Annotated in this window: 59 protein-coding genes (2 of these 59 running past the window's edge); 26 read left to right on the forward strand and 33 right to left on the reverse strand. The window is 60.6% G+C overall.

From position 1 onward, the window contains the following. Positions 1–128, reverse strand: partial view of a protocatechuate 3,4-dioxygenase subunit alpha gene (pcaG, locus tag KHO23_RS14415; protein ID WP_211611897.1) — the 5' portion only. Its footprint begins 460 nt before the window's first position; only the first 128 of its 588 coding nucleotides appear in the window; it begins with the start codon at positions 126–128; its stop codon lies beyond the left edge, outside the window. Positions 129–131: 3 nt separating this feature from the next. Continuing rightward, a complete protein-coding gene (gene pcaH, locus KHO23_RS14420; RefSeq protein ID WP_211611898.1) occupies positions 132–836 on the reverse strand; it encodes a protocatechuate 3,4-dioxygenase subunit beta in 705 nt (234 codons plus the stop codon). 106 nt (positions 837–942) lie between these two features. Between pcaH and pcaQ the strand changes: the two genes are divergently transcribed. Then, positions 943–1938 (forward strand): pca operon transcription factor PcaQ, encoded by a 996-nt coding sequence (gene pcaQ / locus KHO23_RS14425; RefSeq protein ID WP_211611899.1) that lies wholly within the window; start codon positions 943–945, stop codon positions 1936–1938. Positions 1939–2233: 295 nt separating this feature from the next. Next, positions 2234–3355, forward strand: coding sequence for a 4-hydroxyphenylpyruvate dioxygenase family protein (locus tag KHO23_RS14430; protein ID WP_211611900.1), 1122 nt, complete (start codon positions 2234–2236; stop codon positions 3353–3355). Between the two features lie 27 nt (positions 3356–3382). Here the strand turns inward: KHO23_RS14430 and KHO23_RS14435 are convergent, their stop codons facing one another. Beyond that, on the reverse strand, positions 3383–4315 hold the full coding sequence (locus tag KHO23_RS14435; protein WP_211611901.1) for a LysR substrate-binding domain-containing protein: 933 nt from the start codon (positions 4313–4315) through the stop codon (positions 3383–3385). A gap of 168 nt (positions 4316–4483) precedes the next feature. Here KHO23_RS14435 and KHO23_RS14440 point away from each other — a divergent pair, with 168 nt between their 5' ends. Both KHO23_RS14440 and KHO23_RS14445 read left to right on the forward strand, forming a co-directional pair. After that, a complete protein-coding gene (locus tag KHO23_RS14440) occupies positions 4484–5521 on the forward strand; it encodes a DUF1338 domain-containing protein (RefSeq protein ID WP_211611902.1) in 1038 nt (345 codons plus the stop codon). Positions 5522–5573: 52 nt separating this feature from the next. After that, positions 5574–8603, forward strand: a complete 3030-nt coding sequence (locus KHO23_RS14445; protein WP_211611903.1) for an FAD-binding and (Fe-S)-binding domain-containing protein — start codon at positions 5574–5576, stop codon at positions 8601–8603. Positions 8604–8742: 139 nt separating this feature from the next. On the opposite strand, the gene KHO23_RS14450 is transcribed toward KHO23_RS14445, so the two are convergent. After that, a complete protein-coding gene (locus KHO23_RS14450) occupies positions 8743–9375 on the reverse strand; it encodes a helix-turn-helix domain-containing protein (RefSeq protein ID WP_211611904.1) in 633 nt (210 codons plus the stop codon). Positions 9376–9758: 383 nt separating this feature from the next. Between KHO23_RS14450 and KHO23_RS14455 the strand changes: the two genes are divergently transcribed. Both KHO23_RS14455 and ppnP read left to right on the forward strand, forming a co-directional pair. Then, complete coding sequence (locus KHO23_RS14455; protein ID WP_211611905.1) at positions 9759–10472, forward strand: hypothetical protein; 714 nt, start codon at positions 9759–9761, stop codon at positions 10470–10472. Positions 10473–10674: 202 nt separating this feature from the next. After that, positions 10675–10995: a pyrimidine/purine nucleoside phosphorylase gene (ppnP, locus tag KHO23_RS14460; protein WP_211611906.1), complete on the forward strand. Its 321-nt coding sequence runs from the start codon at positions 10675–10677 to the stop codon at positions 10993–10995. 63 nt (positions 10996–11058) lie between these two features. Here ppnP and KHO23_RS14465 read toward each other — a convergent pair whose 3' ends face one another. After that, positions 11059–11979: a LysR family transcriptional regulator gene (locus KHO23_RS14465; protein ID WP_211611907.1), complete on the reverse strand. Its 921-nt coding sequence runs from the start codon at positions 11977–11979 to the stop codon at positions 11059–11061. A gap of 129 nt (positions 11980–12108) precedes the next feature. Between KHO23_RS14465 and KHO23_RS14470 the strand changes: the two genes are divergently transcribed. After that, positions 12109–12858 (forward strand): glucose 1-dehydrogenase, encoded by a 750-nt coding sequence (locus KHO23_RS14470; RefSeq protein ID WP_211611908.1) that lies wholly within the window; start codon positions 12109–12111, stop codon positions 12856–12858. A gap of 53 nt (positions 12859–12911) precedes the next feature. Then, positions 12912–13451, forward strand: coding sequence for a carboxymuconolactone decarboxylase family protein (locus KHO23_RS14475; protein ID WP_211611909.1), 540 nt, complete (start codon positions 12912–12914; stop codon positions 13449–13451). A 16-nt stretch (positions 13452–13467) separates the two neighbouring features. Here KHO23_RS14475 and KHO23_RS14480 read toward each other — a convergent pair whose 3' ends face one another. Beyond that, the gene (locus KHO23_RS14480; protein WP_211611910.1) at positions 13468–14160 is read right to left on the reverse strand and encodes an NnrU family protein; all 693 of its coding nucleotides are present in this window, start codon (positions 14158–14160) and stop codon (positions 13468–13470) included. Between the two features lie 337 nt (positions 14161–14497). Between KHO23_RS14480 and KHO23_RS14485 the strand changes: the two genes are divergently transcribed. Further along, positions 14498–15817: an Nramp family divalent metal transporter gene (locus KHO23_RS14485; protein ID WP_211611911.1), complete on the forward strand. Its 1320-nt coding sequence runs from the start codon at positions 14498–14500 to the stop codon at positions 15815–15817. Between the two features lie 18 nt (positions 15818–15835). On the opposite strand, the gene KHO23_RS14490 is transcribed toward KHO23_RS14485, so the two are convergent. The 6 genes from KHO23_RS14490 to KHO23_RS14515 form a co-directional block, all read right to left on the reverse strand. Then, positions 15836–16606, reverse strand: coding sequence for an ATP-binding cassette domain-containing protein (locus tag KHO23_RS14490; RefSeq protein ID WP_211611912.1), 771 nt, complete (start codon positions 16604–16606; stop codon positions 15836–15838). Beyond that, positions 16606–17595: an ABC transporter permease gene (locus KHO23_RS14495; protein ID WP_236066841.1), complete on the reverse strand. Its 990-nt coding sequence runs from the start codon at positions 17593–17595 to the stop codon at positions 16606–16608. The genes KHO23_RS14490 and KHO23_RS14495 overlap by 1 nt, the downstream gene beginning before the upstream one ends. A gap of 8 nt (positions 17596–17603) precedes the next feature. Then, positions 17604–18683 carry a sugar ABC transporter substrate-binding protein gene (locus tag KHO23_RS14500; RefSeq protein ID WP_211611914.1) on the reverse strand — a complete coding sequence of 360 codons (1080 nt, stop codon included), beginning with the start codon at positions 18681–18683 and terminating at the stop codon, positions 17604–17606. 445 nt (positions 18684–19128) lie between these two features. Continuing rightward, on the reverse strand, positions 19129–19863 hold the full coding sequence (locus tag KHO23_RS14505) for a FadR/GntR family transcriptional regulator (protein WP_211611915.1): 735 nt from the start codon (positions 19861–19863) through the stop codon (positions 19129–19131). Between the two features lie 322 nt (positions 19864–20185). Continuing rightward, positions 20186–21556 (reverse strand): MFS transporter, encoded by a 1371-nt coding sequence (locus KHO23_RS14510; protein WP_211611916.1) that lies wholly within the window; start codon positions 21554–21556, stop codon positions 20186–20188. Positions 21557–21616: 60 nt separating this feature from the next. Beyond that, positions 21617–22858, reverse strand: coding sequence for a metal-dependent hydrolase family protein (locus tag KHO23_RS14515; RefSeq protein ID WP_211611917.1), 1242 nt, complete (start codon positions 22856–22858; stop codon positions 21617–21619). Positions 22859–23267: 409 nt separating this feature from the next. Here KHO23_RS14515 and KHO23_RS14520 point away from each other — a divergent pair, with 409 nt between their 5' ends. Further along, positions 23268–23474: a hypothetical protein gene (locus KHO23_RS14520; protein ID WP_211611918.1), complete on the forward strand. Its 207-nt coding sequence runs from the start codon at positions 23268–23270 to the stop codon at positions 23472–23474. A 364-nt stretch (positions 23475–23838) separates the two neighbouring features. Continuing rightward, positions 23839–24246 carry a DUF2784 domain-containing protein gene (locus KHO23_RS14525; RefSeq protein ID WP_211611919.1) on the forward strand — a complete coding sequence of 136 codons (408 nt, stop codon included), beginning with the start codon at positions 23839–23841 and terminating at the stop codon, positions 24244–24246. Between the two features lie 100 nt (positions 24247–24346). Here KHO23_RS14525 and KHO23_RS35065 read toward each other — a convergent pair whose 3' ends face one another. Next, a complete protein-coding gene (locus tag KHO23_RS35065) occupies positions 24347–24706 on the reverse strand; it encodes a hypothetical protein (RefSeq protein ID WP_236066842.1) in 360 nt (119 codons plus the stop codon). Positions 24707–24767: 61 nt separating this feature from the next. Here KHO23_RS35065 and KHO23_RS14530 point away from each other — a divergent pair, with 61 nt between their 5' ends. Further along, positions 24768–25676, forward strand: a complete 909-nt coding sequence (locus KHO23_RS14530; protein ID WP_236066843.1) for a YncE family protein — start codon at positions 24768–24770, stop codon at positions 25674–25676. Positions 25677–25828: 152 nt separating this feature from the next. Here the strand turns inward: KHO23_RS14530 and KHO23_RS14535 are convergent, their stop codons facing one another. Continuing rightward, a complete protein-coding gene (locus KHO23_RS14535) occupies positions 25829–26983 on the reverse strand; it encodes a porin (RefSeq protein ID WP_211611920.1) in 1155 nt (384 codons plus the stop codon). A 100-nt stretch (positions 26984–27083) separates the two neighbouring features. Next, positions 27084–28067: a LysR family transcriptional regulator gene (locus KHO23_RS14540; RefSeq protein ID WP_211611921.1), complete on the reverse strand. Its 984-nt coding sequence runs from the start codon at positions 28065–28067 to the stop codon at positions 27084–27086. Positions 28068–28339: 272 nt separating this feature from the next. On the opposite strand from KHO23_RS14540, the gene KHO23_RS14545 reads away from it, so the two are divergent. Genes KHO23_RS14545 through KHO23_RS14555 form a run of 3 tightly spaced genes read left to right on the forward strand, consistent with a single transcriptional unit; the run spans position 28340 to position 29785 of the window. Then, entirely contained in the window at positions 28340–29059 is a 720-nt protein-coding gene (locus KHO23_RS14545; protein WP_211611922.1) for a TetR/AcrR family transcriptional regulator, read from the forward strand. After that, positions 29016–29414 (forward strand): nuclear transport factor 2 family protein, encoded by a 399-nt coding sequence (locus KHO23_RS14550; protein ID WP_211611923.1) that lies wholly within the window; start codon positions 29016–29018, stop codon positions 29412–29414. Before KHO23_RS14545 ends, KHO23_RS14550 begins: the two co-directional genes overlap by 44 nt. Then, entirely contained in the window at positions 29411–29785 is a 375-nt protein-coding gene (locus KHO23_RS14555; protein ID WP_211611924.1) for a TfoX/Sxy family protein, read from the forward strand. Before KHO23_RS14550 ends, KHO23_RS14555 begins: the two co-directional genes overlap by 4 nt. 317 nt (positions 29786–30102) lie before the next feature. On the opposite strand, the gene KHO23_RS14560 is transcribed toward KHO23_RS14555, so the two are convergent. Further along, on the reverse strand, positions 30103–30414 hold the full coding sequence (locus tag KHO23_RS14560) for a hypothetical protein (protein WP_211611925.1): 312 nt from the start codon (positions 30412–30414) through the stop codon (positions 30103–30105). A gap of 641 nt (positions 30415–31055) precedes the next feature. Next, the gene (locus KHO23_RS14565; RefSeq protein WP_211611926.1) at positions 31056–31337 is read right to left on the reverse strand and encodes a hypothetical protein; all 282 of its coding nucleotides are present in this window, start codon (positions 31335–31337) and stop codon (positions 31056–31058) included. Positions 31338–31582: 245 nt separating this feature from the next. On the opposite strand from KHO23_RS14565, the gene KHO23_RS14570 reads away from it, so the two are divergent. Next, positions 31583–32131: a hypothetical protein gene (locus KHO23_RS14570; protein WP_236066844.1), complete on the forward strand. Its 549-nt coding sequence runs from the start codon at positions 31583–31585 to the stop codon at positions 32129–32131. 67 nt (positions 32132–32198) lie between these two features. On the opposite strand, the gene KHO23_RS14575 is transcribed toward KHO23_RS14570, so the two are convergent. After that, on the reverse strand, positions 32199–32882 hold the full coding sequence (locus KHO23_RS14575; protein WP_236066845.1) for an SH3 domain-containing protein: 684 nt from the start codon (positions 32880–32882) through the stop codon (positions 32199–32201). A 374-nt stretch (positions 32883–33256) separates the two neighbouring features. Continuing rightward, positions 33257–34009, reverse strand: a complete 753-nt coding sequence (gene merB, locus KHO23_RS14580) for an organomercurial lyase (RefSeq protein ID WP_211611927.1) — start codon at positions 34007–34009, stop codon at positions 33257–33259. Between the two features lie 429 nt (positions 34010–34438). Between merB and KHO23_RS14585 the strand changes: the two genes are divergently transcribed. After that, a complete protein-coding gene (locus tag KHO23_RS14585) occupies positions 34439–34759 on the forward strand; it encodes a DUF4148 domain-containing protein (RefSeq protein WP_211611928.1) in 321 nt (106 codons plus the stop codon). Positions 34760–34771: 12 nt separating this feature from the next. Here the strand turns inward: KHO23_RS14585 and KHO23_RS14590 are convergent, their stop codons facing one another. Next, positions 34772–36346: a methyl-accepting chemotaxis protein gene (locus KHO23_RS14590; protein ID WP_211611929.1), complete on the reverse strand. Its 1575-nt coding sequence runs from the start codon at positions 36344–36346 to the stop codon at positions 34772–34774. Positions 36347–37050: 704 nt separating this feature from the next. Here KHO23_RS14590 and KHO23_RS14595 point away from each other — a divergent pair. From KHO23_RS14595 to KHO23_RS14610, 4 genes are all read left to right on the forward strand, one after another. Then, a complete protein-coding gene (locus KHO23_RS14595; RefSeq protein WP_211611930.1) occupies positions 37051–37971 on the forward strand; it encodes a LysR substrate-binding domain-containing protein in 921 nt (306 codons plus the stop codon). 87 nt (positions 37972–38058) lie between these two features. Continuing rightward, on the forward strand, positions 38059–39165 hold the full coding sequence (aguA, locus tag KHO23_RS14600) for an agmatine deiminase (protein ID WP_211611931.1): 1107 nt from the start codon (positions 38059–38061) through the stop codon (positions 39163–39165). A gap of 10 nt (positions 39166–39175) precedes the next feature. Then, positions 39176–40270, forward strand: a complete 1095-nt coding sequence (locus KHO23_RS14605; RefSeq protein WP_211611932.1) for a polyamine ABC transporter substrate-binding protein — start codon at positions 39176–39178, stop codon at positions 40268–40270. A gap of 207 nt (positions 40271–40477) precedes the next feature. Continuing rightward, entirely contained in the window at positions 40478–40852 is a 375-nt protein-coding gene (locus KHO23_RS14610; RefSeq protein WP_211611933.1) for a VOC family protein, read from the forward strand. A gap of 221 nt (positions 40853–41073) precedes the next feature. Here KHO23_RS14610 and KHO23_RS14615 read toward each other — a convergent pair whose 3' ends face one another. The 3 genes from KHO23_RS14615 to KHO23_RS14625 all read right to left on the reverse strand — a co-directional run bounded on the left by KHO23_RS14615 (position 41074) and on the right by KHO23_RS14625 (position 44812). After that, a complete protein-coding gene (locus KHO23_RS14615) occupies positions 41074–43113 on the reverse strand; it encodes an arabinofuranosidase catalytic domain-containing protein (RefSeq protein ID WP_211611934.1) in 2040 nt (679 codons plus the stop codon). A 124-nt stretch (positions 43114–43237) separates the two neighbouring features. Continuing rightward, entirely contained in the window at positions 43238–43420 is a 183-nt protein-coding gene (locus KHO23_RS14620; protein WP_211611935.1) for a hypothetical protein, read from the reverse strand. 474 nt (positions 43421–43894) lie between these two features. Next, entirely contained in the window at positions 43895–44812 is a 918-nt protein-coding gene (locus KHO23_RS14625) for an AraC family transcriptional regulator (protein ID WP_211611936.1), read from the reverse strand. A gap of 101 nt (positions 44813–44913) precedes the next feature. Between KHO23_RS14625 and KHO23_RS14630 the strand changes: the two genes are divergently transcribed. Both KHO23_RS14630 and KHO23_RS14635 read left to right on the forward strand, forming a co-directional pair. Next, positions 44914–45663, forward strand: coding sequence for an SDR family oxidoreductase (locus KHO23_RS14630; RefSeq protein WP_211611937.1), 750 nt, complete (start codon positions 44914–44916; stop codon positions 45661–45663). Positions 45664–45727: 64 nt separating this feature from the next. Beyond that, a complete protein-coding gene (locus tag KHO23_RS14635) occupies positions 45728–46486 on the forward strand; it encodes an SDR family oxidoreductase (RefSeq protein ID WP_211611938.1) in 759 nt (252 codons plus the stop codon). Positions 46487–46523: 37 nt separating this feature from the next. Here the strand turns inward: KHO23_RS14635 and KHO23_RS14640 are convergent, their stop codons facing one another. From KHO23_RS14640 to KHO23_RS14685, 10 genes are all read right to left on the reverse strand, one after another. After that, on the reverse strand, positions 46524–47525 hold the full coding sequence (locus KHO23_RS14640; RefSeq protein WP_211611974.1) for an NADP-dependent oxidoreductase: 1002 nt from the start codon (positions 47523–47525) through the stop codon (positions 46524–46526). 49 nt (positions 47526–47574) lie between these two features. Continuing rightward, positions 47575–48384 carry an oxidoreductase gene (locus KHO23_RS14645; RefSeq protein ID WP_211611975.1) on the reverse strand — a complete coding sequence of 270 codons (810 nt, stop codon included), beginning with the start codon at positions 48382–48384 and terminating at the stop codon, positions 47575–47577. Positions 48385–48502: 118 nt separating this feature from the next. Continuing rightward, a complete protein-coding gene (locus KHO23_RS14650; RefSeq protein ID WP_211611939.1) occupies positions 48503–49111 on the reverse strand; it encodes a TetR/AcrR family transcriptional regulator in 609 nt (202 codons plus the stop codon). Positions 49112–49308: 197 nt separating this feature from the next. Continuing rightward, positions 49309–49824, reverse strand: a complete 516-nt coding sequence (locus KHO23_RS14655) for an SRPBCC domain-containing protein (RefSeq protein ID WP_211611940.1) — start codon at positions 49822–49824, stop codon at positions 49309–49311. Positions 49825–49894: 70 nt separating this feature from the next. Next, positions 49895–50173 carry a hypothetical protein gene (locus KHO23_RS14660; protein ID WP_211611941.1) on the reverse strand — a complete coding sequence of 93 codons (279 nt, stop codon included), beginning with the start codon at positions 50171–50173 and terminating at the stop codon, positions 49895–49897. Between the two features lie 73 nt (positions 50174–50246). Continuing rightward, positions 50247–50483, reverse strand: coding sequence for an MHYT domain-containing protein (locus tag KHO23_RS14665; protein ID WP_236066847.1), 237 nt, complete (start codon positions 50481–50483; stop codon positions 50247–50249). A 155-nt stretch (positions 50484–50638) separates the two neighbouring features. Continuing rightward, positions 50639–51031 carry a DUF1801 domain-containing protein gene (locus tag KHO23_RS14670; protein WP_211611942.1) on the reverse strand — a complete coding sequence of 131 codons (393 nt, stop codon included), beginning with the start codon at positions 51029–51031 and terminating at the stop codon, positions 50639–50641. Next, positions 51028–51288 (reverse strand): hypothetical protein, encoded by a 261-nt coding sequence (locus KHO23_RS14675; protein ID WP_211611943.1) that lies wholly within the window; start codon positions 51286–51288, stop codon positions 51028–51030. The genes KHO23_RS14670 and KHO23_RS14675 overlap by 4 nt, the downstream gene beginning before the upstream one ends. After that, entirely contained in the window at positions 51285–51701 is a 417-nt protein-coding gene (locus KHO23_RS14680) for a VOC family protein (protein ID WP_211611944.1), read from the reverse strand. Before KHO23_RS14680 ends, KHO23_RS14675 begins: the two co-directional genes overlap by 4 nt. Beyond that, the gene (locus tag KHO23_RS14685; protein ID WP_211611945.1) at positions 51698–52240 is read right to left on the reverse strand and encodes a helix-turn-helix transcriptional regulator; all 543 of its coding nucleotides are present in this window, start codon (positions 52238–52240) and stop codon (positions 51698–51700) included. The genes KHO23_RS14680 and KHO23_RS14685 overlap by 4 nt, the downstream gene beginning before the upstream one ends. A 427-nt stretch (positions 52241–52667) precedes the next feature. Here KHO23_RS14685 and KHO23_RS14690 point away from each other — a divergent pair, with 427 nt between their 5' ends. The 3 genes from KHO23_RS14690 to KHO23_RS14700 form a co-directional block, all read left to right on the forward strand. Continuing rightward, on the forward strand, positions 52668–53321 hold the full coding sequence (locus KHO23_RS14690) for a peroxiredoxin (RefSeq protein WP_211611977.1): 654 nt from the start codon (positions 52668–52670) through the stop codon (positions 53319–53321). A gap of 193 nt (positions 53322–53514) precedes the next feature. Beyond that, entirely contained in the window at positions 53515–54585 is a 1071-nt protein-coding gene (locus tag KHO23_RS14695; RefSeq protein ID WP_211611978.1) for a rhodanese-like domain-containing protein, read from the forward strand. 83 nt (positions 54586–54668) lie between these two features. Next, positions 54669–55986, forward strand: the 5' portion of a protein-coding gene (locus KHO23_RS14700; protein ID WP_211611946.1) for an NCS1 family nucleobase:cation symporter-1. The gene runs 140 nt beyond the window's last position; the window shows 1318 of its 1458 coding nt (coding positions 1–1318); it begins with the start codon at positions 54669–54671; the stop codon falls past the right edge of the window.

The following is a 55986-nucleotide window of genomic DNA, read 5'->3' on the forward strand; positions in this document are numbered from 1 at the left end:
GCCGCTTCACGGTCCGCCAGAACCGGCGTAAACAGGCTCTTGAAGTCGAAATCGTATTGCTGCGGGCACAGGCCATAGGCGAAGTACGGTCCAACCGTTTGCGAAGGCGTTTGCTTGAGGGTCGTCATGGCTTAGCGCTCCATCGGGGTTTCGTTGCGGCCGCGCAGCACGATGTCGAAGTCGTAGCCGAGCGCATAGGCCTCTTGCGTTGTATCGAGCGAGAAGTTTGCGATCAGACGGTCGCGTGCATGCTCGGGCGTGCCCTGGAAAATCGGGTCGAAGGCCAGCAGCGGATCGCCGGGGAAGTACATCTGCGTGACGAGGCGCGAGCCGAAATAGTCGCCGAACAGCGAGAAGTGAATATGGTTCGGACGCCAGGCATTCGGATGATTGCCCCAGGGGTAAGCGCCCGGTTTGATCGTCAGGAAGCGGTAGCGGCCTTCGTTATCGGTGATGCATCGGCCCGCACCGAGGAAGTTCGGATCGAGCGGCGCGTCGTGCTGATCGTTCTTGTGCACATAGCGGCCGGCTGCATTGGCTTGCCAGATTTCAACCAGCGTATTGCGTACCGGACGGCCGCCCTCGTCGAGCACACGGCCCGTCACGATGATGCGCTCGCCGAGCGGCTCGCCGTTACGCACCGCATTGCGCGTCAGATCGTGATCGAGCGCGCCGAGGTCTTCGGTGCCGTAGACCGGCACGCGCTGGTCGCGCAGCTTTTCCTTCAGCGGAATCAGCGGCCGCGTGGGGCCGCGTTTTACCGAAGAACCGTAGCCGGGATAAACGTAGGCGGGGTGGGACGCGAAATCGCGCGTGGTGAGAAAGGACTCGTCCATCAGTGTCTCCTTCGGGAATTGTGGGATACAGCGTATGGAGCGACTTTATCCAACCTGAGAGGTTATGCAAAATGACGTTTTCGTCCATTTCGTATAACCTCCCGTTATGCAACGAAGCCTCGCGGACAGCCGCGTCAAATTCCGCCATCTCCAGTGCTTTCTGGCCGTCGCCCAGTTCGGCAGCGTGCAGCGGGCCGCCGAAAGCCTGTCCATTACGCAGCCCGCGGTCTCCAAGACAGTGGCTGAACTGGAATCGATTCTCGGCGTGAAGCTGTTCGAGCGAGGCCGCCACGGCGCCGTGCCGACCCGCGAGGGGCAGCTTTTCATGCCGCATGCGAGCGCCTGCGTCAGTGCGTTGAGGCAGGGCGTCGATTTGCTGGCGCGCGAGGAAGGCGCGGCGGCCGCCACGCTGGAAATAGGCATTCTGCCGACCGTCGCGGCGGCGCTGGTGCCGCCGGCGTTGAAGCGCTTCGCGGCGCTTTGGCCGCGCGTGATCGTGCGCCTTGCCACCGGCGCCAACCCCGAATTGCTCGAACGTCTGAAGGCCGGGACGATCGAATTCGCGATCGGCCGTCTGGCGGACCCGGAAAGGATGGTCGGGCTCAGTTTCGAGCAGCTTTTCAGTGAGCCGTTGATTGCCGTCGTGCGCGCCGGACATCCGTTGGCACTGGGGGCCGGCTTGCCGGCCACGTCGCTGGAGGAATTTCCGGTGGTGCTGCCGCCGTTCGGCACATTGATCCGGCAATCCGCTGAGAGCCTGTTGAGCGCATGGGGCGTGCCGCCGTTATCAGGGTTTGTCGAAGTGCTGTCCGTGTCGACGGGGCGTGCATTGACGCTGGAGAACGACGCGGTGTGGTTTGTGCCGCTGAGCGCTGTCGAATACGAACTGGCACACGAGATGCTGGTGCGTTTGCCGTTACCGTTCGCGGGCACCGGCGAGCCCGTCGGGCTGATCCGGCGCTCGGACACCCAGCCCACGCCGGTGGGTCGAGCGTTCATCGATGCCGTGCGCGAGGTCGCGCAGCAGCGCATGGCGGCTGCCACCCGTAAGCCTGCGGTCAAACGCGCGTCCAAACGCGGCGGCGGGACGCCCAGGCGCTGACGCATGCTGCGCAGCGGTGCCGCGGTTCAGGTGCTGCGAAAGCGACGCGAAAGAGACGCGAAAGACGCATGCGGCGCCCCGATTCGCCGACCGTGAACCATCTAGTACAAAATGAAGGTTGCGAACGCCCTGCTAGCAGGTGTACAAACACGGTGCAAAAGCCGTTGCCGGGCGCATGGCTGCGACACACTACAGGCGCGGTGTCACACTGCGAGCGGACGACGGCTTGCGTCGAACACCGGAAACATCACGAACACTCGGAACAGCGTACGAAAGACCGTACAAGGAGATAGCCATGCCCAGCGACTTGCCCACTCCAGACGCCGCGCTGCGCGCCGTGTCGGCGCCTGAGCACAATCCGCTCGGCACCGCGGGCCTCGAATTCGTCGAGTTCGCCTCGCGTGAGCCGAAGGTGCTCGGCGAGACCTTCACGAAACTCGGCTTCAAGGCGATCGCACGCCATATCAGTAAGAACGTCACGCTGTATCGCCAGGGCGAGATGCATTTCCTGATTAACGCGGAGCCGGATTCGTTTGCCGAGCGCTACGCCGAGGAATACGGCGCGGGCATTTGCGCGATCGGCATTCGCGTGGCCAACGCGCAGCGTGCCTTCGACCGCGCGATCGAACTCGGCGCATGGGCGTTCGAAGGCGAACGCATCGGCGCGGGCGAACTGCTGATTCCGGCGATCCAGGGCATTGGCGATTCACACATTTATTTCGTCGACCGGTGGCGCGGCCGTGGCGGCCAGCGTGGCGGCCTTGGCGACATCTCGATCTTCGATATCGACTTCCGTCCGATCGAGATCGATACCGCAGAAGCCGATCTGAATCATGCCGGCACCGGCCTCGTCGCGGTCGATCATCTGACGCAAACGGTCGGTGAGGGCCGGATGCAGGAGTGGCTCGACTTCTATCGCGATCTGCTCAACTTTCGTGAGATCCACGAGCTGCACGCGAACTGGCATGTGTCGGCGGAATCGCGCGTGATGGTGTCGCCATGCGGCGCGATCCGCGTGCCTTTGTATGAGGAGGGCACGCGCCGCACGAATCTGATGCACGAGTATCTGCCGGATCATCCGGGCGAAGGCGTGCAGCACATCGCGCTCGCCACCGACGACATCTTCGCGTGCGTCGAGCAACTTCTCGCGAACGGCGTCGAATTCGTCGAGCCGCCGCCGCGTTATTACGAGCAACTCGATGCACGTCTGCCGGGGCATGGGCTCGATGTCGAGCGGCTCAAGCGCACGCACGTTCTGGTGGATGGCGAGATCGACGCCAAGGGTGAGCCGTTGCTGTTCTTTCAGACCTTTGTGCGACGCGGTGCCGGCGAGATCTTCTTCGAAATCGTGCAGCGGCAAGGGCATCACGGCTTTGGCGAAGGCAATCTGAGTGCGTTGGCACAGGCACGCGGGTAAGCCGGCGCTTAGCGCCGATTCAATCAATCAATCGGGAGCGGGATGGCCGACCAGCTCCGGATTCACCGCACCGTATGAAGCCGCTTCCCGCAACAGCCACTCACGAAAGCTCGTGAGTGGCTTGCCGTGGCTCAACTCGGTCGGATAAACGAGGTAATACGCCGAGTCGGCGAGCGCGGGCGCGTCGAGCGGTATCACGAGTCCGAGCTGTTCGAGTTGTGCATCGACGAAAAAACGCGGCACAAGCGCGATGCCGAGACCGGCAGCGGCGGCGCTGATCAGCATCGTGTGGAGTTCGTAGCGAACCCCTTGCATGGTCCGGTTATCGTCGACACCGAGGCTGGCGAACCACGACGCCCAGCCGTCTGGCCGGGTGGTGGAATGGAGCAGGGGGTAGTCGAGCAGATCGGCCGCTGTCTCGACAGGCCGCGTCAGCAGGCTCGCTGCGCACACCGGCACGACTTCCTCGCTGAACAGAAAATCCGCCGACGTGCCGGGCCATGTCGGTTTGCCGTAGTGAATCGCTGCCTCGAAATGCGTATCGGCAAACGGGAACGTGCCGGTGCGCACGCCCATATTGACCCGCACGTCCGGATACTGCGCGTTGAATGCCGCCAGGCGCGGAATGAGCCATTGCGATGCGAACGTAGGCAGCACGGCCAGTTCCAGATAACCGCCGCCGCTGCCATGCGCGATGATCGACAGCGTGTCGCGGTCCAGTTGTTCCAGCGAACGCCGCACCTGCGCGCTATAGACCTTGCCCGCCCGGGTCAGTACCACGCGCTGCTTCGCGCGCACGAACAACCGCACGCCGAGATTGCTCTCCAGCGTATTGATCTGCCGGGACACCGCGCTCTCGGTAAGGAAGAGTTCGCGCGCCGCATGCGTGAAGCTCTCGTGCCGCGCGGCGGCTTCGAAAGCGAGCAGCGCGCCCATGCTAGGGATCTTGAACTTTCGCACGTTAATTCCAAAAACGCATCAAGTGGCAATTTTATCTCGCTTTACGGCAAGGCTGTGGATTTGAATAATCTTGCATCCAACGATGCCGTGCTTGCGTCCCGAAGCCGCGTCGGCAGGTCACCTTCGAATACATGAACGCGTGCTCACCGCACCCCGCCCGGAACCGATATGCGAAACGTCAAGAATGCGAATGTCGAACAACTGCTGCTGAAACTGCTCGGCGCCCAGAAAACCGCAAGGCTGTTCGCCACGCTGAACCATCCGCGGATTCTCAACGAATGGGAAGACGGCACGGTCACGCGCGCCGAAATGGCGCAGGCGATGAACATGGCGCTGTTCGAAGACCTCCTGGCGCGCTCGGTGAATGGCCGCCAGTACACGGAGGAGACGATCGCCGCCGGCGGCAGCGTCTACTTCGACCATGGCGCATTGCGCACTGTGCGCTGGGCTGAGAGCGGCGCGCTGCCGCCGGGCGAAGCGGCTTTCGCGCGCATTCTGCGGCCGCTTGGCTTCAGTATCAACGGCCGCTATCCGCTCGACCGTCTCGGCATGACCGGCCGCGCCTGGGCGCACGACGACTCCCCGGATGAAATCGCCCAGTTCTTCGTCAGCGAATTGCACCCTGAGCGGTTTTCGGCGGAATTTCAGCAGGCGGTGACGAACGTGATCGGCGCCTCGCGCGATCCGTTGACGCCGCAAGCCGCCGGCCAGTTGTGGGAGCTCGAACGCGAAGGCGTGCTGCCGCTCGAGGCGGCTCACGCGTTGCTACCGGTGATCGTCGGCGCGTTCGCCCGTCAGCACGAGACGCCACGTGAAGCCGATTACGCAGTATTGTTGAAGGAGTCGGCGGAAATGGCGTGGATCGCGACTGAAGGCAACGCCTTCAATCATGCCACCGACCGCGTCGCGGACGTCTTCAAGCTTTCCGATGACGAGAAGGCGAAGGGCCGTCCGATGAAACCCGAAGTCGAGCGTTCGCGTTCGGGCCGCGTGTTTCAGACCGCGTACCGCGCGGATACCGTGCGGCGCGAATTCCGTGCGGCCGACAGCAGCATCGTGACGCGTGAGGTGCCAGGCTCGTTCTATGAGTTCATCACGCGCAAGCGGACTTTCGATCAGGACGCACGCCGCTGGGAAACGGACCTGCGTTTCGACGCGGGCAACGCGCAGGGCATCTTCAAGATGACCGCGAGCCAGGCTGCGTGATGCGTAGTTCAGGCCATAACGCGGACGTTGGACACGAGACGTGAGGAACGCGGTGGGAACGTCATTGGATGAAGAACAGGGCGCGGGCGTGAATGCTTCGTCGAGCGGCGCGGCGCATGACACCTTGAAAGTGCCGCGCGTTGCCAAACCCTTTGCGGGCACAGCCGCTGTGATGCAGGCACTCGAAGCCGACTTGCGCCGTAACGTGCGCGGCGAAGTACGTTTCGATCAAGGCTCGAAAGCGCTGTATGCCGCGGATGCGTCGAACTACCGGCAAGTCCCGCTCGCCGTGGTCGTGCCGTCGGATGTCGACGACCTGCTCGAAACGCTCGCCGCCTGCCGCCGCAATGATGTGCCCTTCCTCCCGCGCGGCGGTGGCACTTCGCAGAACGGCCAATGCGTGAACGTCGCGGTGGTGGCCGACGCGAGCAAGTATGTGAACCGCGTCGTCTCGGTCGATCCTGTAGCGGGTGTCGCGATCGTCGAGCCGGGGGTCGTCTGCGATACCTTGCGCGACGCCGCCGAAGCGCACGGCCTCACGTTCGCCCCGGATCCCGCGACCCACAGCCGCTGCACGCTCGGCGGCATGATCGCCAACAACTCGTGCGGCGCGCATTCGGTGATGGCCGGCAAGACGGTCGAAAACGTCGAAGCGCTGGAAATCGCGACCTTCGATGGTGCGCGTTTCTGGGTCGGGCCGACTTCTGACGGCGAACTCGAACGCATCATCGCAGCAGGCGGCCGCCAGGGTGAAATCTACGCCGCGCTCAAGCGGCTGCGCGACACTTACGCCGATCAGATTCGCGCGAAATTCCCGCAGATCAAGCGGCGCGTGTCGGGTTTCAATCTTGATCAACTGCTGCCGGAAAACGGCTTTAACGTCGCGCGTGCGCTGGTCGGTACCGAGGGCACGTGCGCCGTGACGTTGCAGGCGAAAGTGCGGCTTGTGAAAAGTCCGGCGAAACGTGTGATCGTCGTGGTCGGTTTCACCGATATCTACACCGCCGCGGACGCCGTGCCGCATTTCATGCGCTGCGGGCCGATCGCGGTCGAGGGACTGGACCGCGCGATCATCCGCGGCTTGCAGGCGCGCGGTTTGAAGAAAGACGAGATTGCCCTGCTGCCGGACGGCGACGCATGGGTCGTGCTCGAATTCGGCGCGGATACACAAGACGATGCCGTGCGTCAGGCGCAAAACGCTGCGGCGTATTTTTCGTCGGGCCAAGCAGGGCCGAATGTGTCGGCGATGCTCGTTGAAGATCGTGCGTTGCAGGCAAAGGTGTGGTCGATCCGCGAGACAGGGGCGTCGGCCGTGGCGTTGTCGGTGGAGGCGGGCACGCCCGATCCGGTGGTCGGCTGGGAAGATGCGGCGGTTGATCCGTTGCGCCTCGGCGACTATCTGCGTGCGTTTCAGGCGCTGGTGGATCGCTACGGCTACGAGACGAGTCTGTACGGCCATTTCGGCGATGGCTGCGTGCACGCGCGCATCACCTTCGATCTGCGCAGCGCCGAAGGCGTCGCGACGTGGCGCAAGTTTCTGCGCGAAGCCGCGGAACTGGTGGTCGAATTCGGCGGCTCGCTGTCGGGCGAACACGGCGACGGCCAGGCCAAGGCTGAGTTCCTGCCGATCATGTACGGCCCCGAACTGATGCAGGCGATGGAGCAGTTCAAGGCGATCTGGGATCCGGCCAATCGATTGAATCCTGGCAAGGTCGTGCATGCGTATCGCGCCGATGAAAATCTGCGCATGGGGCCGGCGTACAAACCGGTGACCCTGCAAACGAAGCTCACGTTCGCGAGCCAGGAGGGCGATGGCTTTCAGCGCGAGATCGAACGATGTATCGGCATGGGCAAGTGCCGTTCGCTCGAAGGCGGCACGATGTGCCCAAGCTATCGCGCAACGCGTGAAGAGAAATACTCGACGCGTGGCCGCGCGCATCTGTTCTGGGAAATGCTGCAAGGCGACGTGATCACCGATGGCTGGCAAAGCCGCGAAGTGAAAGAAGCGCTCGATACTTGCCTCGCGTGCAAGGGCTGCAAATCCGATTGCCCGACGCATACGGATATGGCTTCGTACAAGGCGGAATTTCTTTCGCATTACTACGAGACGAATCGCCGGCCGCGCCAGGCGCTGTTTATGGGGCGGATCGGCGAATGGGCGCCGTGGGCGGCGAAGTTTCCGCGGCTGACGAATTTTATGACGTCGGCGCCGGGGTTGGCGGCAGTTGGGAAGTGGGCAGCCGGGGTGGCGCAGGCGCGGGAATTGCCGAAGTTTGCCACGCGGACTTATCGGCAGATTGCACAGCGATCGCTGAAGGCTGAGGGTGACGCTCGTGCTAGTGCTCATGTTCGTGGAGAGGTCAGGAAAGTCATCTTGTGGGTTGATACTTTCAACGATCACTTCACACCCGAGATCGCGCAGGCCGCTGCCGATGTGCTGACGCAAATGGGCTGGCACGTCGTGCTCCCGAAGAAGCGGTTGTGTTGCGGGCGTCCGCTGTATGACTTCGGTTTGCTCGACCGGGCGCGTGAGTTGCTGACCACGATTCTTGATGACCTCGGAGACGATATCGCCGCTGGTGTTCCTTTGGTCGGTCTCGAACCGGGTTGCTTGTCGGTATTCAAGGACGAGTTGCTGAAGCAGCTTCCCGGTCATACATTAGCGAAGCAGCTATCGGCGCAGACTTTTCTGTTTTCCGACTTCGTCGCGCGTCAGCCGTTCGAGTGGCCGACGCTTGCCGCGGACGTGATCGTGCACGGGCATTGTCATCAGAAGGCGCTGTTCGGCATGCAAGGCGATACCGCGCTGTTGAACAAGCTCGGCGTGAAATGGAAACTGCTCGATACGGGATGCTGCGGGATGGCGGGATCGTTTGGCTTTAACGACAAGCATCACGCGCTTTCGGAGAAGATTGGCGAAGACAGGCTGTTTCCTGCCGTGCGTGCTGCTGCCGCCGCGAATGCGGAAACGATTGTGCTGACCAACGGCTTTAGTTGCCGTGAGCAGATCGAGCAGGGGACCGGGCAACATGCGATGCATATCGCGCAACTGGCGCAGCGGGCGTTGGCGGCGCGCGGTTGAAACGCTGTGGCGGCGTTGCCATGGGTGTTGGCATGGGCTTTAGTATTGCCATTTGCCGGTGGCGCTGCCATCGGCATTGGCGACGCTGGCTTTCGCTTTTTGGCGTTTCTATGTGCTGTGGGTGGTCCAGCCGCCTTCGTTATTTTTTCGCCGGTTCTACCGCGGCCGATGTCTGCGGAATGTCGGCGCTGGTCGCCATCCACAACACTTCGGCATCTTCGTCGCTAGTGGAGACCGCCGCATGGCCGGTGCGGCTGTCGAAGTAAAGGCTGTCACCGGCGTTCAGATGCGTCGGCGCATACAACTCGGAATACAGGCAGACGCTGCCGCTGATCACGTACAGAAATTCTTCGCCTTCATGACGGCCCCAGTCATCGAACGCGTCCAGCGTGTGGGCCGAGATGCGGATGCGGAACGGCAACATCGCTTTGTGCGCCAGATCCGTGGCCAGTAACTCCATCTGATAGCCGCGGTAGGCGTGACGCTGGCCTTCGTTTTTGCGGGTCAACGCGCGGCGGCCGCTGGCGCTGACTTTGGGTGTCGAGCCAAAGAGCTCGCCGATTTCGATCTTCAGGCCGAGGACGATTTTCTGCAGGACGTCGAAAGTCGGGGACATCAGGCCGTTCTCGACTTTGGACAGTGTAGAGCGGGAGACGCCGCAGAGGCGGCTCGCGGTTTCGAGCGTCAAGTCCTGCGCCTGGCGGGCGGCGCGCACGCGCCGGCCAAGGTCGGTTGTGGATGCGTCGGCGGGTTTGGTGAGGTGGGTGTCCATAGGGGTGTAGCTCAAATGCGCGCCCTGGCGAGGCGTCAGGTGTTTCCGATCATAACATTTGAGTGAGTGGGCGGAGACCTGGGGACTTCGGCGGGGGACTGTTGGCCGCTTTGAGACGGGGCGTCCGCTCGTCCGAGGGCGGCCTGGGTGGTCACCAACTGGTCGGGAAAACTTCGCTGGCGGAATGGCCACGAATTTTTCTCATCGGAAACGAGCGGAGGGGAATATATCGATCAGCCCGACGAGCTGTCAGATCGTGCTCCGGCGAATACGGGTGATCCAGACGAACCGCCGGAGTTGACCAATCTGCGCCGAAGCGATCCCTTGGAATCGTTACAATCGTCCGGATGAATCAATCCTCTCAACCGCATCGCGTGCCAGACATGCTGACCTCCTATTTCTGGAGTGGCGACGCCATCCGCAGTCGACGTGTGAGCGACATCGTGCTCACAGGCACGGTCGACGTGCCTGCGCCCCCTGCACGTCTGCTTGCGGATTGGGAAAGGGAGATCTCGTCACGCATGGTTCTCGAACCCGGCGACGTCGAGACAATGCCTTTGGCGCGCGCGCGGGCGCGCTGGCCAGACTACTCGCGCTGCGTGCAGGCCGTGTCCGATTGGACGGCCGAGCTTGGAATGCCCGCGGTGCTTGCCGCGAGCGACGTAGCCCTGATGGCCTGCCGCGGCGCGAGGTACCACCATGATGGCGCGCAATATGGCGGTGCAGCTTTTTGCAATCTTTTCCTGAGCGAGGATAAGGGGCTGGACTTGCATTTCCCCGCTTTGGACCTTCGCATTCCCCTGACCCGGGGCACCGCTGTGATATTCGATACCTGCCAGCCTCATGGCGTCATTCAGCGCCACAGCAGCGGTTTTAATGCGGCTGACTTCACGCCGGACCAGGATTACGTCCAGATATTCCTGACCTGGGAGCTTCCCATTGAAGACGCCCATGTTGGGGGCGCACTTAAGGTCGCTTTCGACGTCGCCCCTACGACCGCGTTGCAACCGGACGCTGAGGATGCAGAGCAAGTCCGGCTGAACGGAGAATTGGCCTCTGTGTGCCCCAATTCTGGTCGTTGGTGCCGGGTCGACTAATCGTCGGGATCACGCCGCGGTAGTGCTCTGACAAGGCGGCCACGGGACGAAGGCCAATGACTGGCACCCCCGGCCGCCTGTATGATTGCGGGCTGGCGCGAGACCGAAAGCTTGCGCAGGTGGTCCGAGCAGATCGCGCACCGCCCGCTGCTGCTACGCGGCGCCAACGCATTCATTCACGATGACTCAGAGGAAGACCGCCATGACGGCCGCAATGCAATTCGATCAGGTTTCCGTTATCAAACGTGCCAACGTCTATTTCGACGGCAAGTGTGTTTCGCACACGGTTCTCTTCGCCGACGGCACGCGCAAGACGCTTGGCGTCATCTTGCCGGGCGCGCTCAACTTCGGCACCGACGCACCGGAACTCATGGAAGTGCAGGCCGGCCAATGCCGCATCCGCCTCGAAGGCGGCGACGAGTGGAAGACGTATGGCGCGGGCGAGTCGTTCTCGGTGCCCGGCAAGAGCCGCTTCGATATCGATGTGATCGACACGCTCGACTACGTCTGCAGCTATCTGTAAAGCCGGACTTTAAGCCTTCAACTTAGGGCGCCGCCTTAAGAAGCCAAGAAGCACATCCGGCATTCAGCTACGCGCCATCGCCTTTCCGACATGTTCGGCGAAAGCTTTGACCTTGGCCGAATGCCGGCGCTCTAGCGGGCTCACCAGATGGATCGGGATGGGGATCGTTTCCCAGTCCGGCAGCATCCGCTGCACTTCGCCACTGGCCAGTTCGTGATCGAACAGCCAGGTCGGCGAATAGCCGATCCCCATGCCCGCGAGGACCGACGCTCGCATCACCTCACTGCTGTTGGTTTGCAGATTGCCTTCGACCCGCACGATGCGCGTGGTTCCCATCGGATCCGAAGCGCCGGGCCCTGCCGTAAAACGCCACGCGTTGCGCATCGCCAGTTCGGTGTAGACGATACAGTTGTGCTCGACCAGGTCGTCGGGCACACGCGGCGCCCTGGCTCGTTTGGGGAGTGAGCGGAGGTAGCTGCGATGCGCCATCAGCATGCGCTGGGCCGTTCCTACGCGACGCGCGATCAAGCTGCTGTCCGGCAGATCGCCGAGCCGCACCGCGACGTCGATCCCCTGTTCCACGAGATCGACGAAACCGTCGCTCAGGCGTAGATCGATCTTCACGCCGGGATGCTCTGCCAGAAAAGACTGAACCATTGGCATGAGCTTGAGGCGCCCGAAGCCGACCGAAGCCGCGATCCGCAGCCAGCCTGTCAGTTGCTGCTCGCCGCGCCGGAGCGTAGCTTCGGCCTCCGCGACCTCCGCGACCAGGCGCCGCGCCTGGTCGAAATAGTGTTCACCTTCTTCGGTCAGTGCAAGCGAACGCGTGGTTCGCGTCAGCAGCCGCGCGCCCAGCTCGCGCTCGAGCGCCGCGACCTGTTTGCTCACCGCGCTTTGTGTCGTGTCGGTCTCGTGCGCGACCGCGGAAAAGCTGCCCGCTTCCACCACGCGCACGAAAGTCTTCATGGCCTGCAGCTTATCCATTTTGCTCAATATATTCCTGTGTGGAATTAGTGATAGGAGCATACACCATCTATATCGTCGATCTGGAATCAGTCAGAGTTCAGTCATCGCAAACGCGATTCGATGCAACCCAACTCAAGGAGTACCGACATGAACTCACCCGTCGTTCTGATCACTGGCGCGCTGACCGGCATCGGCCGCGCAACCGCTCTTGCCTTCGCTCGTGAAGGAAACCGCGTGGTCGTCAGCGGCCGTCGCGAGGAGGCCGGCCTGGCGCTTGCCGCCGAACTTCGCGCCCTCGGCGCCGAAGCCGAATTCCTGCGCGTCGATGTGCGCTTCGAAGCCGAAGTGCGCAGCGTCGTCGAGCAGACCGTGGAGCGTTTCGGACGTCTCGATGTGGCGGTCAACAACGCCGGCACGGAAGGTCAACTGGCGCCGATCGTCGAGCAGACTGCGGCCAACTACGAAGACACGTTCTCGGTCAACGTGCTCGGCACGCTGCTGTCGCTCAAGCACGAGATGCGCGTGATGCTGGCGCAGGGCGCGGGCTCGATCATCAACCTTTCGTCGATCGCGGGCCAGGTCGGCATCGCGGGCGCGTCGGTCTACGTCGCCAGCAAGCATGCGGTCGAAGGCCTCACGAAGAGCGCGGCGCTCGAAGGCGCTACCGCCGGCGTGCGCGTCAACGCCGTGGCGCCGGGTCCTGTCGCCACCGAAATGCTCGACCGTTTTGCCGGCGGCAGCGAAGAAGGCAAAGCAGCTTTCCTCTCGACGATACCGGCGCGACGCGCCGCGACCCCGGACGAGATCGCCCAGACCATCCTGTTCCTTGCGAGCGATAAGGCGCGCTACCTCACCGGGCAGAACATCGCAGTCGACGGCGCCTACACCGCGCAATAACGCACGGATTTTTCCACGCAGCTTGATTCGTCTTTTTGCCAAGGAGCATCACCATGACCACTATCAATGTCCCGACACGCGACGAAGTTTCCCCGGCTAACCAGGCCATCTTCGACAAGCTCAAGCGCAGTCTCGGCACGGTCCCCAATTTGTACGCGACGCTGGCCCATTCGGAACATGCGCTCGGCAGCTACCTCGCGTTCCAGAACGCGAAGAGCAGTATCAGCGGCAAGGCGCGTGAAGTCGTGAATCTCGTCGTGAGCCAGGTCAACGGCTGTGAATACTGTCTGGCGGCCCACACCGTGATCGGCAAGATGAACGGCTTCACCGACGAACAGATTCTGGAAATCCGCGGTGGCCGCGCAAGCTTCGATGCGAAGTTCGACGCGCTCGCACGCTTGGTGAAGAACATCGCGGTCAACCGCGGGCACGCCGATCAGGCGCTCGTCGATGCGTTCTTCGCCGCGGGTTGGACCAAGGCCAATCTGGTCGACGCGATCGTCGTGATCGGCGACAAGACGGTCACTAACTATCTGCACGGAACGACGCGCGTACCGGTGGACTTCCCCGCTGCGCCGCAACTCGCTGCGTGACAAAACCGGGCCGCGGCTACAGCCAGCGCCAGATGCCCGCGGCCCAACCGGTGAGTGGCATATGCGCCCAGGTCGCTACGAGCCAGACGACGAGGCCACCCAACAGCGCGTGCAAGCCGAACCCGCCCAGCCGCGCACGGCCGGCGGCGATCGCCGCGAACGGCAGGTAGCTCGTCTTCGATTCCCATACGGGCCAGAGATCGGGTTGAAGCTGCTCCTTCTTCCGATCCTGCAAGGCTGCGCCGACGAGCGCGAGGACGACGATCGCCACGGCGACGATGATGTTCTTGGCCACCGGGAACACCGCGATGTGGCATAGCCCCCAAAGCGCGAACGACCACATCATCGGGTGGCGCGTTATCGCGTACACGCCGCGCGCCGTTTCCGGGAACGCGCTGGGCCGGCCGCCTGTGGGAAGCGCCGGGTTGCGGATCAGCGAGCCCAACAGGAGGATCGATGCAATCAGCATGACGACGGTCGCCAACGCCCAGAGCCCATCTCCTACCGGCCATAGTGGCGCCGTCAGGGGCGCCTTACGGTAGGCCACGATCAGCCAGCCAAGCGTAGCGAACGCGACCAGCGAATAGATGCCCTGGAACCCCGTTTCGCCAATGGCGCGGACCAAGCGCCCGCGCAGCGGATGAGACAGGAGAAAGTGACTACCCACGAAGGCGACTGCCGCCGCCGCAACTGCGCTGGTGCTTCCCATTGACCCGGCTCCTCAGGTTGTATCGTCGGTTGACCGTATTGCCCCTGTTTCACATCCCGTACCGAAGATTACTACTGACGCGTGACGGTCGGTCAGTTACGTGGGAATCGGCGGCCGGGCTGCCATTCCAGGATCCGCTTGGCGCGAAGGCCGGCGACGCATGAAACGCAACCTGGAACACTCTGCAGTACATTTATGACTATGTGCGATGAGGGCGCGGCGACTGCTTCGCTGTTGCGAAGCGTCGTGGGTGTAATCAGCAGTGCAATGCCATGAATGCCATGCCTGCCTGGTCAATCGGGCAGGCCTGTCGTTTTCATGTGCAAGGAGCGGGAGCTTGGACGATCGCGTTCACAAGGCAGCCAGACCAGCGACGAGAACCGAGCGTACAACGCTGGCGGTAAGAGAAGTATTGGAAGGCCGCCGCCGCGGCGCGCTGATGCTTCTGCCGTTCGCTGGACCGGCCGTGGTGGTTTCTGTTGCCTACATGGACCCGGGCAACTTTGCGACGAATATTCAGGCAGGTGCGAAATACGGTTACGTATTGCTCTGGGTGGTGCTGTTGGCAAACCTTGTGGCGATGCTGTTTCAGGCACTCTCGGCGAAGCTCGGCATCGTCACCGGGCGGAACCTCGCGGAGTTGTGTCGCGAACGGTTTTCGAAACCCGTTCTGCTGGGCATGTGGGGCGTCAGCGAAATTGCCGCGATGGCAACCGATCTGGCCGAATTTCTCGGTGGCGCAATCGGACTGTCGTTGCTGTTTCACATGCCATTGCTCGCCGGCATGGTGGTCACGGCGGTCGTGACATACGGCCTGCTGTTGTTCGAGAGCGCCGGTTTCCGTCCCCTTGAACTGGCAATCGGGGCACTCGTCGGCATCATTGGCTTGTCCTATCTTGCCGAGTTGTTCATTACGCCGATTGCGTGGCCGAGTGTCTTCGTCCACACGTTTTCCCCCCAATTGCCCGACGCGAATGCGCTCACGATTGCCGTCGGTATTGTGGGTGCAACCGTGATGCCGCACGCGCTTTTCCTGCACTCCGGCCTAACGCAACTGCGAGCACCCGCGAGAACGGAGCCCGAGCGGGCCAAGTTGCTGAAATTCTCGAATATCGAGGTCGTTATCGCGCTGACCATTGCCGGTCTCATCAATATGGCGATGGTGATCATGGCCGCCGGTGCATTCCACCACGGGCACCCCGAGGTGGCGGAAATCGAAACGGCCTATCACACGCTGGCGCCGCTATTGGGGATTGGGGCGGCCGGGATTTTCCTGTTGTCGTTGATCGCTTCGGGCATATCGAGTTCCGTGGTCGGCACCATGGCGGGTCAGATGATCATGCAGGGGTTCGTAGGCTTTCGCATTCCGCTATGGCTGCGCCGGGCCGTCACAATGGTGCCGAGTTTCGTCGTGGTTGCGCTCGGGGTCAATGCGACTCAGGCACTCGTCCTCAGTCAGGTGGTATTGAGTCTCGCCTTGCCGCTGCCAATGGCGGCGTTGCTGTGGTTCACCTGCCGCGAAGACGTGATGGGTCCATACAAAAATCGCGCGTTCGTCGCGGTGATCGCCACGCTGGCGGCATTCGTCGTCTTATCGTTCAATGTCGTGCTGATACTGCAAACGTTCGGCGTTGAGATTCCTGGCTTGCCGAACTGACGAAGTAACGGAGTGGCCTCAGTTTGTCGTTGTGCGCATTGCACGATATTCGCGTCGCACGATATCCATCAGCTCTTCGACCGACGTGCTGGCTGCTTCCCGCTGGTAAGTGACACGTCCGCGTTGCATCAACATCACGCGATCCGCGATGTCGAGCGTCTGGGCGTAGTTGTGCATGATCATGACGATGGACAGGCCACCTTTATTCTTGAGCCGAAGGATCAGGTCGATGATCAGTCCAGCCTCGCGGGCGCCCATCGCGGCGAGTGGTTCGTCAAGCAGCAGAATCCTTGAATTCGAATTGACCGCGCGAGCAACCGCGATGGCCTGTCGCTGTCCGCCGGAAAGCTGCTCGACCGGCAAATCGACCGAGGGCACGTGTACACCGATTTCTTCGAGACACTCGGCCGCGCGCTCACGCATGGCGCGATGATTCAGCAGTCGAAACGGCCCTCGACGAATGATTTCCCGATTGAGAAACATGTTGTGATAAATGCTCAGCGAATTGGCGAGCGCCAGATCCTGGTAGACGCATTCAATGCCGAGTGAACGGGCGTGATCAACCGAGCGAAGCATGGTTTCCTCGCCACCTACAAAGAGCTTGCCACTGGTCTGCTGATGAAACCCGGTCAGGATCTTGATCAACGTCGATTTGCCTGCGCCATTGTCGCCAAGCACGCCAAGAATCTCGCCCTGTCTCAGCGTCAGTGACACGCCATCGAGCGCGGTGACCGCGCCGAAGCGCTTGACAATATCTTCGCCGCGCAGCGCCTCCAGCACCTCGGACATCACAATTCCCCTTTGCGCGCGAGACGAACCACGTGGATGTTGAAGATCATGGCCCCGAGGATCGCCGCGCCGAGAATCATGTTGAAGGTGAAGGCGTTGATGCCGATCAGCGTGAAGCCGTCGTTGAGAATGCCAAGCACCGCCGCACCGATCAGCCCGCCGATGATCGTGCCTGATCCCCCGGCGAGCGGCGTGCCGCCGATCACGGCTGCGGCAACGGCAAGGAACATGATCTGGTTGCCGCCCGCCTGCGGATCGATCGAGGTGATACGAAAGCCCTCCAGGATCCCGGTAAGACCGGCCAGCACTGCGGCAAGAATGAAGTTGCCGAGCTTCAGCCGCCTGACCTGTATCCCTGCTTCGCTCGCGCCCAGTGGATTCGCTCCTGACGCGATCGTATGCAAACCCCAGCGTGTGTGGCGAAGCAGCACGTGCATGACCGCGGCAATGGCAAGCGTCCAGATGATTTCGCTGTATCCCCATCCTCCCATGAACGCCGAAAATGCGGAGTCCTCCGGCGGCGAAACCGGTGTGCCGCGTGAGATCGTCAGCGTAAGGCCGTTCACGAAGAACAACGTACCGAGCGTCGTCACGAAGGACGGGATGCGCAGGTACACCGTCACCGCGCCGTTAATGAGCCCGACGAGGCCGGCCGCAATGACGCCGATGAGCAGGGCAAGCCAGGCTGGCAACCCGGCCTCGAGAGAAAAATGCATGATGAAAGGCGCAAACGCGAACACCATCCCGGCGGAGAGGTCGATCTCCCCACCGATCATCAGCATGATTTCACCAAAAGCAATGATCGCCACTGGGGCGATGAACTGCGAAAGATTCTGCAGACTCGCACCAGTCAGCAGGAAGTCATGGTTGATTGTCTCGAAGTAGATGCAAAGGATAAGTGCGACTGCAAGGATGCGGATCTCGCTGGAACGCCCGAGTGCGCCTGACCAGCGCCTCGGACGTCTAGCGGTTTTTCGAACGTCCGTCACGGCAGAGGTCACCCTTTGATTGCGCCTGTGCGTGGCACGATCTGGGCTTTCGTGCTTTTGCCTTCATAGCGCGTCGAGGTGTTCAGGTAGGGATCGACTGAGCCCTTGGTGACGAACTTCAGGCCCGTGTTGATATTGGCCGGCCCAACGAGCCCGCCGGACGCGAGAAAGATGAAGGCCTCCATCACCGTATAAAATCCCTGTACGTAGGGTTGCTGATCGATCGTGAAGTCCAGGAACCCTTCGTGAATCAGATCGACCGTGCGCGGCAACAGATCAAAGCCGCCGCCGTGGACACCTTTCGCGGGCAGGTTGGATTCTTTCATCACCTCCGCGACGCCCTGGGTGCTGCCGGCATCCACCGCAAACATGCCTTTGAGATCCTGATGGCCGAGAAAGAACGACTTGATCTTCGATAGCTCTTCGTTGACGGTCGCGCCGGTGGCGATGGTCTGCACGTCGATCTTCTTGCCCGATTTCTTGATTGCAGCCGCTGCACCGTCAAGCCGCGGCTGAATGTTGAGCTGGCCTGGCGTTGCGATAAAGAGCGCAACGAGGCCGCTATCGATGAGGTTAGCGATTCGCTCGCCCATCTGGTAACCGGACAGATAGAGATCCTGGCCGATATAGGCAAGGCGCGGATTCGTGGACCCCGAGGGTGCGTCGGCGTTGTAGGCGAACACGGGAATGCCGGCGTCGAGCGCGGCCTGAATGGGTTTGTCGAACGCTTTGGGGTCGACGATCGGTACGGCGATTGCGTCAGCTTTCCCGGCGATCGCCGCGTTGACTGCATTCACCATTTCGCCAATGTCGGCATTGGCCGAGCCGGTCCATTGATAGTCCATGCCCAGCAAAGCGGTCGCATCCTGAATGCCGTATTGCGTCGGAACGAAGAACGGATTCGTGGTGACATGATTGACGAATACGATCTTCCACCGCTTGTGCGCCGGAAACGATCCGGCTTCCGCCGCCTGGGCCGGCGTGATCATGCCGCCCATTAGCGCCAGTGCTGCGGACAGGCCCGCGCCCTGCAGCAATCCCCGACGTGCAACCTGCACGTCGTCCTTGTCTTCCTTCGCTTGCGCCATCTCGATCTCCCGTCTCTCAGTTGTTGAACACTTCACTGTCCATAACGGCGCAAGCAGGAAAAGCCCCGGCAAGAAATGCACCGGAGCCGGGCATCACTTCTTTCATGAAACCCACGTGCATGCGCGTGCGCATGACTACCCTCCAGAAAATGCTATATCACGCCCTTTTACCTACTAATCGATGTATACCCTTAACTAGTCCGACTAATTAATTTTTTGCGGTGCAGCGCAGCCTTCCGTATGTGCATCCATCCGTGCAGCGCAACACGATGATGGGGCAGACCTGGCTCATGGGGCGCGGGTCATGTGCTGTCGAAATGATCTGCACGATGTGCCGCTTGAATAGTATGACTATCGAATTAACTTCTGGAGGGAGAGGGGCACGAAAAGCGGACAGCGCCCGCTACGCTCTGCCCAATGGTCCGGCTAAATTGCCACGTCCGGACTAGGGTTGCGTCTGAATCTGGCTGCCGGCTTCCAGAACGCTTTCGGCGTCGGCGCGCGCATTGTCGAGCTGAACCAGACTCGCGTGCCGCGCGCCCAGTGGGTCACGGCTCTGGATCGCAGTGAGAATTGCCTTGTGCCGCGGCAACGAAAGTGCATGCGTGTCGGGATGACGACTCGTCAGTTTGATCGATTCCGACAGCGCAAGCGACAGCATGTTGCCAATATAGGCCAGTAGGTCGTTGTGCGTGGCCGCCATGATTGCGCGGTGAAACTCGAGGTCGGGATCCAGTAGCGCGCTGGCGGTTTCCGCACGTTCCATCTGATCGTAAGCCGATGCAATGCGCGCAATATCTTCGCTTGTCGCAGCGGTGGCGGCGAGTGCGGCCGCCGCGGGTTCGATAACGCGGCGCACGGTCAGGAGCGAACTGAAGAACTCGCCTTCCGGAACACTGTTGATCGTCCAGTACAGCACATCGGGGTCAAGCATGTGCCATTCCGCGCGAGGCCTCACAACACTGCCGACACGCGGTTTCGACACGACCAGACCTTTTGCCACGAGCACACGGGTGGCCTCGCGCAGCACAGGGCGGCTCACGCCATAGCGCTCGCACAGGACAGCCTCGGCAGGCAACCGCTGGCCCGGTTGTACCTTGCCGCTGACGATATCCATGCCGAGTTCCTGCACAATGCGGCCGTGCAGGCTCTTGCGCTGTTGCAGATGACGGTAGTCCATGGTCAGTGATCTTGGTGGTGTCCGGCTCAGTGACACCATCCGCAGAATGAAAGCTTGTTTTCAGTTCGGAAAGCTACCGATTCCGGTTTGCCTGGCTAGTTTATTTGCCTTTCGTGCGGAGGCTGGCTGCCTGCTGCGTGTTGATTGCATCGCTATGTGACGTGGTTCGTTCATCAACGCGCAAAACGTATGCGCCAGCAAATGATGTCATAAGAACGCCTGTTCGCCAAAACCGCACGTGGCTGCGTCACGGCTTCGAGTCCTGACACAGTGGCGTCACCGGATAGCGATAGTAGGTTCGGGTCGGCGGTTTGCGTTTCTCTTACTGTTCGATTTGTCCTGCGGCAATGTCCTCGAGTGATCTGCCGCGTGTGGGCACCCCCATCAGTACCACGGCCATCGCACCGGTCAGGAGCACAAGCGTTGTCGCACCAAACACCCCGGCAAAGCCCAGCAGCGGATAGATGTACCCGACGAGAATAGGCGCGGCAATCGCGCCCAGCCGGCCAATCGACGAAGCCAGCCCCGTGCCTGTTGCGCGCACGTCGGTGGGGAAAACCTCCGGGGTATACGCATAAACACCGGCATAGGTGCCGTTCATGAAGAACGAAAGCAGGATGCCCGACACCATGATGCCCGCATCCGTACGCGTCAACGCAAGCCCAAGCGCCGATACGCCGCCCAATACCATGTATGTCGCGATCGTCCCTTGCCGGCCGATCTTTTCATTGAGCCACGCGCCTGAAAAGTATCCCGGGATCTGGGCGATGTAGATCACCAGCGAATACGAAAAGCTCCGCGTGATCGTCATGCCGTTCTGAACCAGCAAGCCGGGGATCCACGTAAAGAAAGCGTAGTAGCTGAACGTGATGGACAGCCACATGAGCCACGTCATGGCCGTGATGCGCGCGAGTTTCGCCGCCCACAACGCCTTGACGTTCGCGACGATCGACGCACGCCCGGCTGCGAGTGGAACGTTGCCGCCGCGAACGGGTGACAGCGGCTCCAACTGCATGCCTGCCCGGGTCAACTCCGCTTCCATTCGCGATACGATCGCATCGGCCTCCTCGTGCCGGTTGCGCGTCTCGAGCCAGCGCGGCGACTCGGGCAACGCGCGGCGCCACCAGAGGAGCATCAGGATGGGCAGTGCAGTGATGACCATGACCGCGCGCCATGCATTGGGGGCGAGCGGGATCACCAGATAGCCGAGCAGTGCAGCCGCCACGAAGCCGAAGGAGAAAAACCCCGCGAGGCTGCCGGTGAAACTCCCGCGATACCGGCGCGCTACGAACTCAGAGAGAAACGGCGCGACGATGGCGCTTTCCGCTCCCGTCCCCAAGCCGGCGACAATGCGCGTAGCAAGAAAAAATCCCCAATCGTTCGCGAGCGCACTGGCAAGAGACGCTACGCAGTAAATGACGAGCGCGTACATCATGACCTTGCGTCGGCCGATGACGTCACCGAGCATGCCCGCGAGCATCGCGCCGAAGAAATAGCCCATGAACGTGCCGCTTCCCAGCACGCCTGTCTGTACACTCGTCAGCCCCCATTGCGTGCGCAGCACCGGCAGCAGGAAAGCGAGCACGGCGGCGTCCATCGCATCGAAGGTGTAGCCGAGGCCGCCCATCAATAGCAGGCGGCGGTGAAACCCTGAAAACGGCAGGCGCTCGATGCGAGCGGCGATCATCGACATAAGCAGGCTCCAATAGGGGCTGTGGGGCGCGACAGATGCAGCGTTAACCGGCCAACACCACTAGAGCTCGTTGACGAAGATCCGGCCGTCCTTCATGACGAGCGGAATATGCTCGCCCTGGCCTAACAGACAATCGACGGACTTCAGCGGATTGCCATCGACCACCAGCACGTCGGCATGGGCACCCGGCATGATTCTGCCGAGCTTGTCCTGCATGCCTAACACTTCCGCGCCAATGAGGGTCGCGCTCGCGATCACTTCGGCGGGCGACATGACTTCGGCCAGAAGCCGGAATTCGTCGCTTTGCAGACGCTGCGCTTCGCCGAGCAAATCCGTACCGAAGCCCATCTTGACCCCGGCGCGCTTCATGATTTCAATCGAATGCATGCCGGCGCCATGCACGTCCGCGACCTTGGCAATGCTTTCCGGCGGCAGCCCATATTTCTCGCCTTCGCTGGCAAGGGCGTCGTATGTGACGAGGGTTGGCACGACATACGCGCCGTGCTCCGCGACGAGACGGGCGGTCTCATCGTCAATCAGATTGCCATGTTCGATCGTGCGCACGCCACAGCGCACCGCGCGCGCGATCGTTGCAGGCGTATAGGCATGAGCGAGAACATAGGTGCCGCGTCCCTGCGCTTCGGCGACGATCGCGCGGATCTCATCTTCTGAATAACCGAATGCGCCGATCGGATCGGTCGGTGAAGCAACACCGCCCGAAGCCATAATCTTGATCTGGTCGGCGCCCATTTGCAGTTCCTCGCGTACGGCCCGGCGCACTTCGTCGACGCCGTCCGCCACGCGACCAAGGGCGCCCACGCGCACGCAGCATCCGCAAGGTGAATCGGGTGGCATGTAGTCGGAGCGGGCGCGCGGATCGGCATGACCGCCCGTCTGGCTCAACGCGCGGCCAGAGACGAAGAGCCGTGGACCTTCGATGAGTCCAGACTCGACCGCCTGCTTGAACGGGTGCCCGGCACCCCCTGCGTCACGCACGGTGGTGAAACCGCGGCGCAGCATCGCGCGCATGATCGGCACGGCGCGCAGCGTAACCAGCACGTTGGGTAGCGTCGCGACGCGCGGCAGGTTGAACTCGACCGCAACGACATGCACATGCAGATCGATCAGACCCGGCATGATCGTTTTGCCTTTGACGTCAATGACGCACGCGTTGCGGCTCGTTATCGGCTTGTCGGAGACTTCGCGGATGAGGCCGTCCTCGATGAGAACTTCGACGCCTTGGAGGAGATCAGGATGGGTAGGATCGAGAAGCGCGCCGTTTCGTAGGAGGAAGGTAGTCAATGGTTGTCTCCTTCAGGTTTCGATCATAGCGCCCGGCACCGGGCTTAGTATCGAGTATGCAGGCTGGCGCATGGAAGCGCTGCCAGGACAATCATCAGGATCAGACGGATACGCATCAAGTATGTACGCTGACGAACACGTGGTGCGAACCGATACGAGATCAACGGCCGACGGTTCATGCTGCACTGCGACGACTTCACGGTAGCGCCGTAAAAATATCGAAAAAAGCTTTTCCCACATATTGATCTATTGGACACCTCAGCATTAAGATGGGCCCCTTGGCTCGCGATATGCCACCTGAACGCAAGGTGACAGCCCGCGGCAGCCATCCCCGAATCGATCCTGCTCGCAAAGCGAGGCCAACGGATCAGATTCCCTGCGAAGCACCAGGCTCAGCCAGGAGACGGAGATGCTCAGTCCACATGAATTCGCGACCCTCATGCTGCTCAAGGATGCGCCGGATCTGCTGAGTTTGGACGGCGCCGATCTGGAAGCGCTTCTGGACCGCCAGCTCGTTACGCTGGAAAACCTCCCCTCCGGGCAGCAACGCCCGCTCATTACCGATGACGGACAGATGTTTCTGAAGGCCGCCGCTCGTATTCTGAACGACGAATGACACGTATCGCTTGATCGGTTTGACAGTCAAGGAGTGTTCCGTGGCCGAGTCGTGGACAGGAATCGTTGTGGGTCTATGTGGGCTAAGCGCTGCCGTGCTGCTGATCGCCGTTCACTATTGGCGCGAGCTGACGCGGCGGCGGAAACTCAAGCGGATGGATCATCGCGATTGCTGGGAAGTGATGCGCCATAGGCGCTGAGGGCAACTCGCGCGGATTTCCAGACCAGTCCTTTTCAAATGGACGCGACCGCGTAGCCGAGCCGACTGGATTCGGGCTCAGCGATGCCGGCCTGACTACTGAACGCGTTCGAACCTGTTTGATTCAATCGGACCCGCAGCACATCAGGTCACAAGAAAGCCGATCATGATCTGGCTAGCCAATACAGTGCTTGTCGTGCATGCGCTGCTTGCGGTTTTCATCGTGTGCGGATTCGCCGCGATCTGGGTGGGTGCCGGCCTCGGCTGGAAGTGGATACGCCATAAACTTTTCCGGCTCACACATCTGTTCCTCATCGTTATCGTGTCGACCCTCTCGCTGCTTGGGGTCGCATGTCCGTTGACGACACTTGAAGACTGGCTGCGTACGGGGTCGCTGGAAACGAACGGATTCGCGCAAGGTTTCATCCAGCGTTGGGTGAGCCGTTTGCTCTTCTACGATTTTCCAGTCTGGGTATTTACGCTCCTGTACGGCGCTTTCGGTCTGGTGGTGTTGCTGACCTGGCGCCTCGTTCCACCCCGGAACGCATCTCGAACGAAGGCAACGCGCCGGTGAGCGCTCCTCTGCGGCAAACGCACGGCAGCGTGAAATTGCGGCCGGCGTGTCACCGCCTCGTCTAGAGAAGCTTCAAATTCATTACAGGCATAGCGTTCACTCAATACAGACCATAAATAACTTTTACTTTCCGATTTTCCGTCGCGCCGCCATTGTGTGAACCGTACAGCCGGACCAAATAGCCGCGAACCATGCGCTGCGTCGCCGCACGCATGGGAAACATGGTTATCCCTTCAGATGATGATTTATTAAGATTCCTTAAGAAATCGTTCGTTGATCGGACCAATAAACGGAAAGGAGACAAATCGATGGAAAATCGCGTGAAGATCTTGATGTTGCTCGCTGCGGCCGCATTGGCCGGCTGCGGAGGTGGAGATAACGTCAGCGCACCGACACCGCCCAAACTACTGACGAACATCGCAGTGCCCAATGCTTCGAGCCCGCCATTCAGTTTCGACATCGGTTACGTCGAGGCCGGAAAATACTATCTTACTGACCGAAATAACAAAGCAGTCGATGTCGTGGATACCAAGTCGAACACGTTGATCGCCCAGATCCTGGGGCCATTCATCGGCGCCGGCGCCACGACAAACGAGTCCGGTCCAGACGGAATTGTCGGTATCACCGGCACGAACACGATCTATGTCGGCGACGTGGACTCAGTCAAAGTGATCGATACGGCTACGCAAGCGACGGTCAACACAATCGCCATCAGTAATTCCGGATCGCGCGTGGATGAGGGTTGCTACGATCCTGACGATCATCTCGTCATGTACGCGAGCCCTGGAGACTCGCCGCCGTTCGTCACGTTCATTTCCACGCTGACGCAAAAGGCGGTCGTCAAGCTCCCTTTCAACGGTTCGTCGGGGCTCGAAGCGTGCACCTATGATCCTGCCTCGAAGAGCTTCCTGATCAACAATGACGGGACCGCTGCGAACCCCGAGGGTGAGCTCGATGTCATTACCGCCAGCTCCGCGGTGGCGGGAAGTCCCGCTGTCAGCAAGTCGTTTCCACTAGGGAAATGCGGACCGTCGGGAATCGTGCTGGGCCCGAATAACGACGTACTCATTGGTTGCGACCCGCGGGCCGGCGACCCTCTCATCACGCTGATTCTCGATCGTTCGAGTGGTGCAATTCAAGCCAGCTTGCCGTTTGGCGGGGTAGACCAGGTCAATTACGATCCGGCTTCCAATCGCTATTTCCTGCCGGCCCGGCACTATGTGACGAGCGGTACTGCTGCCGCGTCTGGCTTTAGTCCGCAGATGGGCGTAATCGATGGCGCGTCACGGCAGTTGCTCTTCAAGATTCCGGTGGGTACAGGCGCACATTCTGTCGCCATCGACAGCGCCCTTGGGCAGGTGTACGTGCCGTTCCAGCCCGGCGCGGCGGGCTTTCCCAACGGCGGTATCTCGGTGTTCTCGACCCACTAGTCTTTCCGATGCGGGTCGTGGTCGAGGGGGGCGGCTCGCTTGCCGCCCATCCGGACCACGCATCGAATTAATGCTAGCGGGCCCATGAGTGCCACACAGCGCCGCGGCCTCGGGTCCACTGCTATCCCCGGGCTCGCGGCACTCCTAAGCGATTAGAACTGGTGCCGGATGCCGACACGCGCAAGGAGTTGATTCGCGCTCGTCGAGGGCGAATCGGCACCGGTGATGTAGGCGGTATTCAGCGGCGCCGCCACCGTGCTTCCGCCCGACGCGTGCTGATAAAGCCCTTGCACATAGACGTCCGTACGCAGCGACAGGTTGTAGTCCGCCATCAAGCCGAATTGCTGCCATTTTGGCTTCGAGTTGCCCGCGTTGCTGTCGAAATGCCCGAGCGTGTAGGTGTACATGGCGCCGACATAGGCACTCTTGGTGAACTGATACTTGGCATTGACTTCGAAGTTGTCGAACTTCAACGAGCTCGCCGTGTTCGCGAAGTTTCCTACATACACGGACCCCGTCGCGTCGTTCAGGCTCGTATGGCTGTACACGAAGCCAAGCACCGTCGGACCGATCGTATAGTTGATGCCCGCGCCCCAAACCTGTTGGCGTCCGGCAAAGAAGTCTGTGTCGTCGGCTGCTAGCGATCCGCCTGACGTGCCGCCCGGATTATTGATCTGCATGTACGCTGCCGCCACGGTCACCGAGCTGCCGACGTATTGCGCGCCAAGACTGTATGAACGGTTGTTCGCGAAGCCGCCCGCCTGGTTGCTGAAACCGTACAGGCCGCCGAACGTTACGCCGCCATAAGTGTTGCTCGTGTACTTGACGCTGTTGTTCAGGCGGAATGAGTTGTCGGTGTTGTCGTTATCGTACGGATGCGACATCAGATAGCCGGCCCAGTTGCCGTTCGCCGTGAGCGGTGCGAGGAAGTCGACAACGGAATCGTATTGCCGGCCCATCGTCAGTGTGCCGAATTGCGCCGAACTGAGACCGACGTATGCCTGCCGGCCGAACATCCGGTTACCTTGGCCGAGTTTGCCCGAGTTGACGTCGAAGCCGTTCTCCAACTGGAAGATGGCCTTGGTTCCGCCACCCAGATCTTCGGTGCCTTTCAAGCCCCAGCGGCTGCCTTGCGCAAAGCCGCTCTCCATCTGTACGTTCGAATGCCCACCCGAGTTGCTGGTGTAGTTCAGACCTTCGTCGATCAAGCCGTACAGCGTGACGCTGCTTTGCGCCATCGCGCTCATTGGGGCAAGCGCGCAGCCGAGCGCCGTGTTGGCAGCCGCGGCAATCAGGAGTTTTTTCATGAATGCAGATCCTTGTGGGTATGATGACCTCGCCGGTATTTCGTCGCGTCAACGGCGCGGCGGCACAGATATCCGGCGTCAGGTTCGTGCACTTTAGGACCTACAAAATGCGGTTCCACAGCAATTCAGTATTGCCCGATTGGTGTTGTAGCGGGCCGACGCCTATCGCATCCTTCCGCTTGCTTTCTTCCGGCGTGTGACGATAGCGCTCGACGACAAAGTCGACGAAGCTGCGCAGCGCGCGCGCCATGTGCGGCTGCCCGGAATAGAGCAGCCATACGGTACGCTCGTCGGCGCACAGTGTCGCGTCGCTCAGCAGTGCGCGCAGACTGCCGTCCGCGAGCTCCTGCTGTACCACGGATTGGGAGAGCCGTGCGATCCCGAGCCCGGCCTGCACAGCCCGTTTAACGACCAACGGGCTTTGTATGTTGAGAATCGGCCGCACGACGACGCGCTGCGTGCCGTGCGCGTCGCGGAATTCCCAATAGCGGCTTGGCGCATCCGAGGCGACTAGTACGTCGTGCGATGCGAGTTCCGCCGGCGTGCGCGGCGCCCTGCACCTCGCCAGATAGGCGGGGCTCGCAACGATCACGTCGCGAGTCTGCGCGAGCGGCCGGCAGACAAGCGACGAGTCGCGCAGGCGCCGCTCGGCGCCGAAACATACATCGAACTCGCTCGGCGCCACGTCGTTCATATTGTCGAACACGGTCAACTCGAAGTTCATGCGTGGCTCCTTCAGGCGGTATGCCGCCAGCACGTCAGGCAGGTCCGTCGTCGCAAAGAGCGATGACGCCGCGATCCTGAGCAAACCGGCCGGCTGCCCCACGGCGGACGCAATGCACTCGTCCATCGTGTCGAGTTGTTTGAGCAATTCGACGCAACACGCCCAATAGGATTGCCCGGTGCTTGTCAGCGAAACACGCCGTGTGGTCCGATTGATCAGGCGCACGCCCAAATGCTCCTCGAGCGCCGCCACGCTGCGGGTAACGACCGAATTGGAAATACCCAATTGCTTGGCCGCTTCCGCAAAATTCAGACATTCCGCGACTTTGGTGAAGATGCGTATCGACGCGAGCTGATTCATCGCGTCTTCCGGTGATGGCGGGACAGCCGGCTGGTGAGGTAATACGGAGGGGCGGAATGGCGAAAGGACACGGGATATCTACTCCGTCGGCCGGGTTGTCGAACTCTGTGCGGGTGATTGGCATTGCGCGGGCGCCCGGGCAAAATCAAACGCCGGCGCTGGTCTGTAGAGTAAATCGCGTGTCCTTACCCGAAACCGTCCGGTTGATTACAGCGCTGTTATCTAAGCAGTGTTACGGCTGATCCTGTCTCTATTCGCAATCGGATCGCCCGATGGCGGTCAGTATCTGGAAGGGTGCCGGTGGCTGCCGCTACAAGGGATATCTCAGTCGGCTTGACAATAGTTTCTTGATTGCATATTCTAAAATGAACAATCAAGAAATGCAGGAAATGGCAGATATGGGACGCTCACGTGAGTACGACGAGGAATTAGTGTTGACAGGTGCAATGCACGCCTTTCGGCGCGAAGGCTATTTCGCGGTCTCGATCAAAGATCTGGAGGAGGCTACCGGTCTCAAAGGCGGCAGCATCTACAACAGCTACGGCGACAAGGCCGGTTTGTTTTCTGCTGCTCTCGCTCACTACAACCAGAAGGTTCTGCACCGACGCATTGCTGACTTTGCGTCGGAAGCGGCAGGCTTGCGTGGCTTACGCAAGCTCTTTTTGTCATTGCTCCGTGAACCGGACGGAGAGTCGTTCGGCTGTCTGATCACCAACGCCGCAATCGAATTTGGCGGCAGTGGCCGTTCGATGCCGACGGGTATCGATGAGGGACTCCAGATTCTGTCGCGCACGTTTACCGCGCGGCTTGTATCGGCACGCCGTGCCGGCCAGCTTTCAACGGAGATAGAACCCGCACGTGCGGCCTCGAAATTACTGGCGCTCTATCAGGGAACGCTCGTGCTCGTTCGTGCCGGCTATGACAAGGCGCTGCTAAAGGCGCTGATCAATGACGAATTCGACCGACTGGAAGGACTCCGCCATGTCACCTGAAACACTTTGGAATCGGTATGCGGCTACCTGGTCGAGAGATTCGGATACCCGTATTGGCGAACTTGCAGCTTGCCTCGCGGATAACGTGATGTATTGCGATCCAAACGGCCCCATCGAGGGCCGTCTGGCCATCTCGGCCTACATGGGTGACTTTCAGCAAAACGTTCCCGGTGGAACATTCCGTATTCGAACGCTTCTGCACCATCACGATCGCACGCTCGCACACTGGAGTTTGCACGGGCCGGATAACAGTACGCTACAGACAGGGACCAGCTTTGGTCTGCTTTCAAATGACGGGCGACTTCAGAGCATTACCGGGTTTTTCTATCGACCCGATGAAGATCAACCGACATGAATCTTTCCGCCGCACGTGAAAGAGCGCTCGAATTTGTGGATCGCCTGAATATGATCGGGCCAATTTCGGTTACCCGATTTTTCGGTGGAGCGGGACTGGTGAAGGACGGCATCCAGTTCGGCTTTGTCATCAAGGGGGCACTGTATCTGCGTGTGGATGATCTGACACGCCCAGCCTTCGATGCATTGGGAGCAGTCCCTTTCAGCTACTCTGGGCAATCAAAAACTGTCAGGGTCGCCAGCTATTACCAATTGCCGGACGAGATAGCCGACGATCCGCACGAACTGATTCGTTGGGCGACCCGCGCGATCCATGCCGCTGCGGTGGCAAGGTCGAAAAGCCGGCGCAGCAAACACGTCGGTGCCGAGTAGTGTCCGCCAATTTAGGCCATACCGTATCCTGATGTCAGGCGAGCCATGCCAACATGGTCAGGTTAGGGCTGCGACTTTCAGCGATAAATGGCGGGGAAATGCCAGCGCTATATGGCGCCAATAACGAGGGTGCGGCAAGCGGCTTCGAGGCGATGATCCAAGGGGGGATCGCGGCCCATTTCGGTCCTTCGCTTTTCCCCGAAGCGGTCAGTCAACGTTGGGCCGAATTCAGCCATCTGGCGCGTTATGACAGGCCAGTTACATTAACTTTTCCCCACAGTCGCTTATTTGGACCGGGTTGTCAGCTATAACAACTGCTATTGGCCGGCGGCCGGCGACACTACGCTCGGGGTCGCCAGCGTGTTGTGACTTCCGGGAGCGTTGATGAGGGACGTTGAGCTATTGGTAGTGCTATTCGGCAGGCCCGAGTTCGGCGACCCGGCACTCATGCCGCTGTCCGAGTTGGTGACGCCAGGCGTGCCATAGCCGCTTGTTGCATTGACCGGCGACACGGCGGCCGGCGACACGGTGGTGGGGGTCGCCAGCGTGTTGTTGCTCTGTGCATAAGCGCCGCCCGACAGCGTGAGTGCGGCGACTGCCGCGATTAATGTACTGGCTGCCTTGTTCATGACCCGTTCCTCCTTGATTGGACTGGAATTTCGACGCAAGCGATCCTTTCGTATTTTTCCCTAGCGGTCTTTGTACGCCTGGCTCGTGGCGATCAAACAAACGCGCGCGACCCGTTCGCAGTCATGCACGTGAAGCAAACCACAGATCGCCGCTCAGGGCTGGCAACGAGACACGCACTTCATTCCCGGAAAGAATCTACGCCCGCCTAAGGCCTGCCTGGGTGACCGGTACCTCGTTCAGGCCCGCGATGCCCTCTATGTCTCAATCAGCTCATGTGACGCGGGATAAGGCTTCTCAGGCCGGTATTGCACAGTATTGACGACATACAGTGCCCCGACAGCACGGGATCGAGTCCATAGCAGGCGACATCAAGTTTAGGAAAGCGGTCGCTGATAATTAAGCGCATTGTTCGCAAGGGTGAATTTCGATTTCTGGAATTACCCTTAATGGGTCCTGGTCCCCAATCGGAGGCCGACGTGGTTCGGCATTGCGCGGTGCATGCTACGTGACCCGCGAGGAAACTGATTGGGCTGCGTGGATAGCGAATAGCCGCTGGAGCGGGCCGGTGAGCGAACTTGCAAGCGAACGCCTCCACGATTGGCGACGATCAAGGCTGGCTGATCCACGACCATACAAAGATTCAGAGCATTTTCTTGATAGCGGTGCAATTCAAAGGCTGAGGAACTATGGCAAATTCCTCGCGCTGGGCGCGCTCGACAAGCGCATCGAGCTTGTCTCCCCCCAGGCTTGAAGTGGCGTCCGCCTTGTCATTGCACTCGGATCGAATTTTCTCCAACTCCTTTTTTCCCTTTGTTGGAGTATCCAATATGCAGTTGTAGAAAGAATTGCGAATCGCAAATTCCTGCATCTGGTTTCCCACGTACCATAACGGCAAGCAGCCGCCGATCTTCACTGTATCCAAAGGCGGTCGCGCCACATTACGCAAATTGCATCTCACATCGCCCGTGTCAACGCGGTTACGGCTGCTTCCGAGTGTGGAGCGGCCGCGCCCGACCAGCTTGGCGCGGTGCCGAACGTCCGCTTCTGACCGCCTACCACCCTAAATCATCAACCCCTGATATCCGTCGTCCGTCGCCGATCTGCCTCAAATCTTTTCCGGCGCGCCGTGTCCAACCCTAATGCATCGCATCGCGCACGAGGTTCGGCATGACACGGCGCAAATCGCAGGTCGGCTGTCCACTTGTACATCGCTTGGACGTGTGGCGCTTCACGCTTACTTTTGCGTTGACACTTGCCTTGAGCGCCTGCGTTCAACCATGGGATCGCTTCAAGGCCGGCGAGCCGGAATCCGCCGTGACTGCCGCACTAGGCCAGCCTAAAGAAACCTATGACCTTCCGAAGGGCGGCAAGCGTCTGATGTGGCCGACGCAACCGATGGGCGAAACCACCGTCGCCGCGGATATCGACGCGGACGGCAAAGTCGTCGACGTCCGCCAGGTGCTGCAGCCGTTGGAGTTCTATCGCGCGGAGCCGGGAAAATGGACCCGCACGGACGTGCTCGTCAATTTCGGCCGTCCCGAAGAAACGATGTATCTGCCGCTCGTCAAGCGCGAAGTCTGGAGCTACCGGTACCTGGAAGACAATACGTGGTACCAGCTCTTTCACTTCTATTTCGACGACGCAGGCGTGTTGCGCTCGACGCAAAAGAGCCCGGACCCGCTTCACGATCACGCCGACGATCATCCGTCGGAGTGAGCGGCATGGACGCCTGGCGCGTTGTCATGCGATCGTGAAGCGGTGGCGGGCGAAAAGCGTTAAATCGCTAATGGTTATCCTGTGGATGATTGTGGTTTTCATTGCCGCCGCGCGCCTCGCCGCCGTGCTCACCGGACGGACCGCCCGGGTGCACGGCAGCCTGTCCCTGAGGACCGCCCATCGTTTGTCGGGGCGGCTGCGCAGGCCCGTGCGCGTACCCCGGCTGCGGCTGCACCGGCCCATGAGCGTACCCCGGCTGGGGTTGCGGCTGCGGGCCGCCGTGCATGACCGGCCTCGGGTTCATGGCCGGACCGCCCGCTGCCGGCGGACCACCATGCGGCGGCGGATGATTCGCCCACCGGTCCCGGTCGTGATACCAAGGTTGGCCGCGATAGTGGTGATCCCAGTAAGTGCCGAACGAGAACGCCACGATCGGCAGCCCGATCTGGAAGCCGTAAGTCATGATCGGCACCTCGGTACCCTGGTACGGATAGTCGAGATATTCGCCGTAGACCCAGCCGCGCAGTCCGGGCGCTCCGACGTCGCACCAGCTGTAATCGGAAACGCAGCCGTACACCGTAAGCTCCACACTCGGCGGTAATTGCGCGACCACCGGATAGTCGCCGGACGGACCCGCATAAACGTCCACGGGCTGATTCGAATACGCCAGCGATTGAGCGAACGCCGCGCCGGACAGCGCCATCAGGCAAACGCCTCCCGCGATGGCTCGAATGACGATTTGCTTTTGCACGATTCCTCCCACGGAAAGAGCGGTCCATGCATGAGGTGCGCTATTCGCTTTGTCCCGGCCATAACGGCGCCTCGATAGCAGGGCCACATTGCTTGGACAAGCCTGGTGGCCTTTGAATTGCACCCGACTGGCTGCGCAATTACGGTTTGTCAGCGTTCTTACCGGTCAGCAACGTTCATGCTTTGCCGCTCATGCGTCGAGCTGAGCAAAGAGCCGGTCCTGGAAGCTGCGCAGCTTGTGTCGATCCGCGCGCGATTTGGGGTGCCCTTTTGCCCGACGGTTAGCAGCGAACACGTGCAATCGACCCTCAACGGTCCTTTAGTTTTCTCGTTAGCGGACATTCCAATGCAAAAGCCGTTCCGATAGCAAAAGCCTTAGTAACGCCCGGCCGAAGTATCGAGCTTCCAGAAATCGCTGACCAGACCGGTCGAGCGGAATATCTCCATGGCTTGAGCTGGCGTCCATTTCTCCCAGTCCGAGTCGGCGTGGTGCGAATACCAGCGTTGAGCCAACTCCGCCAATTGTGCAATCGGCATGACTTCACCCAATGGAAGCTGATGTCTCCTTCCCCAATCGCCAACATCTTCTGGGGATCGAAATGGAAGAACGCGCGCGCAAAAGTGGTGAACGTTGTCCCAAGCCCTGCGTGGCGGTTCGGCAAAATGAACGAACAGTTCGGTTTGCAAGGGAACAGCGTCCGCGACATCTATCTGTACCGGCTCCGCTTCGCCTCCAATCCGGGTATGCACAGTCAGTCTTCCCTTAACAAGGGCCGCTATACCCAGCGCGCACCACATGCAAGGAGCCCACCATCCTTTCGTTCCCGCTTGCACCCAGGTGTGGGTAGGCGACGACGAAAACGGATGTATCACCCACACTTCGCACCGGCCTGGATGAAGCACGAGGCCATGGGAAGCCTGAAGGCGCAACAGCCCAGTTTCTACATCGTCGACGCTCGATGCAACCTTCCGTGCGAGTAACGCGTTGGTCGGCGCGTGACCTTCTTGAATAAAGGTCGTAACGATATGGTGGTGAAGTAGCGAGTCGAATTGCTGCTGGGTCATGTTTGTTGCGGCAACGCCGCCCAAGTTGGATGTCTTGGAAAAAATGCTCAGCGCGAATTGCAACGACCGCGGGGATATCGCAAACAGCAAATCTGGCGCTGGGTTGAGGTCGTTTATGCAGGCGACCAATCAGATCGGACACGTGTGCGACCCTATCCATCGCATTGTGGACTGTTTTAGGGGAACGGCAAGGCGTTCGCGCGTTCGCTTCCACCAACACGCCCACGACGCTGTAGCGCTCCGCGACCCAAGAGCCTTCGTAAGAAGGTGGCGAGCTTGCCGAATGCGCGAGCGTCGTTCCATTTCGGTCCTGCTCTCTGCTCTCTGCGGTCCCCAGGTGAATGCGGGAATAACCGGCGCACGCAAGCGGTCTTGCAAGGTGAGCACGCACGAAGCATGAGCATCGAGCGCAGCAGAACGCATTGGCCCCGGACAACATGGCTCAGTGAACGTCCGTCATTCGTTTGCTCTCGAGGAGCAAGGAGTACCAACATGGAATCGCATTCGTTGAATCGGCGCGTTGAGTCGCCGTTACTCAGCCTCGTGATAGCAGGGGCAGTACTGATGGCAAGTTCGGCGAGCGTCTATGCTCAAACCGCGCCGGAGTCCGCGCCCCATCGAGTCACACGCGCGGAAGTTATGCATGAACTCGAGGAATTGGAGGAGGCGGGTTACAACCCTTCCCAGGGGGACGATGGTTCGTACCCCGCCGATCTTCAGGCTGCAGAAGAGAAGGTTGCCGCTAAACATCGAGCGGAAAGAGAAGCGGCGATGAACGCGGGCCAGAACGGGCAGGCGAAGCTATCGCCATAACCTGTTGAGGGTCTACTGACGATCACCAACCGTAAAGACGGCAATAGACTCCCGCAACGCGCTCGCCCGTCCGGCCATGGTCTGCGCACCCGTCGTAACCTGTTCGACAAGCACCGAATTCTGCTGAGTGACTTTTTCCATTTCTGCAACCGCCTGATTGACGTGCTCGATACCCGTCCTTTGCGTGGTCGATGCGAGCGCGATCTTGCTCACGAAGTCATTCAGCTGGTGCACCGATCGCACGACCCGCTCGATCGTGGCACCCGCATCGGCCACCAGGTGCGAGCCGGCCTCAACATGATCGGCCGACTGCCCGATCAGCACTTTGATCTCCTTGGCTGCATCCGCGCTGCGCTGCGCGAGCGTGCGCACCTCGCTCGCTACCACGGCGAAACCGCGCCCTTGCGTGCCTGCGCGAGCCGCCTCGACCGCAGCGTTGAGTGCCAGAATATTGGTCTGGAATGCGATGCTTTCGATCACGCTGATGATCTCGGTGACCCTCGACGAACTCGCGGAGATGTCCTGCATGGTCGTCACCACCCGCTCGACGACCTGCCCGCCCTGGACAGCGGTGTTGGACGCCGCATTGGCGATCGTGCTGGCCTGCATCGCGTCTTCGGTGTTCTGCCTGACGGTGGAGGTCAATTCCGCCATGCTGGCGGCCGTCTGTTGCAATGACGCCGCCTGTTCCTCGGTGCGCTTCGAAAGATCGGTGTTGCCGTCGGCGATTTCCCCGGCATGGACAGCGATCGATTCAGCCGAGGTCTTGATTTGCGTGACCATGGACATCAATTGCAGACGCATCGCCTCGAGCGACGCCATCAGGCTATGCGCGTCGCCCTTGCCCAGTTTGACCGTCACCGCGAGATTCCCGCCTGCGATCTCGCTGGCAAGGCGCTGCGCCTCGGCCGGGTCCGCGCCGAGCTGTCTGAGTATGCTGCGCGTGATCAGCACCGCTGCCGTGAGGCCGATCAGCAATGCGACGACTACCGCGCCCATGGTCACCGCCTGCAGCGTTGCATAGGTTGCCGCGGCATCGTTCGCTGCGTCATGACTGCGGGTTTGTTCAAGTGCGAGCAGTTCGTCGAGGGTCGTCAGCCAGGCGACCTGCTTCGGACGCACCTCGTTGACGAGCACCTTGACCGTCGCGTCCGGATCGTTCGACAGCGCCCAGTTCATCGCTTCCTTCTCGACCAGCGGCAAGGTTGCGGCTTCTTCCTGCTTGAGCTTGGCGAGCAGACGGCGCTCGTCGTTGGTCGTCAGCGGCGAAGCGCTGAACATCCGCGCCAACGCCTGATAATTCTCGGCATAAACCGCTTCCTGCCGCTTGATGGACGTTTGCTCCTTTGCCACTTCATTCTCGTCGGTCAGCAGCGCCATGTTGCGGATCGAGATGGCGATGCCGTTGACCGCACCGCGCAGGTTCGTCGCGAATCCCGTTTCGGCGTCATGGACTTGAACGATGTCGTCGAGTTTGCCGCGAATGCTGGCAACGCCGGCCATGCCCATTAAAGAAGTGGCCACGAGCAGCGCCAGGACGGTACCGAAACCGAGTGCGAGCCGGGTGGAAACGTTGATTTGAGCCATGGCGGAGTCTTTGTCGACGGAAATAGGGCGTGCGCATGCACACGCGTTGCTGATGAGGTCAGCGAGCCGGTGAGTCTTCGAAATGCCGGATGTGGCGAATGGAACCGCGCAATCGGTGCTGCGGTTCAGGACAGATAGCAGTGCTACTGCTAGAGGTGCTGGGGGTGCGGGTGGGGTTCGTGACAACCCATGCCGATGATTCCGCGCGCTGCCCGGTGCGTCAACGTGTGCTTTCGTACGACACGCCCGATGCCTGTGCCCACGAACGTGTCGCCAGTCGCAAGTGCGACGATCACGTTGCAAAAAACGGCGATTCCCATAATTGCCCCAGATTGGTCGAGAGGCCGCGCGTCGATTGATGTCCTTTAGCGCGCTACGCCGGCCGGATTATTGTTCTGTTCGGGGGCTATGCTAGTGCAGCCGTCGTAGCTGAAATAACTGTTTTTTTTAAAATTGCAGCAGATAAACACCGCAACCCGGACGCGAAGATTCGTTGTGAGCGACAGATCCATTCTCGACCAATCTGGAGAGGCCGCGGATTCCGGGTTGTCAGCGAGGCCCCTTACAATGAGGCGGCAATCGTCGGATCCGAACCCTCGCGAATAGCCATCTACAACGGGTGAGTCAGTCGCTGAGCGACTGGCTTTGAGCCGTAGCAACGCGCGATCGATCTGTGCCATAACGAATTCATTCGATACCGATCCATGCGGAAATTGCCTCCACTCAGCGCGCTTAAGACCTTTGAGGCTGCAGCGCGACATCGTCATTTCGGCAGGGCCGCTGACGAGCTGTGCGTGACTCATAGCGCCATCAGTCATCAGGTGCGCTCGTTGGAAGAGGTGCTCAAAGTCACGTTGTTTGAAAAGCAGGGACGCCAGGTTCACTTGACCGACGCTGGCCTGCGGTTGCTGCACTCGGTCCAGCAGGCACTCGACATGATGGCCGAAGCGTGCAGCGACGCTGCTCACCCAGGCATGCGCGGTTCCCTGAAAATCTCCGCGCCGGCCGAATTGGCGCATCGCTTTTTTCCACGAGTGATCGGCGAATTCTCTCAACGCTACCCAGGCCTGACCATCCATCTCCTGGTGCACGATAGCGATTCGAACGAGATCAATCCGGGTGCGGACATCACCATTCTCTATTCGATGGGCGACACCGATTGGGCCCGGTACTGGGCCGTACCGTTTCGCGCCATTGAATTCTTCCCCGTATGCCATCCGAGCCTGGTTGAGGGCGAAGGCAGCTTGCAAACTCCGGCCGATCTCGTGCGCTTTTGTCTGCTGCATGACGACCAGGATGGGAAAACCTGGGCCACGTGGCTCGGTACTCATGCCGCCTCGTTGCCGGCTCCCGCGCGCAACCTCCACTTCGCGCATTCCGGCATCGCCATCGAGGCGGCACTGCAGAAGGTCGGGGTCTGCCTGGCGGATACGCTAACCGCGGGCGACGAGCTGAAAAGCGGCCGGCTGATTCGCCCATTCGCCGTTTCGGTTCCTTCGCCGGGCAACTACTACCTGGTTGCCGAACGGCGCAAACGGACCGAGGCCCGGCTCGTGGCGTTCATGCAGTTTGCCGGGCTCGCACAATATTTATGTGAAATCAATTCACCGATTGAAGAGAATTGATCATTAGTTAGCAAAAAATATTCAACCTAGGATAAGCCATGAATGCCGGGCACCTGCCGGCACGCCCCCAACTACTGGAGCGACACCATGGCGCGTACTCTCACCACACTTCCCCGCAACGACGGTTTTCGATGCCCCGGCGAATTCGAACCTAAGGCTGGCTGCTGGCTCGGCTGGCCGGAACGGCCCGACGTCTGGCGCAACGGCGGCAAGCCGGCGCAGAAGGTGTGGGTGGAGATCGCTACCGCGATTGCCGGGAGTGATCCTGTCACCATCTGCGTGTCGTCGCGCCAATACGCGAATGCGAGGGCTATGTTGCCGCCGCATATCCGCGTGCTGGAAATGACGGTGAACGATTCATGGTTTCGCGACAGCGGCCCGGCATGGCTGCTCAGCGATCACGGCGAGGTGCGTGGCGTCGATTTCCAGTTCAATGCCTATGGCGGATTGAACGGCGGCCTCTACTTTCCGTGGGACATGGACGACCAGATCGCCGGGAAGATTCTGGAAGCCGAACGCGCCGACCGTTACCGCGCACCGATCATCGCCGAGATGGGCGGGATCCAATGCGACGGCGAAGGTACCGTCCTCACGACCGAGCAGTGTCTGCTCAATGTCAACCGCAACGCCGAGCTGGGCAAGGAAGCCGTGACCCAGCACCTGCTCGACTACCTGGGGGCGCGCAAAGTCATCTGGCTGCCACGCGGGTGCAAATTCGACGAGACCGACGGCCATATTGACGATCTAGCCTGTTTTTCGCGTCCGGGCGAAGTGGTGATGCAATGGACGGACGACCCCAGCGACCCTCAATACGAGATTTACCAGGAGGCTTACGCCATCCTGAGCAGCACCATCGATGCGAAAGGGCGATCGCTGAAAATTCACAAGATTCTTGCGCCCGAAACACTCGTCTGGACTGCAGAAGAAGCTGCCGGTCTAGACCATGGCGACGCGGCGATGGCGCGTGTGGCGGGCACCCGGATTTGCGCGTCATATATCAACTACTACGTCGGCAACGGCGTCATCGTGGTGCCCGAGTTTGGCGACGTCAACGACCTGCCTGCGCAGCGGATGCTGGCCGACGTGTTCCCGCGGCATCGGATCATCGGCATTCCCAATACGCGCGAGATACTGCTTGGCGGCGGAAATATCGCCTGTATCACGTCGCCGCAGTACGCCGCACAAACGCGTTGAGGAGAGCACCATGAAAAACCCGCTATTCAGAGCCATAGTGTGGGGTCTGCTGGGCACCAGCAGCATCGCCATGGGCGCCGGTCAGATCCTCAATGTCTACAACTGGTCGGATTACATCGGGGATAAAACTGTCGAGAACTTCGAGACGGAAACCGGCATCAAGGTGAAGTACGACGTCTACGATAGCAACGACACCCTGCAAACAAAACTGCTGGCGGGCGGCACCGGTTACGACATCGTCGTGCCATCAGCCAATTTCATGGCAAAGCAGATCGACGCCGGCATCTATCAGAAGCTCGACAAGTCCAAATTGCCTAACCTCGTCAATCTGGACAAGTCAATCATGGCGATGGTGCAAAGCACTGACCCAGGCGCGCAGTACGGCATTCCATGGGCCTGGGTGACGATCGGTCTTGGTATCAACGTCACGACGGTGAAGGCCGCGCTCGGCAACGACGCCGAACTCGACAGCTGGGGCTTGCTGTTCGACCCCAAGAATCTGGCCAAGCTGAAGCATTGCGGGGTCTCTGTGCTCGACGAACCCACCGACGTGCTTCCCGAGGTGTTGCACTATCTGCACAAAGACCCTAGCAGCACGAATCCCGCGGACTATCAGGCTGCCTTCGAGGTACTCAAACAGATTCGCCCTTACATCACCCAATTCAACTCGTCCGGCTACATCAACGACCTGGCCAACAATGACGTCTGCCTCGCGTTGGGCTACTCCGGAGATGTGAACATCGCCAGGCATCGCGCGATCGAAGCACACAAGAGTTACGAGATTGGTTATGTCATTCCCAGGAGCGGCGCACCCGTTGGCTTTGACGTGATGGTTATACCCAAGGATGCGCCCAATCCGGAGGCCGCCCTCGCGTGGATCAATTTCATCGAGAAACCCGAGATCAATGCCGAGATCACGAACAAAGTTTTCTATCCAACCGCCAATCTCGCCGCGAGGAAATATGTGAAGCCGGAGCTTGCGAACGACCCGACCATCTATCCTCCGGAGTCGGTGATGAAAACCTTGTTCCCACTCAAGCCGTTGCCCGTTGAGATCATCCGTCTGGAGCATCGTCTTTGGGCCAAGTTGAAGTCGGGCATATAGCTGGGCTCTCCTGTATGTAGGGCTTCAACCCCGCGACGATCGCCGAGAACGTCACCGCAGCGCCAGCGGACGACTCAGTGAGCGGTTGACCCGAGACATTGTCGCAAGACTGCCACCGGTGGCGACTTGTGGCTACGTGTGGCAACATCGCGGTGATCTCTCAATCACGTTAGGCCTCGCGCAGGCCCACACACCTCAGGAGAACGCATGTTCGACCACGTCAAATTCGGAGTCAGCGACTATGCAGCAAGCAAGGCGTTCTTCGTCAAGGCACTCGAACCGCTCGGCGTAGCTGTTGTCTCGGAGGGGCCGCCTTCGTACGGGGTCGAGCTTAGCCCACAGGGTAAGGCTTCATTGTGCCTGTTCCAAACCGAGGAGAAACCTGCGCATCTTCACCTGGCGTTCACGGCCGAGAGTCGCCAGCAAGTCGAAGCTTTCTATCGTGCGGCTCTGGAGGCGGGTGCCAAAGACAATGGTGCGCCCGGTCTGCGCCCGCACTACCACGCGAACTACTATGCGGCTTTTGTCATTGGTCCGGACGGGCACAACATCGAAGTGGTTTGCCACCAACCCGAGGCCTAACCCTTCCAGCGAGCGGACTCGCGAGGCCAGGCGGCTCTCATCCCGATCCCGTTCGGCCTGGCGCGCTCAGTTAATCAAAGTCTTTCCCGGCAACCGAAGTTGGCCGCTATCGAAGTGCTCACTCATTTCTGGTGAGCACTTCGCTGACTTCTTCCTTGTGTTTTCCGTGACTCCATTCCCTTAAGAGCGGGTGTCTCCGGAACTCACGACTCGGTGCATGCCTACGTTCCCGAGTTAGTCGAGATTGCAAGGCTTGGGCAATAATGCGTTGCGCTCAAGTACGGCGCTTGCTGTGAGCGAACTCCGGCAGCGTTAGACGTCGGGGGATCGATAAAAACTGACGCATTGTTCGATCCCGCGGGTGCGGTGAGGGTCATCGTCACTTTCCACCAGTTGCCCGATTTCACCGCGCTCAGCGATGTCGCCTGTCCGCCGCCCCATGTCCCTCGCACTACAGCGCCCGTATTCGTATTGAGAACCCAGCCAAATTCGGTGCCGTTCGGGTCATCGGTCTGGATTGATCCACCAGGAAAGACCGTGGCGTTCGTGGTAGCGAGAACATAATCAGTGAAACTATACGATTGCCCACCCTGAACCCTGATGATTTCGCGGACATTCGAGACTGACGAGCCGTTCGTGCTGGTAACCATAGCGGCGCCCCTGTTCACTCCGGAGATATCGGGCGCAGGCACGGCGGTGCCGCCATTTTGTTGCGACCATGCATCCGGCGTGGCAAGACTCAGCGGCGAATTGATCAGATTGTTTGCATAGCAGGCGGCCATGGTCTTGTCGGCAGGCGGTCCATAAAAGCTTGCAATGCTCGCCTGGATCGCGTTATCGGTCGTGTCGGATGTCGCCTTGGTGATCACCGCTCCTTCGAAGAACTGGATGGGAGCGGCGCTACCGTCTCCGCCTTCGCCAAGCGAAAGACCACCTTGCCATTGCCCGTTAAATGCATGACCCGCGTCGTTGCCAAAGTTCAAGGCTTCTGGGGGCGCCTGGTCATAGAGTGCGGTGAGTACACTCTGCGAGGCAGAGCCGCCTTTAACCGCGAAGATATTTGACGCGGTCACCGGTGAGTATTTGGAGAGCACCGTGACGAATTTTTCTCCCGGAGGCTGCTGCGGGCCGTAGAGATAAACGCCTGCCTCTGCGTCGACGCCCGGCCAGTTAATATCGAGTGCGTTGCATACGGGGTCTTTGACGTTGGGTGCCTGGTTGGAGTCGCCGTCACAATAGCCAAAAACAGCTGCGTTGCCGTTCGAGAACGCCAGCGCAAACATTTCGCCTTCGACTTCTCCATGTGCATAAGTGCCCGGGTTAGCACTGCTTTCCATATTTCCGTAAGTCCCGCAGCAAGTGGAGGACTGGCTATAGTGCGCTCCCGCCACCATATATTCGGCAATATCGCTATCACCGATCGACTGGTTCACTGTGCCGAACCTGTTGCGGTACGATTGTCCCGCCAAGGTACCCAGAGCGGGAATCTGGACGCCGTGCCGCGGCACAAAGCCTAGCTTGGCCGGCGTGCCGGCGAGCGCCGGCAAATCGTTCCCGATAGATAACTGGAGGGTTGGTGACTGGGTGGTCAGCGCGGTAGGGGGCTGCAGAAGTTGAACGGTCAATGCACCGCCGGTTCCTGGAAGCGTGATCGTCGCAAAGCCGTTGAGGACCGGAACGGTTGTCGTTTTTGTGCTGCCTGAGCCGCTATTCGGTACGGTCAGTGACTCTGTGCCGTCCTGGTTGAGTGTGAGGGTGGCGGGCACATTGCCAAATGCTCCGCCCTTGAGGGGCGCGACCAGGTCGATCTGGTCGTAAATGTACGTGACGGAACAGGTTGTGTTGTTGCAGAACGCGTTTGCGCTTTTGACGTTGGCCGAGCCAATCAGCGTGCGGTCGGCGCCATTCGGCAAGGTACTCGACGTATAGGGATTGACGTCCTGCGTTGCACCGTCGGATGCCCGTTGAACCTGGAATAGCGGGCCCCTGTAATTCTTTGTCAGCAAGCGTGTCACGCTGTGAGCCGCGGAGCACGGCGTGTTGGCAGATGCTGCGGCGTCGCACGGTAGAGGTCTTGTCGTCGCCTCTTCCGTTGGGGTACTGTAATTTGACTGGGCTGCATTGTTCGTCGGCGACGTACTTGAGTTTGACACCCCTGTCGCTTGAGATCCGGGCGTGCCGCTACTATCTCCGTTACAGGCGGCAAGCCCGACGGTCATCGCCAACAAGACAGCAATTAATCCGGTTCCTCTGGACACCATGACATCCTCCTATGAAACCACGCTTCTGATTAGGCTTGCACAACTTAGTTATGCAAACTGATTTACCAAAAATCATCACAGATCAAGCAGGTACTCTTCGGAACTGCCACTCATTTCCGGCGGGTTAGAAAATGCGCTGCCGGGCGATGCAGCGCGCCGTCTCGGCCATGCAGCACGCGGCAATGAGGTTGATCGTCTGGTAGATCGCGAAGATGCCAGCATGCTGCGCGGCGGTCGGGCAGTCGAAACACACTGGCCGGCCGTCAAGCAGAATCCCGCTGGCGGCTAGCGGCAGCATGGCGCTCATCGCGTGTCGTTGGCGCCGGTGGCTTAGTACACGAGGGCAGCGACCAGCGTCACCGCCGTCCGTTGCAGTACACAGCGGCTCACCATGCTTGTCTCCACCGTCGTTGTATCGATTGGCTGCCCAGCGCGACAGCATCCGATGACGCGAGGCGGTAAGGTCGTCGCGTCAGGTAATAATATTAGTCAATAATATCGCCTAACCACCTCGGTACAATCCCCTATGTCCGCATAAAGGGATCGAACACTTGTGCCCATATACAGAGGGGAGTGGCGCAGTTAGGTACGAGCCTAGTCGATATTATCGCTAATATAAGTCCTAATGAATCGATGGCAGCTAGTCGAGCGCTGGTCCGTCAAGGCGATCGAACACGCATGGCATCAGAACGATATCTGGCGATTGCGCAGGACGTGTGTGTGGGACCTGATTAAGCCAGGGACGTGTGTCCAGATCTGAGATCTGCCTGTTTCCGCTGTCTTACGCGCCGTTCGCGGCCGCCTGTTCCTCGCGCGCATATTGCGTTGGCGGCCGGCCGACGTGCCGTGTGAAGGCGACGCTGAAGGTGCTGGCGGAGCTGTAGCCAACGCGCAGTGCAATCTCCGCGACACGACCTTCGTTGCGCCGCAGCAGGTCCTTCGCGAGCGCCATGCGCCACGTGAGCAGATATTCCATCGGCGCGACGCCGACCGCGCGGCTGAAGCGCTCGAAAAAGGTCGAGCGCGAGAGCGCAGCCTCCTTCGCGAGTTCAGCAACTGTCCACGCGTGCGTCGGACGTTCGTGCATCCCGCGGATCGCGGTCGCGAGGCGGCTGTCGGCGAGCCCGCGCACCAGGCCCGGTGACGCATTCGTTTCCGCCGTGGACCGCAACGCCTCGATGAGCAGCACTTCCAGCAGTCGCGAGAGCACGACCTCGCGCGCGGGCCGCTGCTCACGCGATTCCTCTCGCACCAGTTGCACGAGCGTGGCGAGGCGCTGTTCGCCGCGGACATGCACGAGCTGCGGCAGCAGCGAGACCAGCAAGGAGGCATCCGCTGAACCGAAGCTGCAGTGGCCCGCCATCATTCGCGAGTCGATCGGGCTGCCCGGGGCGCCGATTCTGAATTCACCATTGCCTAGCGCGACGGGTGCCAGCGTCTCGACGCCCGGCGGTGGCGGCTCAAGGCTGGACATCGCCACGCCGTAGGCCGCCGGAATCAGGACGAAGTCACCCGACAGGAGCTCGATCGGGTCGTGTCCGTCGATCGCGATGCGGCACCCGCCCTCGAGAATCGCGCAATAGAACGGCTGGCCGGCATCCGAGCGACTGATGCGCCAGGGGCTGGCGCCGAGGACGAGTTTGGAGAACCGGGCACCCGGCTGCAGCAGCGTCACGACTTCGGCTAATGGATCGATCATCGCCGGACTCCTGCGAATGAAATTCGGACTTTCGATTGTAGCGAGTACGGCCTCAGAGATCTATCGTGTGGGAACACCCAAATCACACCAAAGGATGTCCCATGAAAACCGTGCTGGTCACCGGCTGCTCTTCCGGATTCGGCCTCGAGATCGCTCGCTGCTTTTTAGCCCGCGACTGGCAGGTCGTCGCCACGATGCGTACACCGCATGCCGACGTGCTGCCACCTTCAGACCGCCTGCGCGTGCTGGCGCTCGACGTCACGGATCCCGAGAGCATTCGCAAGGCTGTCGAGGCCGCAGGTCCGATCGACGTCCTCGTCAACAACGCGGGCTTCGGCGCGGCGTCCCCAGCCGAACTCGTCCCGATTGCGACGGTGCGCGAGGTTTTCGAGACCAACGCCATCGGCACGATCGCAATGACGCAGGCCGTGCTGCCCCAGTTCCGGCAGCGCAGGGCCGGCGTTGTCGTGAACGTCACGTCGAGCGTGACGCTGAAGGCACTGCCCCTGATCGCCGCGTACCGCGCGAGCAAGGCGGCGGTGAACGCATTCACTGAGTCGATGGCGCTGGAACTCGAGCAGTTCGGCGTCCGGGTGCGCCTGGTGCTGCCGGGCCGTGCGCCTGAGACCCGCTTCGGAGAGAACGCGCGCGCCCACATACACGGCTTCGAGCACGAGGCCTATGCCGATCTCGTCAAGGGTGTCGTCGCGCACCTGGCGGATACGTCTGCCCCGATCACCCGGGCACAGGACGTTGCCGAAGCCGTGTGGCGCGCGGCGACCGACCCGTCATCCCCGATGCGCATCCCGGCCGGCGCCGACGCCGAAGCATGGGCTGCCGAAGTTCGCTGACCGGTCGGCGCGCCAGCACCCTGAATTTTTTGCGCATTACTTCGCAATACGAAAGGAGATTGCCATGCAGGACAAACCCATCGCCCTGGTCACCGGGGCCAATCAAGGAATCGGTCTGCAGATCGCAAAGGATCTCGCGGGCCACGGCTTCACTGTGCTGGTCGGGTCGCGCAATCTCGAGCGCGGCGAGGCGGCGGCCAGGGAGGTTGGGCCGGACGCCCACGCGCTCCAGCTCGATGTGACGGATCAGGCTTCGATCAAGGCCGCGGCGGGGCGCGTTCGTAACGAGTTTGGCCGCCTCGACGTGCTCATCCAGAACGCGGCCATCTCGAATACGACAAAGCTGCCCGGGCAGTCCGTTGAGGAGTACGTGAAGACGACCCGCGCGAGCAACGTGTCCCTCGAAGAAATGCGTGCGGTGTGGGACACCAACGTGTTCGGCGTTCTCGCCGTTTACCAGGCGATGCTGCCGATCCTGCGCGAGACACCCGGCGCCCGCATCGTCAACGTGTCGAGTGGCGTTGGGTCGCTAACGGCGAACTCAGACTCCGCCTTTGCCCACCGCGCGATCTTCGGCCCCGTCTACCCAGCGTCCAAGACGGCGCTCAACGCTTTGACGGTTGCCATGGCAATCGAGCTGGAGCCGGAAGGGATCAAGGTCAACGCCGTCTCCCCGGGCTTCACCAGGACGAACCTCAACGGATATGCGGGCACGGAGACGGTCGAAGCGGGCGCTCGCGAAGCGGTGCGCGTCGCGCTGCTGGGCCCGGACAGCCCCACAGGGACGTTCACGCGCTGGGAAAACGAAACGATCCCGTGGTGATGGTGTCTCGAGCGCGTGATCGAAGGGATCCCTCGTTCTATCGGATCTTGATGACGACCTTACCCTTCGCACGTCCTGTTTCGACGTAAGCCAAAGCCTCTCGCGTTGATTCGAACGGGAAAATCCGATCGATCACGGGCCTTATCGCAGCGGCGTCGACGAGCTTGGCAATCTGGGCTAGCTGGTCTCCATCGGCACGCATAAAAAGGAATGAATAGCGGACGTCACGACGTCTCGCCGCCTTTCGGATGCGATAGCTTAGAAACCGAATCGCCGTTTTCAGGAACCAGGAAGCCCCCAACTGCCTGGCAAAATCAGGATCGGGCGGACCGGCGATCCCGATGAGCTTGCCACCCGGTTTGAGCACTTGCAGTGATTTTTCGAGCGTATTTCCGCCCTGCGTATCCAGCACGACGTCGCAGTCTTTCAATACGGTGGCAAAGTCGTCTTTCTTGTAATCGATGACGATATCCGCACCGAGTTGCTTCACTAATCCGGCATTTGCGGCGCTCGCTGTTGTCACGACGGTCGCGCCAAGATGCTTCGCCAGTTGAATAGCAAAGGTGCCAACGCCGCCGGAGCCGGCGTGTATGAGCACCTTCTGACCTTTCTTCAGTTGCGCCCGTTCGACCAGCGCCTGCCACGCGGTTAAACCTGCCAACGGGATTGAGGCGGCTTCTTCCATGCTGAGCGCTTTGGGCTTGAGCGCCACTGCGTCTTCCTTGATTGCGATAAATTCCGCGAAAGCGCCGATCCGATCTTTGGGCGGTCGTGCATACACCTCATCGCCCGGTTTGAATCGCCGCACACGGGATCCGACGCGGACAATCACCCCGGCCAGGTCATTGCCCAGAATCAGCGGCAAACGATAGGGCAAAATGAGCTTGAACTCTCCATCCCTGATCTTTGAATCAAGCGGGTTCACGCCGGCGGCGTGAATCTGGATCAATACGTCGTCCTCACGCAGTTCCGGAACCGGCATATCGCCAGCCCGTACGCCTTGCTTGCGTCCATATCGATCGACGACGAATGCCTTCATCATGATTCATTGTTCCTTTTCAGTTTCTCGTTGCGTGAAGTCGTACCGTCTACGTTGTGAGCCGCAGATCTTTGCGAATGCCGGCGTCCACCAGGCCCGCAGGCGCAAATCTGCGTAGCAATCGCAGGCGGCCGGCGAGTCCTCCCGCTGTATAGCGGAGTTTCGGGCGAGCCGCGAGAGCGGCCTGCAGCACGGTCTCGGCCACGACCTCAGGACCGTCAGCGCCCTCGACCACCTCCTTGACTCGCTTATCGATGGCCGCGCGGACCTCGCGGTACGTGTCGAGGGGAGCGTCGGGCGCCATGAAGTTCGCGTCGAACGGCGTCTTGATGTAAGCAGGCTCAATGACCGATACCCGGATGCCCATTGTGCGCAACTCATGGTCGAGCGACTCCGAATAGCCTGCAACCGCGTGCTTGGTGGCGGAATACAGCGCCATATAGGGCATGGGTAAGAAACCCAGGACAGAGCCGATGTTGATGATGCGGCCACTGCCTTGTTGGCGCATATGGGGCAGCACGGCACGCGTCATGCGGATAATCCCGAAGAAGTTCGTATCGAAGATCGCACGGGCCTGGTCAAGCGAGCTTTCTTCTGCAGCCGCGGGGGCGACACCGAAGCCGGCGTTGTTCACCAGCAGATCGATGCGACCGTCCAAGCGCAGCACTTCTTTGACGGCTGCTTCGACGGATGCTTCGCTAGTCACGTCCAGCGGCAGCATCTCGAACGTCTGCTGGCCAGCTTGTGCACCGCGCCGGCTGGTGCCGTAGACCTTGTACCCGGCCTTGGTAAGACGGTTTGCCGTGGCTTCGCCGATGCCCGACGAGGCGCCCGTAACGAGGGCTATTCCACTTTTCATCATGTCCTTCCGGTAGTGAGGAAACTCTTTACATGGTTAGTCGAGCGTTCATCTCGCCAAAAATATGATGTTCATCATATTTTTTGACCCAACAAAAATGCACGCCGGGCAAGCGGGTTTATTCGTCAGAGGGTGCGAATTTTTTCAATGCGGCTTCAAGGAGGCTGTCCGACAACTTGGGGTCGTCGACGGCGCGCGCCAGCACCATGGTGCCGACCATGGCCGCAACGGTAATCAGTGCCTGCTCATGCGCGCCCGGCTGGCCCCAATCGGGCAATTGGCGCGCAACGACATCGATCATCTCCTTGATGCGGCGGGTGGCCGCGCGCCGAACGACCGGCGCCTGACGCGGCATCTCCGAACCAAGGGCGGAGACCGGGCAGCCCGTCTCTATGGCTTCGCGGTGCTCCTTCGAGAGATAGGCGCGCACCATCGACGGCAATGCCTGCTCCGGCGGCACGGAGGCGGCAATTTGCTCCGACAGGGCCACGGCCTCAGCACCGGCGCGGTCAGCCGCTTCGGCAAGCAGCACCTCCCGCGATGGAAAGTGAGCGTAGAAGCCGCCATGTGTCAGGCCAGCCTCTTTCATGATGTCGGCCACGCCCGTCCCGTCGTACCCGCTGCGCCGAATCGCGCGCGCGGCAACCTCGACGATGCGTTCGTGCGTAACTTCCTTACGGCTGGCGGTTTTCCGATTGAACGATGACTTTTGCATGATGGCCATCATATACCACTTCTGCACAATGTGCTGACCGGTGCAATCTCGATGGAGATCAAGGCCTCGTCGGGTTATCCCACCGAGAAAATGCTATGCCGCGCCAGCTTCTCTCACGCGAGGAACGACGTTGGAATGGCTGGTGGTTGTCGACGGGCGCCTGCCGCACCCGATTCCGTTTGTATCGCACGAGGAACGGGCATATGTGCTCAGGGCGCCTCCGATTCCGCACGTTGCTTTACAGCGGCATTCATCGCTTGAAAGTTTTGCCTGGTTTCCTCGACCACGTCTTTCGTTAGGTGACCAACAAGAATTCCCGAGAAACGCTCCGTTTGCTCAAGACGGGTGCCGCCCGTTACGGTCGACAGGTGAATGCAATGCGTCCCGTCGAAGACGCCGCGAATCCCGACGCTCCCACGCCAGCAAAGATCGTGCTCCCGGCGAACGGTCAAGACAGTTGGCTTAAACACCGTCGCGTCAGATGCCTTGCCTAGCACGATCCTGATGGTCGCTCCCTCCTTGAAATCGCCGTCAACCTGAGTGATGAACGGATTCCAGGCAGGATACGCGGCACTATCTGATACCACTTTCCAAACATCGGCAGGCGAACGATCGATGAGAATGTCGGCGTGCACGTCAAGGTCTTCATGTAGGGCAAACAAGATTCCAATGACGCCGACGACACTGGCTAAGATGCCTTTCAGTATGACCCTGCGTAAGACCATGCGAGCCCTCGGAGTATGTTGCGGTTCGCTTGCTGGCACCCCGTTCATCTTTGGACGAGGCAGCCTCTAATCAGCCGCGGTCCATGTGGCGAAAGAATAAATACAGGCTGACTGCTGCAGCGGACCAGAGCACGGCCTGCGCAATGCGCGAGCCCTTGCCCGTCCCGAACCGCTGTCTCCACAACACATTCAACCCCTCAACGGCCATGCCCGTAGCCAATAATGCAATGAGGGACACCGCTATTCCGAAGGCAGTTACCCTGCCTGTTTCATGGTACTGAATGACGAAGAGGATCAATGCAGTGGGAATCAAAAGCGATAAGCTGCGCTTGAATACTTCGGTGAGCATTGTTTCCCCGGGGACCCTTAAATTTCGCCAGATTGTACGGCCAACAACCCCGTCGAAAAAAGTAATTGGCTCGCTATGCGCCTTGCATGCGATCGAACTGATCATTGAGTCGGGCGACCGAATTGGCGAGAAAGGCCACTCTGGCATTGAGGCGGGAAAAAACCAGCGTCACGATAAGAATCGCGAACGCGAACGGAATGACGGTGGCTGCAAGCCATTGAGGTTTGACACCATTCGCTGCGCCGCAAAGCGATCCGACGGGGAAGTTGGCCGCGGCCATGCCCATGTAATGCGTGCTGGCGATACCCAAACCCATCAGGACCCCGCCCGCGAGCAAATGGAACGGCTTCAGACGTTCCCGCGCCAGGCCAAAAAGATCGGTGACGTTTGACCTTGCCCTGGCACTGGCCTACATCCGCCGCGGTGTCCCGTGTCGCGATCGGCCCGCTGAAATCGGCGTGATCGTCAACGCGCGGAACCTTTGTTCAATTCCACCGCTGCCTGAATCAGGCGGCTTAGTGCTGACTGATTCACCACTGCGCCTTCGCGGAAGTCGATGGCTCGACGAACCTTGCCCTCCAGGCTTGAATTGAAGAGGCGAGCCGGGTCCGGCAGGGAGGCACCCCGGGGGAACGTGAGCTTGACGACCTGTTTGTAGGTTTCACCTGTGCAGATCAGGCCGTGGCTGGACCAGGTTGGGGTGCTCCACTTCCATTCCTCGACAATGGTGGCGTCAGCCGCCCGGATGAGGCTGCGCAGGCTGGCGAGCAGATCGCCTCGCCAGTCGGCCAGCGACTGAATCCGGGCGTCGATGAGTTCGGACGCGGGCTCGGCGTGCACGACGGGAGCGTTCTTCATGCCAGTGGCGCCTCCTGGTCGCCTACGGAACGCTGCGAAGGGCGATGACGGGCACGGTCGCGGCTGAAGTAGGGCAGCGCAAACAGGTAGAGCCCGGTGAACACCAGCAGGGCCAGCGGCAGCAGCGGCGCGTAGGTGATCCAGGGCGGCGGCAGGCCGTGTCTCATGGCCATGGCGGTGAAATTGGCGATAACCGTCAGCGTGAAGATGATGGATACCCACCGGTGAAACTGACGAATCCATGCGCTGGTGTTCATGTCGTGCTCCTCGGCGCCTGGATCATCTTCCAGCCGTTGCCGGCGGGGTCGCGGAAACCGGCGTCGACGCTGCCAAAGCGGTCAACCGGTTCCTGAGTGAATTCCACACCGCGAGCTTTCAACTGGGCGTAGCTGGCGCGACAGTCGTCCACGGAGAGGACCAGGGGCGGCATGGCCCCCTTGGCGACCATCGCGCGCAGGATTTGCGCGGTGGCCTCGTCGTGGATCGGCGGGCCGGGTGTGAACAGGCCAAGCTGGAATGAGGGTTGATCCGGATGCTGGACCGTGAGCCAGCGGTAGGGACCGTTGCGCACGTCCGTGTGGACGCGAAAACCGAGCTTGTCGACGTAGAACGAGAGCGCTTCGTCCTGGTTATCGACATACAAACCCACCACATTGACACCTTGGTTCATGACTCCTCCTTGGTTGATGGGAGGAATGTATCGTCGGCCACGCGGCGGCGCTTCTCCAAAACTGCGATGTTGAGGTCGGGGCGCTGCGCGGCCTTCAGGACGCAGGCGGGCACGCGGTCGAGCTGAGGCTTGTTGGCCTGGGCCTCGAGGCGCAGGGCGCCAGGGCTTTGGCCGGTAATGTCGCGGAAGGTGCGGCCGAAGGTGCCGAGGCTCTCCCACCCGGTGGCGAAGGCAATGTCGGTGATACTAAGCTCGGTGTCGCGCAGGAGGGTAGTGGCCTGCTCGATGCGCCGTGTCAGCAGGTAGCGGTGCGGTGGGAGGCCGAAGGCCCGCTTGAAGGAGCGCGCGAAATGGGCTCCCGAGACGCCACTGACTTCCGCCAGGCGCTTGACGGGCCAGGCCTCGTGCGAGGCGGCGTCCATGCGGTCTTTGGCGCGCAGCAGGCGGCGCAGCAGGGCGGGGTCTTGCAACGTGTCGGCGCCGTCCCCTGCGGGGGACGAGGCAAGCGGCTGGGCGTTATGGTCTTCGCGAGGAGGCATACGTTCCGGGAGAGCTGGCGGCACGCGGGTAGTTTAAGTTGCAGCGCAGCGAACGGCTAGGGTTGAGGCGGAAATCCGTGTACGGGTACGAATCAAAGTGCGGGTTCCATGTCTTCGGAGTGCAGGCGAACGTGTCGCCACAACGGCGGATTAACCCTGCGTTCAGCCTACAGCGACAGTCTTTTTTGTTCTACGCTATATGTGCGGCCTGCAGCGCGTCCCGAAGCCCGTCCCGCATCGCGGCGATCGGTGAGGGCCTCTGAAATTGCTGCACTCGCAGATGGTCCTCCAGTGCGTTACGGTGCAACCGGCCGGAGGATGATCTCAAGTCAGATCAATCCCCTGACTAAACACCCAGGCAGCCCGGAGGGCGTTGCTCCGACCGCGGCACTGGTACTCTGGTGCACCCATCCTATGGAGACTGATGATGTCGATTCGACTAGGAGAAGACGCTCCCGATTTCACTGCTGAAACCACCGAAGGGACCATCCGATTTCACGAATGGATCGGCGACCATTGGGTGATTCTGTTTTCACATCCGAAGGATTTCACACCCGTTTGCACCACGGAACTCGGATACCTGGCGGGCCTCAAGCCAGAATTCGATAAGCGCAACACGAAAATTATCGGGCTCAGCGTCGATCCCGTCAGTGACCACAAGGAGTGGGTCAAGGATATCGCGGAGACGCAGGGCCACGAGGTCAGCTACCCACTGATCGGCGACTCGGACTTAACGGTCGCGAAGCTCTACGACATGATTCATCCCGAGGCGAGCGGCGGCCCGCGCACCGCCGTGGACAACGCGACGGTACGCTCGGTGTTTCTCATCGGGCCGGACAAGAAGGTTAAAGCGATGCTCGTCTATCCGATGAGTGCGGGCCGCAATTTCGACGAAGTGCTGCGGCTGCTCGACGCGCTCCAGCTCAACGCGAAACACACTGTGGCGACGCCGGTGAACTGGAAACCGGGTGAAGACGTGATCATTCCAACATCGGTTTCAAACGATGCCGCGATGCAAAAATATCCGCAGGGTTTCAAGACCGTGAAGCCATACTTGCGGTACGTTGAGCAACCGAAGTAAAGCGCTCATTGATTGGAGGGGCGAGCGCCAGACCGTGGAAAGTCCGGCGCCCGATGCGAGTCCGGGCGCATTGATGTGCGCGGCCTTCTGAACGGGCTGAGCCCAATTCGACCACCTGCAGGACGTTTTGGCGGCGCTGCATGGGCCGCCATTTTTAAGTGCCCGCAAGAGCGGGCCACGGAGCGAAATCGTGTTGACCTTCCGGCAGCTATTCGATCAGCAGTCTTCAACGTACACGTACCTTCTTGCCGATAGCACAACGCGCGAGGCTGTACTGATCGATCCGGTATTTGAACAGGTGCGCCGGGATGCTGCGTTGATCGAAGAGCTTGGATTGCATCTGCTTTACACCATCGACACCCACGTCCACGCCGATCACGTAACCGGTGCATGGATGTTGAATCGCCGTATAGGCAGCCGGATTGCGATATCGGCTGCGAGCGGCGCCGAAGGCGCGGACCGCTATCTGAGCCAGGGGGACAAGGTCGAGTTCGGCACGCGATACCTGGTCGTACGCGCGACACCGGGTCATACCGATGGATGCATCACACTCGTACTCGACAACGAGACCATGGCGTTTACCGGCGATTGCCTGTTGATCAGGGGCACGGGCCGCACGGATTTCCAGCGGGGCGACGCGCACGCCATGTTTCGCGCGATCCACAATCACATTTTTACGTTGCCCGCCGCGTGCCTGCTTTATCCGGCCCACGACTATCGCGGTTTGACGGTCACCAGCGTGGGCGAGGAGCGGCGCTTCAATCCACGCCTGGGCGGCGAACTGTGTGAAGACGATTTCATCGGATACATGACGAACCTGCACCTGTCGCACCCGAAGCAGATCGATGTAGCGGTGCCTGCAAACCTGAAATGCGGCCTGGCGGCGAGCTACCCCGCGCAGACGGCGGAGCCCGACTGGGCGCCACTGACATGCAGCTTTGCGGGCATCTGGGAAATCAACGCCCAGTGGCTCGAGGAAAATCTTCGTGCCGTCGAGATCGTCGACGTGCGCGAGCCCGACGAGTTCGACGGACCGCTGGGGCGCATCCCCGCAGCCACGCTCATTTCATTGGGCGAGCTCGCGACGCGTGCCGCCGAACTCTCGAAGGAGCGCCCGATCGTGACCGTCTGCCGGGCCGGCGGGCGCTCGGCGCAAGCCACGGTCATGCTGCGGCAGGCCGGGTTCGAGCGGGTTGCCAACCTTGCCGGCGGCATGCTCCGCTGGCGAGCGGAAGGCCGTGTCGTTGAAAACGCCAGCATGTAGCGGTATCTTCAGACGCGGGGGCATTTCCTCCAGACGTGCCCGGCGGTGTTTCCTCAGTTCCACGAACTCAAAGGAGATGTCAGATGGAAATCCGCGATCCTTCCCCCGGCCTCTACAACGAAGATCTCGCGCCTGCCAGGCAGCGCAACTGGGGTGCCTTCAGTATCTTCAACGTCTGGACCTCGGACGTGCACAGCCTCTGGGGCTACTACCTCGCCGCCAGCCTGTTCCTGCTGTGCGGCAGCTTTATCAACTTCGTGCTGGCGATCGGGCTCGGCTCGCTGGTGATCTTCGCGCTGATGAACCTGATCGGCTACGCCGGCGAGAAAACCGGTGTGCCGTATCCGGTGCTGGCGCGCGCCTCCTTTGGCGTGTGGGGCGCCAACCTGGCGGCAATGGTGCGCGCCGTGGTGGCCTGCTTCTGGTACGGCGCACAGACGGCAGCCGCGTCGGGCGCGATGGTCGCGCTGCTGATCCGCAGCGACAGCCTGATGGCGTTCCACAAGGGCACGCAGTTGCTTGGCCACTCAGGGCTGGAGGTGATCTGCTACGTGATCATCTGGGCGCTGCAGTTGCTCATCATCCAGAAAGGCATGGAGACGGTGCGCAAATTCCAGGACTGGGCCGGCCCGGCGGTGTGGGTCGCGATGCTGATCCTGGCAATCGGCCTGTGCGTCAAGGCCGGCGGCTTCTCTTTCAGCCATGGCATTCCGATGAACGTGCTGCTACAGAAGACCGGCGACGCCGGCGTCAGCGGCGAACCAGGCTCGTTCTGGGCACTCATGGCGGTGGGCGCAACCTGGATCACTTACTTCGCGGCGCTGTACCTGAATTTTTGCGACTTCTCGCGCTACGCGAAAAACCGCGACGCGGTGAAGAAAGGCAATCTGTGGGGGCTGCCGGTCAACCTGATCGCGTTCTCGCTGGTCGCCGGCGTCACCACCATCGCCGCCTTCAAGGTGTACGGCGAAGTGCTGCTTCACCCCGAACAGATTTCGGCCAAGTTCGACAGCTGGGTGCTGGCACTCATCGCGGCGCTGACCTTCGCTGTCGCCACGCTAGGCATTAACGTGGTGGCCAATTTTGTCTCGGCCGCGTTCGACATCTCCAATACGTTCCCCAGGCGGATCAGCTTCAAGAAGGGCGGCTACATCGCCGCGGCCATCGCGCTGGTGCTCTATCCGTTCGCGCCGTGGGAAGGTAACGCCGCGCATTTCGTCAATGCCATCGGCGCCACAATGGGCCCGCTGCTGGGGATTATTCTGGTGGACTACTACCTGGTGGCCAAGGGCAACATCAACGTCGCGGCGCTCTACCAGGAGCACGGCGAGTACCGCTACGAAGGCGGCTGGAACGTCAACGCACTGGTCTCCGTGGCGGTCGGCGGCGTGTTTTCGACCT

Source organism: Paraburkholderia haematera (assembly GCF_905220975.1).
In the GTDB taxonomy this organism is placed as follows: domain Bacteria; phylum Pseudomonadota; class Gammaproteobacteria; order Burkholderiales; family Burkholderiaceae; genus Paraburkholderia; species Paraburkholderia haematera.

Coding starts and splice junctions, on each gene's coding strand:
- pcaH (WP_211611898.1), bottom strand. CDS start 836: ATGGACGAGTCCTTTCTCACCACGCGCGATTTCGCGTCCCACCCCGCC.
- pcaQ (WP_211611899.1), top strand. CDS start 943: ATGCAACGAAGCCTCGCGGACAGCCGCGTCAAATTCCGCCATCTCCAG.
- KHO23_RS14430 (WP_211611900.1), top strand. CDS start 2,234: ATGCCCAGCGACTTGCCCACTCCAGACGCCGCGCTGCGCGCCGTGTCG.
- KHO23_RS14440 (WP_211611902.1), top strand. CDS start 4,484: ATGCGAAACGTCAAGAATGCGAATGTCGAACAACTGCTGCTGAAACTG.
- KHO23_RS14450 (WP_211611904.1), bottom strand. CDS start 9,375: ATGGACACCCACCTCACCAAACCCGCCGACGCATCCACAACCGACCTT.
- KHO23_RS14455 (WP_211611905.1), top strand. CDS start 9,759: ATGCTGACCTCCTATTTCTGGAGTGGCGACGCCATCCGCAGTCGACGT.
- ppnP (WP_211611906.1), top strand. CDS start 10,675: ATGACGGCCGCAATGCAATTCGATCAGGTTTCCGTTATCAAACGTGCC.
- KHO23_RS14465 (WP_211611907.1), bottom strand. CDS start 11,979: ATGGATAAGCTGCAGGCCATGAAGACTTTCGTGCGCGTGGTGGAAGCG.
- KHO23_RS14470 (WP_211611908.1), top strand. CDS start 12,109: ATGAACTCACCCGTCGTTCTGATCACTGGCGCGCTGACCGGCATCGGC.
- KHO23_RS14475 (WP_211611909.1), top strand. CDS start 12,912: ATGACCACTATCAATGTCCCGACACGCGACGAAGTTTCCCCGGCTAAC.
- KHO23_RS14480 (WP_211611910.1), bottom strand. CDS start 14,160: ATGGGAAGCACCAGCGCAGTTGCGGCGGCGGCAGTCGCCTTCGTGGGT.
- KHO23_RS14490 (WP_211611912.1), bottom strand. CDS start 16,606: ATGTCCGAGGTGCTGGAGGCGCTGCGCGGCGAAGATATTGTCAAGCGC.
- KHO23_RS14500 (WP_211611914.1), bottom strand. CDS start 18,683: ATGGCGCAAGCGAAGGAAGACAAGGACGACGTGCAGGTTGCACGTCGG.
- KHO23_RS14505 (WP_211611915.1), bottom strand. CDS start 19,863: ATGGACTACCGTCATCTGCAACAGCGCAAGAGCCTGCACGGCCGCATT.
- KHO23_RS14510 (WP_211611916.1), bottom strand. CDS start 21,556: ATGTCGATGATCGCCGCTCGCATCGAGCGCCTGCCGTTTTCAGGGTTT.
- KHO23_RS14520 (WP_211611918.1), top strand. CDS start 23,268: ATGCTCAGTCCACATGAATTCGCGACCCTCATGCTGCTCAAGGATGCG.
- KHO23_RS14525 (WP_211611919.1), top strand. CDS start 23,839: ATGATCTGGCTAGCCAATACAGTGCTTGTCGTGCATGCGCTGCTTGCG.
- KHO23_RS35065 (WP_236066842.1), bottom strand. CDS start 24,706: ATGTCGAAACTGAATGGCGGGCTCGAAGCATTGGGCACTGCGATGTTC.
- KHO23_RS14535 (WP_211611920.1), bottom strand. CDS start 26,983: ATGAAAAAACTCCTGATTGCCGCGGCTGCCAACACGGCGCTCGGCTGC.
- KHO23_RS14540 (WP_211611921.1), bottom strand. CDS start 28,067: ATGAATCAGCTCGCGTCGATACGCATCTTCACCAAAGTCGCGGAATGT.
- KHO23_RS14545 (WP_211611922.1), top strand. CDS start 28,340: ATGGCGGTCAGTATCTGGAAGGGTGCCGGTGGCTGCCGCTACAAGGGA.
- KHO23_RS14550 (WP_211611923.1), top strand. CDS start 29,016: ATGACGAATTCGACCGACTGGAAGGACTCCGCCATGTCACCTGAAACA.
- KHO23_RS14555 (WP_211611924.1), top strand. CDS start 29,411: ATGAATCTTTCCGCCGCACGTGAAAGAGCGCTCGAATTTGTGGATCGC.
- KHO23_RS14560 (WP_211611925.1), bottom strand. CDS start 30,414: ATGAACAAGGCAGCCAGTACATTAATCGCGGCAGTCGCCGCACTCACG.
- KHO23_RS14570 (WP_236066844.1), top strand. CDS start 31,583: ATGACACGGCGCAAATCGCAGGTCGGCTGTCCACTTGTACATCGCTTG.
- KHO23_RS14585 (WP_211611928.1), top strand. CDS start 34,439: ATGGAATCGCATTCGTTGAATCGGCGCGTTGAGTCGCCGTTACTCAGC.
- KHO23_RS14590 (WP_211611929.1), bottom strand. CDS start 36,346: ATGGCTCAAATCAACGTTTCCACCCGGCTCGCACTCGGTTTCGGTACC.
- KHO23_RS14595 (WP_211611930.1), top strand. CDS start 37,051: ATGCGGAAATTGCCTCCACTCAGCGCGCTTAAGACCTTTGAGGCTGCA.
- aguA (WP_211611931.1), top strand. CDS start 38,059: ATGGCGCGTACTCTCACCACACTTCCCCGCAACGACGGTTTTCGATGC.
- KHO23_RS14605 (WP_211611932.1), top strand. CDS start 39,176: ATGAAAAACCCGCTATTCAGAGCCATAGTGTGGGGTCTGCTGGGCACC.
- KHO23_RS14610 (WP_211611933.1), top strand. CDS start 40,478: ATGTTCGACCACGTCAAATTCGGAGTCAGCGACTATGCAGCAAGCAAG.
- KHO23_RS14615 (WP_211611934.1), bottom strand. CDS start 43,113: ATGGTGTCCAGAGGAACCGGATTAATTGCTGTCTTGTTGGCGATGACC.
- KHO23_RS14620 (WP_211611935.1), bottom strand. CDS start 43,420: ATGAGCGCCATGCTGCCGCTAGCCGCCAGCGGGATTCTGCTTGACGGC.
- KHO23_RS14625 (WP_211611936.1), bottom strand. CDS start 44,812: ATGATCGATCCATTAGCCGAAGTCGTGACGCTGCTGCAGCCGGGTGCC.
- KHO23_RS14630 (WP_211611937.1), top strand. CDS start 44,914: ATGAAAACCGTGCTGGTCACCGGCTGCTCTTCCGGATTCGGCCTCGAG.
- KHO23_RS14635 (WP_211611938.1), top strand. CDS start 45,728: ATGCAGGACAAACCCATCGCCCTGGTCACCGGGGCCAATCAAGGAATC.
- KHO23_RS14640 (WP_211611974.1), bottom strand. CDS start 47,525: ATGAAGGCATTCGTCGTCGATCGATATGGACGCAAGCAAGGCGTACGG.
- KHO23_RS14645 (WP_211611975.1), bottom strand. CDS start 48,384: ATGAAAAGTGGAATAGCCCTCGTTACGGGCGCCTCGTCGGGCATCGGC.
- KHO23_RS14650 (WP_211611939.1), bottom strand. CDS start 49,111: ATGATGGCCATCATGCAAAAGTCATCGTTCAATCGGAAAACCGCCAGC.
- KHO23_RS14655 (WP_211611940.1), bottom strand. CDS start 49,824: ATGGTCTTACGCAGGGTCATACTGAAAGGCATCTTAGCCAGTGTCGTC.
- KHO23_RS14660 (WP_211611941.1), bottom strand. CDS start 50,173: ATGCTCACCGAAGTATTCAAGCGCAGCTTATCGCTTTTGATTCCCACT.
- KHO23_RS14670 (WP_211611942.1), bottom strand. CDS start 51,031: ATGAAGAACGCTCCCGTCGTGCACGCCGAGCCCGCGTCCGAACTCATC.
- KHO23_RS14675 (WP_211611943.1), bottom strand. CDS start 51,288: ATGAACACCAGCGCATGGATTCGTCAGTTTCACCGGTGGGTATCCATC.
- KHO23_RS14680 (WP_211611944.1), bottom strand. CDS start 51,701: ATGAACCAAGGTGTCAATGTGGTGGGTTTGTATGTCGATAACCAGGAC.
- KHO23_RS14685 (WP_211611945.1), bottom strand. CDS start 52,240: ATGCCTCCTCGCGAAGACCATAACGCCCAGCCGCTTGCCTCGTCCCCC.
- KHO23_RS14690 (WP_211611977.1), top strand. CDS start 52,668: ATGTCGATTCGACTAGGAGAAGACGCTCCCGATTTCACTGCTGAAACC.